The 57,671-nt window shown below is 45.1% G+C and carries 38 protein-coding genes and 1 tRNA gene (1 of these 39 running past the window's edge); 20 read left to right on the forward strand and 19 right to left on the reverse strand.

The window, feature by feature from the left end; all coding sequences use genetic code 11:
- A partial coding sequence (locus DDT91_RS05305) for a hypothetical protein (RefSeq protein WP_187175110.1) occupies positions 1–8,002 on the reverse strand: 8,002 nt, incomplete at its 3' end.
- A gap of 254 nt (positions 8,003–8,256) precedes the next feature.
- Here DDT91_RS05305 and DDT91_RS05310 point away from each other — a divergent pair.
- Both DDT91_RS05310 and DDT91_RS05315 read left to right on the forward strand, forming a co-directional pair.
- Positions 8,257–10,275 carry an ATP-binding protein gene (locus DDT91_RS05310; RefSeq protein WP_187175111.1) on the forward strand — a complete coding sequence of 673 codons (2,019 nt, stop codon included), beginning with the start codon at positions 8,257–8,259 and terminating at the stop codon, positions 10,273–10,275.
- Between the two features lie 41 nt (positions 10,276–10,316).
- Positions 10,317–10,949 (forward strand): response regulator transcription factor, encoded by a 633-nt coding sequence (locus tag DDT91_RS05315; RefSeq protein ID WP_187175112.1) that lies wholly within the window; start codon positions 10,317–10,319, stop codon positions 10,947–10,949.
- A 318-nt stretch (positions 10,950–11,267) separates the two neighbouring features.
- On the opposite strand, the gene DDT91_RS05320 is transcribed toward DDT91_RS05315, so the two are convergent.
- From DDT91_RS05320 to DDT91_RS05340, 5 genes are all read right to left on the reverse strand, one after another.
- Complete coding sequence (locus tag DDT91_RS05320) at positions 11,268–11,741, reverse strand: hypothetical protein (RefSeq protein WP_187175113.1); 474 nt, start codon at positions 11,739–11,741, stop codon at positions 11,268–11,270.
- 246 nt (positions 11,742–11,987) lie between these two features.
- Complete coding sequence (locus DDT91_RS05325) at positions 11,988–12,983, reverse strand: alpha/beta hydrolase (RefSeq protein ID WP_187175114.1); 996 nt, start codon at positions 12,981–12,983, stop codon at positions 11,988–11,990.
- Positions 12,984–13,165: 182 nt separating this feature from the next.
- Positions 13,166–13,930 carry a type I methionyl aminopeptidase gene (map, locus tag DDT91_RS05330; protein WP_187175115.1) on the reverse strand — a complete coding sequence of 255 codons (765 nt, stop codon included), beginning with the start codon at positions 13,928–13,930 and terminating at the stop codon, positions 13,166–13,168.
- 334 nt (positions 13,931–14,264) lie between these two features.
- Entirely contained in the window at positions 14,265–14,450 is a 186-nt protein-coding gene (locus tag DDT91_RS05335; protein WP_187175116.1) for a hypothetical protein, read from the reverse strand.
- Between the two features lie 241 nt (positions 14,451–14,691).
- The gene (locus tag DDT91_RS05340) at positions 14,692–15,465 is read right to left on the reverse strand and encodes a DUF3667 domain-containing protein (protein WP_187175117.1); all 774 of its coding nucleotides are present in this window, start codon (positions 15,463–15,465) and stop codon (positions 14,692–14,694) included.
- 543 nt (positions 15,466–16,008) lie between these two features.
- Between DDT91_RS05340 and DDT91_RS05345 the strand changes: the two genes are divergently transcribed.
- Both DDT91_RS05345 and DDT91_RS05350 read left to right on the forward strand, forming a co-directional pair.
- Complete coding sequence (locus tag DDT91_RS05345; protein ID WP_222718604.1) at positions 16,009–16,419, forward strand: alkyl hydroperoxide reductase; 411 nt, start codon at positions 16,009–16,011, stop codon at positions 16,417–16,419.
- A 228-nt stretch (positions 16,420–16,647) separates the two neighbouring features.
- Positions 16,648–17,058: a hypothetical protein gene (locus tag DDT91_RS05350; RefSeq protein WP_222718605.1), complete on the forward strand. Its 411-nt coding sequence runs from the start codon at positions 16,648–16,650 to the stop codon at positions 17,056–17,058.
- Between the two features lie 307 nt (positions 17,059–17,365).
- On the opposite strand, the gene ygiD is transcribed toward DDT91_RS05350, so the two are convergent.
- Positions 17,366–18,190, reverse strand: a complete 825-nt coding sequence (gene ygiD / locus DDT91_RS05355; RefSeq protein ID WP_187175118.1) for a 4,5-DOPA dioxygenase extradiol — start codon at positions 18,188–18,190, stop codon at positions 17,366–17,368.
- Positions 18,191–18,454: 264 nt separating this feature from the next.
- Positions 18,455–18,922, reverse strand: coding sequence for a DUF1456 family protein (locus DDT91_RS05360; RefSeq protein WP_187175119.1), 468 nt, complete (start codon positions 18,920–18,922; stop codon positions 18,455–18,457).
- 326 nt (positions 18,923–19,248) lie between these two features.
- On the opposite strand from DDT91_RS05360, the gene DDT91_RS05365 reads away from it, so the two are divergent.
- Both DDT91_RS05365 and DDT91_RS05370 read left to right on the forward strand, forming a co-directional pair.
- A complete protein-coding gene (locus DDT91_RS05365) occupies positions 19,249–21,420 on the forward strand; it encodes a radical SAM protein (RefSeq protein WP_187175120.1) in 2,172 nt (723 codons plus the stop codon).
- Between the two features lie 607 nt (positions 21,421–22,027).
- The gene (locus DDT91_RS05370) at positions 22,028–22,600 is read left to right on the forward strand and encodes a Pycsar system effector family protein (RefSeq protein WP_187175121.1); all 573 of its coding nucleotides are present in this window, start codon (positions 22,028–22,030) and stop codon (positions 22,598–22,600) included.
- A 53-nt stretch (positions 22,601–22,653) separates the two neighbouring features.
- Here DDT91_RS05370 and DDT91_RS05375 read toward each other — a convergent pair whose 3' ends face one another.
- The 4 genes from DDT91_RS05375 to DDT91_RS05390 form a co-directional block, all read right to left on the reverse strand.
- Complete coding sequence (locus DDT91_RS05375; protein ID WP_187175122.1) at positions 22,654–23,973, reverse strand: polysaccharide deacetylase family protein; 1,320 nt, start codon at positions 23,971–23,973, stop codon at positions 22,654–22,656.
- Between the two features lie 122 nt (positions 23,974–24,095).
- Complete coding sequence (locus DDT91_RS05380; RefSeq protein ID WP_187175123.1) at positions 24,096–24,791, reverse strand: SIMPL domain-containing protein; 696 nt, start codon at positions 24,789–24,791, stop codon at positions 24,096–24,098.
- A gap of 77 nt (positions 24,792–24,868) precedes the next feature.
- On the reverse strand, positions 24,869–27,442 hold the full coding sequence (locus tag DDT91_RS05385) for a cation-translocating P-type ATPase (RefSeq protein ID WP_187175124.1): 2,574 nt from the start codon (positions 27,440–27,442) through the stop codon (positions 24,869–24,871).
- Positions 27,443–27,561: 119 nt separating this feature from the next.
- The gene (locus DDT91_RS05390) at positions 27,562–28,098 is read right to left on the reverse strand and encodes a DUF4924 family protein (RefSeq protein WP_187175125.1); all 537 of its coding nucleotides are present in this window, start codon (positions 28,096–28,098) and stop codon (positions 27,562–27,564) included.
- 429 nt (positions 28,099–28,527) lie between these two features.
- Between DDT91_RS05390 and lepA the strand changes: the two genes are divergently transcribed.
- The 6 genes from lepA (at position 28,528) to DDT91_RS05420 (ending at position 35,097) form a co-directional block, all read left to right on the forward strand.
- Complete coding sequence (gene lepA, locus DDT91_RS05395; RefSeq protein ID WP_187175126.1) at positions 28,528–30,315, forward strand: translation elongation factor 4; 1,788 nt, start codon at positions 28,528–28,530, stop codon at positions 30,313–30,315.
- Positions 30,316–30,449: 134 nt separating this feature from the next.
- The gene (locus DDT91_RS05400) at positions 30,450–30,812 is read left to right on the forward strand and encodes a four helix bundle protein (protein ID WP_187175127.1); all 363 of its coding nucleotides are present in this window, start codon (positions 30,450–30,452) and stop codon (positions 30,810–30,812) included.
- 56 nt (positions 30,813–30,868) lie between these two features.
- On the forward strand, positions 30,869–31,753 hold the full coding sequence (gene folD, locus DDT91_RS05405; RefSeq protein WP_187175128.1) for a bifunctional methylenetetrahydrofolate dehydrogenase/methenyltetrahydrofolate cyclohydrolase FolD: 885 nt from the start codon (positions 30,869–30,871) through the stop codon (positions 31,751–31,753).
- Positions 31,754–31,832: 79 nt separating this feature from the next.
- Positions 31,833–31,916 (forward strand) — tRNA-Leu (locus DDT91_RS05410).
- A gap of 95 nt (positions 31,917–32,011) precedes the next feature.
- Positions 32,012–32,554, forward strand: a complete 543-nt coding sequence (locus DDT91_RS05415) for a DsrE family protein (protein WP_187175129.1) — start codon at positions 32,012–32,014, stop codon at positions 32,552–32,554.
- Positions 32,555–32,607: 53 nt separating this feature from the next.
- Positions 32,608–35,097, forward strand: coding sequence for an ATP-binding protein (locus DDT91_RS05420; protein WP_187175130.1), 2,490 nt, complete (start codon positions 32,608–32,610; stop codon positions 35,095–35,097).
- Here the strand turns inward: DDT91_RS05420 and DDT91_RS05425 are convergent, their stop codons facing one another.
- Positions 35,098–36,519: a sigma-54 dependent transcriptional regulator gene (locus DDT91_RS05425; protein ID WP_187175131.1), complete on the reverse strand. Its 1,422-nt coding sequence runs from the start codon at positions 36,517–36,519 to the stop codon at positions 35,098–35,100.
- An 83-nt stretch (positions 36,520–36,602) separates the two neighbouring features.
- Positions 36,603–36,920 carry a hypothetical protein gene (locus tag DDT91_RS05430; RefSeq protein WP_187175132.1) on the reverse strand — a complete coding sequence of 106 codons (318 nt, stop codon included), beginning with the start codon at positions 36,918–36,920 and terminating at the stop codon, positions 36,603–36,605.
- Between the two features lie 325 nt (positions 36,921–37,245).
- Here DDT91_RS05430 and DDT91_RS05435 point away from each other — a divergent pair, with 325 nt between their 5' ends.
- The 6 genes from DDT91_RS05435 to DDT91_RS05460 all read left to right on the forward strand — a co-directional run bounded on the left by DDT91_RS05435 (position 37,246) and on the right by DDT91_RS05460 (position 44,862).
- Positions 37,246–39,129, forward strand: coding sequence for an amidophosphoribosyltransferase (locus DDT91_RS05435; RefSeq protein ID WP_187175163.1), 1,884 nt, complete (start codon positions 37,246–37,248; stop codon positions 39,127–39,129).
- 446 nt (positions 39,130–39,575) lie between these two features.
- Entirely contained in the window at positions 39,576–40,241 is a 666-nt protein-coding gene (locus DDT91_RS05440) for a hypothetical protein (protein WP_187175133.1), read from the forward strand.
- A gap of 14 nt (positions 40,242–40,255) precedes the next feature.
- The gene (locus tag DDT91_RS05445; RefSeq protein ID WP_187175134.1) at positions 40,256–40,687 is read left to right on the forward strand and encodes a hypothetical protein; all 432 of its coding nucleotides are present in this window, start codon (positions 40,256–40,258) and stop codon (positions 40,685–40,687) included.
- Between the two features lie 98 nt (positions 40,688–40,785).
- Positions 40,786–41,841, forward strand: coding sequence for a M42 family metallopeptidase (locus tag DDT91_RS05450; protein WP_187175135.1), 1,056 nt, complete (start codon positions 40,786–40,788; stop codon positions 41,839–41,841).
- A 111-nt stretch (positions 41,842–41,952) separates the two neighbouring features.
- Positions 41,953–42,747, forward strand: a complete 795-nt coding sequence (locus tag DDT91_RS05455) for a DUF1080 domain-containing protein (RefSeq protein WP_187175136.1) — start codon at positions 41,953–41,955, stop codon at positions 42,745–42,747.
- Between the two features lie 231 nt (positions 42,748–42,978).
- Complete coding sequence (locus DDT91_RS05460; protein WP_187175137.1) at positions 42,979–44,862, forward strand: tetratricopeptide repeat-containing sensor histidine kinase; 1,884 nt, start codon at positions 42,979–42,981, stop codon at positions 44,860–44,862.
- Between the two features lie 96 nt (positions 44,863–44,958).
- Here DDT91_RS05460 and DDT91_RS05465 read toward each other — a convergent pair whose 3' ends face one another.
- The 4 genes from DDT91_RS05465 to DDT91_RS05480 all read right to left on the reverse strand — a co-directional run bounded on the left by DDT91_RS05465 (position 44,959) and on the right by DDT91_RS05480 (position 54,429).
- Entirely contained in the window at positions 44,959–47,592 is a 2,634-nt protein-coding gene (locus tag DDT91_RS05465) for a valine--tRNA ligase (RefSeq protein ID WP_187175138.1), read from the reverse strand.
- Between the two features lie 384 nt (positions 47,593–47,976).
- Complete coding sequence (locus DDT91_RS05470) at positions 47,977–49,356, reverse strand: RagB/SusD family nutrient uptake outer membrane protein (protein ID WP_187175139.1); 1,380 nt, start codon at positions 49,354–49,356, stop codon at positions 47,977–47,979.
- Between the two features lie 12 nt (positions 49,357–49,368).
- Entirely contained in the window at positions 49,369–52,347 is a 2,979-nt protein-coding gene (locus DDT91_RS05475) for a SusC/RagA family TonB-linked outer membrane protein (protein ID WP_187175140.1), read from the reverse strand.
- Positions 52,348–52,542: 195 nt separating this feature from the next.
- Positions 52,543–54,429 carry a CocE/NonD family hydrolase gene (locus tag DDT91_RS05480; RefSeq protein ID WP_187175141.1) on the reverse strand — a complete coding sequence of 629 codons (1,887 nt, stop codon included), beginning with the start codon at positions 54,427–54,429 and terminating at the stop codon, positions 52,543–52,545.
- A 169-nt stretch (positions 54,430–54,598) separates the two neighbouring features.
- Between DDT91_RS05480 and fahA the strand changes: the two genes are divergently transcribed.
- Both fahA and DDT91_RS05490 read left to right on the forward strand, forming a co-directional pair.
- Positions 54,599–55,867 (forward strand): fumarylacetoacetase, encoded by a 1,269-nt coding sequence (fahA, locus tag DDT91_RS05485; RefSeq protein WP_187175142.1) that lies wholly within the window; start codon positions 54,599–54,601, stop codon positions 55,865–55,867.
- 275 nt (positions 55,868–56,142) lie between these two features.
- Positions 56,143–57,492 carry an ATP-binding protein gene (locus tag DDT91_RS05490; RefSeq protein WP_187175143.1) on the forward strand — a complete coding sequence of 450 codons (1,350 nt, stop codon included), beginning with the start codon at positions 56,143–56,145 and terminating at the stop codon, positions 57,490–57,492.
- 14 nt (positions 57,493–57,506) lie between these two features.
- Here the strand turns inward: DDT91_RS05490 and DDT91_RS05495 are convergent, their stop codons facing one another.
- Positions 57,507–57,671 carry the final stretch of a glycerophosphodiester phosphodiesterase family protein gene (locus tag DDT91_RS05495; RefSeq protein WP_187175144.1) on the reverse strand. It continues 615 nt past the right edge of the window, so the window shows 165 of its 780 coding nt (coding positions 616–780); the start codon falls outside the window, past its right edge — the gene reads right to left on this strand; it ends in the stop codon at positions 57,507–57,509.

Here is a 57,671-nt window from a genome sequence, read left to right on the forward strand (position 1 = left end):
TGGAAGTGGCCGGATTAGGACTGGCGCAAGCTGCGGAAGAAGTCACGACTACGCTGACCTGATCACCATTGACCAAAGAAGCATTGATATAGGTAGGGCTGTTGGTACCCACATTGTTTCCGTTCAGTTTCCACTGGTAGACCGGCGCATTTCCTCCGTTGACCGGAGTGGCGGTAAAGGTGACGCTGGTTCCGGCACAGATTTCATTGCCCGGATTGGCTACGATGCTGACCGAAGGAATTACCGTTTCTGTCACACTCATGGTCACCGTATTCGAAGTAGCCGGATTAGGATTGGCGCAAGCTGCGGAAGAAGTCATGACCACAGATACCTGATCGCCATTTTTCAAAGTGGAATTGGTGTAGAAGCGGCTATTGCTGCCAACGTTAGTCCCGTTTAATTTCCACTGGTAAACAGGACTCGCTCCACCATTGACAGGAGTAGCTGTAAAAGTTACGCTCCTTCCTTCGCAAATGGCAGTACCAATGTTGGATACTATAGTTACTGAAGGTACAACCGGGTTGGAAACTGACATGGTTACCGTATTCGAAGTAACTGGGAATACAGAAGTAGTGCAAGTAGAAGAAGTAGTCATCTCTACCCTGACTTGATCTCCATTGGCTAAATTCGAATTGGTATAAGTAGGGCTGTTGGTTCCTACATTTACCCCATTCAATTTCCATTGATATGCCGGAGTAGGACCGCCATTTACAGGAGTGGCAGTAAAGGTTACCGAAGTTCCTGGACACACGGCATTTCCTGGATTTGCAACTATAGAAACAGAAGGTGCCACCCGATTGGTTACTGTCATGGTGATGATATTTGAAAATGCAGTATCGGGACCAAAAAATGAGCATCCTGCATTTGACATGAAAACCTCTATCCGATCCCCGTTTTGCAAAGAAGGACTTGAATAGAATCGGCTATTGGTTCCTACATTAACACCATTAAGTTTCCATTGATAAACAGGGTTATCTCCTCCAAAGGAAGGGGTAGCCGTAAAGGTTACCAAGGTTCCTGAGCAAATGGAATTTCCAGGATTTGCCTCAATGCGTACTCTAGGGGTGTCATCCTCAGAAAATGATGGGAGGTTCATTATTATTTCATTGGAGGTTGCCGTCGAAGGCGAGGCACATGCGGCACTGGAAGTCATTACCAAGCTAATTCGTTCTCCGTCACGTAATGTTGAGGTGCTGTAGAGTGGACTGTTGGTTCCAACATTAGCTCCATTCCGTTTCCACTGGTATACAGGTGAGATCCCTCCATTGACAGGTGATGCTCTAAAAGTCACATTCGTACCTTCGCATATATCACTTCCCTGGTCTGAAGTGATGGTTACAGATGGTGTTACACTTGGTGTGACTGTCATGGTAAGGATATTGGAACTTGCTGATGAGGTAGTCACACAAGAAGCCGACGAGGTCATGACCACATTTACCTGATCTCCATTCTGAAGAGTCGAACTTGAATAAAATCGGCTATTGGTGCCAACATTAACCCCATTCAATTTCCATTGGTACACAGGATTTGCCCCGCCGTTAATTGGGCTAGCTGTAAAATTCACTCCCGTACCGGGGCAGATGGCACTTCCTGCACTTGAAGTGATGGAAACGGATGGGGTGACAGCGGTGGTGACAAGTATAGTCACCACATTGGAATTAGTAATTGGCGAAGTGACACAAGCAGCTGAAGAAGTCATGACTACTTGTATTACATCATTGGTTTTCAGGGTAGCATTTGTGAAAGTCGGACTGTTGTCGCCCACGTTGACTCCATTCAATTTCCATTGATAAGAAGGTGTATCCCCCCCGTTAACTGGCGTTGCGGTGAAGGTCACTGGCGTGCCAGAGCAAATAGTGTTGCCCGGATTTGCCGCAATACTTACCGAAGGAACCAAAGTGCTGGTCACGGTCATCGTAACCGTGTTTGAAGTAACCGGATTAGGACTTGCGCAAGCTGAAGAAGAAGTCATGACCACACTGACCTGATCTCCATTAGCCAAAGCCACATTGTTATAAGTCGGGCTGTTGGTGCCCACATTGTTTCCGTTCAACTTCCACTGGTAGATTGGGGCATCCCCTCCGTTGACCGGAGTGGCGGTGAAGGTTACGGAAGTTCCTTCACATACAGTAGTTCCTGGATTGGCTGCGATACTTACCGAAGGAATCAAAGTGCTGGTCACAGTCATAGTCACGGTGTTTGAGGTGGCCGAGGTTGGACTTGCGCAAGTAGCGGAAGAAGTCATCACGACAGATACCTCATCTCCATTAGCCAAGGCCGGATTGGTGTAGGTTGGGCTGTTGGTTCCCACATTGTTTCCGTTCAACTTCCACTGATAGACTGGCGCATCCCCTCCGTTGACCGGAGTGGCGGTGAAGGTTACGCTGGTTCCGGTACAGATTTCATTGCCCGGATTAGCCACTATGCTTACTGAAGGAACCAAGGTATTGGTCACACTCATTGTCACCGTATTAGAAGTAGCTGAGCTTGGACTAGCGCAGGCATCGGAAGAAGTTATCAACACAGATACCTGATCCCCATTGGCCAAAGCCGCATTGGTATAAGTAGCTGAGTTGGTTCCCACGTTGTTACCGTTCAACTTCCACTGGTAGATTGGGGCATCCCCTCCGTTGACCGAAGTGGCGGTGAAGGTCACCGAAGTTCCTTCACAGATTTCATTGCCAGGGTTTGCAGCGATGCTGACTTCAGGAGCAATCGTATCAGTCACAGTCATGGTCACCGTATTCGAACTAGCCTCAGTCGGAACGGCACAGGAAGCCGAGGAAGTCATCACTACAGTCACCTGATCTCCATTAACCAAAGTTGCATTGGTATAGGTTGGACTGTTGGTGCCCACATTGTTTCCGTTCAACTTCCACTGATAGATTGGGGCATTACCACCGTTGACTGGAGTGGCAATAAAGGTTACCGAAGTTCCTTCACAGACTTCATTTCCTGGATCGGCAGCTATACTGACTTCAGGAACGCAAGGGGCTGCTAATTCAAACTCATCTGCTCCAATGTCCGGAGTTGTGGCATTTCGTGCTTCACCTTGGAAGTCTTTGGTTACCGTAGGAATAGCTATTCCTTTATCAGAAATTCTGGAGGCTTCTCCTATATTTTCGACTTTGATTAAGAGGTCAGCAACCGATTTATCGGTGAAGAGATTATCAGAAATCGTAGTAATGCCACTTTCTGCCTCTCTACTCTCAGAATCTTGTGAGGTGATGGATTTCCAGGAGTCCAACGTTTGTGCTGCCCCGCCTATTTCTGCCAAAGAAGCAGCTGCTGGGCTTACCAAATAGTTGTTGGTGCCAGTGTAGCCGTTGGCGCTGGTTTCCAGACCCAAACTGAATGCAGTTCCGCTTCCTTGTGTGGCATTGTAAAGGATGTTGTTTTTTACATCTGCGATGGCAACGGCTTTTTTGAAAAGGGCATAGCTGGACGTAGTTGAATTTCCTTCTATCAATACAGAATTGTGGTAGATCTTACTATTAACTACCCCATCTCCCAACTCGATTCCTTGAATTTTCACAGGAGAGGTAGTATTTAGAGCAATTTTATTATTCTGAATCCTTCCGATCGAACTATCGTCGGTCCGGGTTTGGATATAGATACCGGTAATTTTTCCATTAGGGGATGTGGCGGCATTCGTTAAGTCGAATACCTTATTTCGCTCTACCAATAGATTGTTTCCAAACAAGGAAATACCAAAGGCGGTCAATGCAAGGTTGGCTGTGGAGGTGGAAGCGATTTCCTTGATCGTGTTGTCCCGGATGATAGCTAACCCATTCGTCCCTGAGTTTACTGCCCCATAAGATAGGCCCATACTAGTACCTACATTATTTGAAGTGACAAACTCAGTAGCCGAAGAAATCTTTTCGATCAGGTTTTCGGCGACTACCAAACTGTCTCCAATTGTAATGTCATGAGCAATGGCAATACCTCTTGAAATTCCAGAAGAACCCGTAGCAAGGTTGGTCATCGAACGGACTGTATTCCCGGAAATACTTCCTTTCATTCGATTGACATCAGGGGACAGGTTTTGTACCCGGATGCCTGTCAGGTTCAGATTGGTGCCGGAAACCCCTATCAAATCAGTAAGGTGATTTCCGCTGACTTGTAGAGTCTGACTTAGGTTATTTACAGGTCCATTAGAATTATAGAAAATCCCCGCCAATCCTCCACCCGTACCGGAAACTCTGATTTTCTGAATCTTATTGTTGGTTATGGAGACATTTGGTGTAGCGGAGGACGTATTGTTGAAATATGTGATCGCCAACAAATCCACCCGGTTTGTGACAGTGATGTTTTGGACGGTATTTTTATCCAAAACCGACACAGGATTCAGATTTGAATTTTGGGCAATTAATCCTCTGAATAAGAAGCTTCCTGAAGTATTGGAAGTAATGCTGATACTTCCTTCCAAATCGGATCCAATCTTGTTGTTTCTAAGGGTTAGTGATGGATGATTTCCACTCACGCTAAATACGCTTATTCCAGGAGCAACCGAACTTCCTGCAATAGGATTGGTGGTGATCGTGAGTCCACCTACGAAATTATTGGCAATGTCAGTAGCTACTGCTGTCTGTATTAAATGTGCGTTACTGGTGAGTCCTCCTGTCGATCCCGGTCTCATAGTCAGTAAGATCGAATTATTCACCAGGGAATCACCCACCATATTTTGGTTATACTCCTGAACATTTCCGGATAAAGACCAAATACCAATGAAAGGGCTTAAGGCAGATGTGGTCGGATTGGCAATATCCAAGGAAAGATTTTTGACCACGTTTCCTGTGATTCGACTTGTTGCGCTGGTGTTGTCTTCCAAAAGAATTCCCACAAAACGTTGACTGTTTGCTGCGGAAGAAATCACCATTTTTCCTCCCTTGGCTTCAGGTTCTGTACCTCCCACAAAGTTGTTTCTAATCACGACTCCTGCCCCTAGGCCGTCAGGTGCATTTGATGCCCGGATTCCGAAATAATTGGAGCCATTGGTGGAGTTGGTGAAGGTTGAGGTATTATAGATGGAATTGCCCTCAATAGTGAGATTGTTCACATTGAACCTTGAATAAATTCCATGGTTAAGGTTAGTGGAATTGTTTACAAATGCATTTTCAATTCGGTTATTGGTGATAAGCGTATTGTTGATTCGCCCAGTGCCAGATGGGTTAAAAGAAGACACCACTATACCATTGATTACTCCACTGCTTGAAGCTGGCCGGATCAGGTTGTTGTCTATGGTGTTATTTTCCGCCAGTTCAGTACTGTTAATATTCAATGCGACTACAGCAGTTGCCACGGTGTTCCCAACACCACTTCCTTCCAGCGTAGATCTTCTGATGGTATTAGTATTGGCTGAACCAAATATCCGGATGGCATTAGCCTCTGACCCGGTATTGATATTTCGAATGGTTAAACGGTTGTTTCCATCAAAACCCAATCCGTCGATCGTCACATTATCCGCTCCATTTAGCAACACGAGCGGAGTGCTTAGATTGCCGGATACAGTTCGGTTTCCTTCAGGTACCACAAGTACTGTATAACCGGTTTGATTTAAAACCACCTGACTGGTTTCTGATGTGTTACCCAAAATGGTAGCGGTCACGTTACCGCTTCCTCCCTGAGAATTGATAAAGGCAAATGCAGATCCAAGAGTGGTAAAGTTTCCAGTCAGTGCACCAGACAGCACCACATTGACCACAGGCTGGTCTTTTCTCAAGATGACATTGTTGGTGTTGTAAACCAAAGAATAGTTCGGGGGCAGATTAGTGGTCGCAAAGGTTCCTGTGATGGATCCACTCGAAAGAGTCACGATTACATAATCTCCATTAGGCACCGTGCCTGTTTCTGCCACAGTCAAAGTACCTGCCAGGGTAAGATTGCCTTCCCGCTGCACCTGATCGTGGCCATTGGCTAGACCGGCACCGGCGTTTCCTGTGATTTCAATCTCAAGTGTACTTGATGCAGAAAGAGGTTGTGTTCCATTCAAGACCAAAATTCCGGGCGATAATCCAGGATTAATCTTACCGGTATTGGTGAAAGTGGAACTGATTTGTAAGGTTCCAATTCCTTTGATCAAACCGCTATTTGAGGAGGGAATTCCAAAAGTAAATGTTCCGGTACTTGACTTTATTACTGTCCCGGTGCTGCCGTTGATAAAGCCCGGACCAGAGCCCTGAAACCCGAAATATGTAGCAGTATTGGTAATGTTCAATGTCCCATTATTGGTAAATGCTCCGTTAGCCCCAAATCCCAATGAACCACTTGTAAGATTGGTTGTGCCATTATTGGTCAGTGAAGAACTCAACACCGCATAAGAGCCACCAATGTTCAGAGTTCCTGTTTCGGAAATGGTCGTGGGGACTACGTAACCATGATTTCCAAACCCTGAATTCCAATTCATGACTCCGTTGACAGTTAGCGAACCGGAACCAGTTAAAAGCCCGATGGTAAAATCCAATCCGACAGTGGAAGGTAGATTGACAGCAGTGTTGAATGAGGTGGTTCCTCCTGAGAACTGAAGGATTCCTGTTCCACTAATGGATGTGCCCGAATTGAATTGGATAGTGGGCCCTGAGTTTCGGAAAACTGCATTATTGCTTAAGGCAATACTTCCTGTATTTTCAAAGGTTCCTCCGCCGCTCACAATCCAGGTGCCTGCATTGATATTGATCGTTCCGGCATTGGAAAAACTGTTGATACCCACTGTGAAAATTTCGCTGCTGGATTTGTTAATGACTCCCGTAGGGCTGTTGATAAAGCCTGGAGCTGTTCCCTGAAATCCAAAATCTGTGGCGGTATTGGTGATGTTAAATGTAGCATTGTTGGTAAATGCCCCATTGGCCCCAAATCCCAATGCTCCGCTTGAAAGATTGGTTGTTCCATTATTGGTTAGTGAAGAACTCAGCACCGCATAAGATCCACCAATGTTGAGTGTTCCGGTTTGGGTAATGGTTGTGGAGACTACATAACCATGATTGCCAAATCCTGAATTCCAATTCATAATTCCATTAACTGACAGGGAGCCTGTTCCATTTATAGTTCCCAAGGAAAAATCCAATCCGACAGTGGAGGGTAGATTGACAGCAGAGTTGAAGGAAGTGGTTCCCCCTGCGATCTGAACGGTTCCTGTTCCGCTGATGGATGTGCCCGAATTGAACTGGATCGTAGAGCCTGAATTTCGGAAAACCGCATTGTTGCTGAGTCCGATACTCCCGGAGTTGGTAAAGGTTGTTCCTCCGCCATTTTGCCAAGTACCCGTTTGAATAGTTAGAGTACCCTCATTTGTAAAATTGGTACCTAAAAGAAAACTACCGGAGTTGGTTTTTGTCACTGTCCCTGTGCTGGAGTTGGTAAACCCGGGAGCAACTTCTTGATATCCAAAGTCAGTGGCAGTATTGGTAATGTTAAAAGTCGCATTATTTATAAATGCCCCGTTGGTGCTAAATCCCAAAGCCCCGCTTGACAGGTTGGTCGTACCGTTATTGATAAGTGATCCGCTAAGGACAGCGTAGGATCCCCCAATGTTTAGCGTTCCTGATGCCGATATGGTAGCTGGTGCTAAAAATCCATTTTGACCAAATGAGGAACTCCAAATCATGGTACCGTTCACCAATAAGGTTCCAGTGCCACTGATAGTACCAGCAAAGAAGTTTAGGTTACCATTCACTATCACGTCATGATCTGCAGCGCCATTATTAATTGCAAATCCACCGTTTATGCTAAGTGTTGCACCTGACTCGACTAGGACCTCATCGATTGTACTATTCAAATTGTAATTGACTGAGTGTGGACTTCTAATAGTGATTTGACCATCTGTGCTGACTGGAGCAGTAATGGCTGCCACCCAATCGGTACCATCAAATCGTTGCCAAGTGGAGGCTGTGGCCCAGTTGCCTGAGGCTACTGATCGGTAGTCGTTGAGCCCTTGTGCAAGAAGCTTTGATCCCATCAGGGATAAAATGAAAAATATCAGTCCGGCGAATGTTAGCTTGCCCATGCTTGTAAGGTTTTGAGGAGTTGAAATCACCCCTAAAACTAGAGGACAGGCCAGCCCTTGACAATCCCTTAATCCAGTGGTTGTCAGGGATAAAAAATACCTGAATTCAGGTAGTGGAGTTCAGGATTAATTTGATTTTCTTGGTAGAACAGTTAGCCTGAACAGTCTGGTTTTTTATACCAAAATCACTGCCTCAGGGACCCATTGCTTAGGATAACTTTTACCTTAATTAAACTTTTAACCCTGTCAAACGAATGAGACAAAAGATCGGCTTTTTGGTGTTATTGATTAGTTTTCTTTCGGTTTTTCAGGTGTATGGGCAGCGATTCAAAGAGGACAGTGTCCGTAAGGTCATAGACACTGCCAAGGAAGATACACTCAGGGTAGCTGCCATGCTGGATTATGCCAATTACCTGATCCGGCATAAAAATGAAGTGCCAGAGGGCTTGGAAGTTTTGCAACAAGCCTATGACCTGGCAAAGTCCAAACGTCTACTGAAAGAACTTACCCGCTATCATTTGATCCTGAGCAATCACCTGTATCTACAAAACGACTGGGCAGGTGCCATTGAAAATCTCAACCGAATGCAGGTAGTGGCTCAGGAAATCCCCGATCTGGACGCAAGGGGAGATGCGATCATGAGGTCCACCAACAATCTGGCCGGTATTCACTATTTCAACGGGGACTTTTTGGGCGCTTTGGAATATTACCTGAAAGGCCTTGAACTGGTGGACCAGCTACCACACAACGCAAACAGCAAATCCACATTGTATGTAAACATTGCGAGTGTCTATCGGCAGCTTAAGCTCCATGACAAAGCTTATGAATACATCCAACGAATTACTCCCATGTTGAGTGAGATGAGCGATGTGCTTAAAGTGCCGTATTACTACGAATTGTTTCAAAGCCAACTGAACACAGGAAGAGGAGAAGAGGCTCGTCAAACCTTGGAGGTGGTTGAAAATGGCTTTCAAACCTTCAACCTCAACGAAGGGCAGATGCAGGATTTACGCATACAGTTTCACGAGCAATCCGGTTTGTACGAAATGACGGTGACTCAAGATTACCGAAAGGCCTTGGCTCAATTTCAGTTTCATCTGAAGTCCTCTCTTGATGCCGAGTCGGATTATTCTGTGGTGGAGGCAAAATATAATATCGGAACTGCCTTGGATTCCCTTCACCTTTACGACCAAGCCATTCCTGTTTTGAAACAGGCTTTTGAACAGGGAAGGGCCTTGGATATGGAAGAATTTTCCCTGAAGTCGGCCAAGCTTTTAGCGAAAATTTATGCTAAGAGTCAGCGGGAAAAAGAGGGGCTTTATTTCGCACAAGTGGCCATTCATCTCAGTGACAGTATTCTGTCCGCTGAAAAATTGAAAGAGCTAAACTTTCTGGAAGCAAAGTACCAGACCCAAAAGAAAGAAGAAGAAATCTCCAAATTGAATGAATTGAATGCGGCAAGAGAACTTGAAGTCCAACAGCGGAATAGGATGTTGCTTGGGCTGAGCATTGGAGGTTCCTTACTTTTGTTGGTATTGGGACTTCTGTACCGCAACGCCAAGCAACGACAAATCATCGCCGAAAAAGACCAAAAGCTCCAGGTGGAACAGATTAAATTTTTGGAACATCAACAGCAAGTCGTCTCCCTCCAGTCCATGGTCAATGGACAGGAAACGGAACGCACCCGCATCGCCAAGGACCTCCATGATGGACTGGGAGGGCTTTTTTCCACGATCAAAATGCACTTCAGTACCCTGCAGCACGAGCAGCCTAGCCTTAAAACAGAGCCTCTATTCGCTAAAAGTTATGAAATGGTCAATACCGCATCCGAAGAGGTAAGGCGAATCGCCCACAACATGATGCCTGAAGTACTGATCAAGTTGGGCTTGGTGCAGGCCATTCAAGATCTCTGTCACAGCATCAGTGCTGGTAAGCTTCTGCAAGTTTCCTTGCAGGCTTACGGGATGGACACCCGTCTGAGTTCATCCACGGAAGTGATGCTGTTCCGGATCATTCAGGAATTGCTGAACAACATCATCAAGCATTCCGGGGCCACCCAGGCCATTATCCAATTCAACCGGGAAGGCAACCGTCTATCGGTCACCGTGGAGGACAACGGCAAGGGATTCAATACCGCCGAATCGGATGGTGAAATCCACTCTGGCCTGAGTTCGGTGGAGAACCGGGTCAACTACCTCAACGGGAAAATGTCCATCGATTCCCAAAAAGAGGTGGGGACTACCGTAATGATGGATTTTCTGATTCAGGAATAATGAGAAGGATTTTGTATGTTCAGGTTTTAGGTTAACTGGTTATGCGATCAATTCTTGTTGTTGATGATCATCCCTTGGTGGGTGATGGGATTGCCATGATGGTAAAAGATATGGAAGACGTGAGTCTCGCAGCGGTATGCAAAAGTGGTAAAGAAGCCCTTGCCTACCTGGAGAGGCAATCACCTGACTTCATTTTGCTGGACCTCAACCTGCCCGATATCGACGGACTGGAGCTCTGCGTGAGGATTCGAAAGGACAACAAACTGGTGAAAATCATCGGGCTCACCTCTACCAACGAAGCGGGTATCATCACCCAACTCCTCAGCAATGGGGCTAATGGCTACTTGCTGAAAAATATGGAGCGGGAGGAATTGATTCAGGCAATGGAAGAGGTGCAGCAGGGTAAGATTTTCCTGAGTAAGGCTGCCAACCAAAAAATTCTCGAACAATACCAATCCGTGCGGGAAGCTTTACAAAAATTTCCCATGCTCACCCGTAGGGAAAAGGAAATCCTCGTGCTGCTGTATGAAGGACACTCAGGCCCTACCATTGCCGATAAGTTGTGTTTGAGTCCCTTCACCATCGAAACCCACCGAAAAAACCTGATGCAAAAACTGGAAGTCAACACCACCCAACAGCTGCTCAAAGTAGCCAGAGATAATAAATTAGTATAGGAAGTTGAAGTATACATTCCCTTCAGGTGGCTTTCTAATAACCATATATTGCGAATTCTTTTCCAAGCCTTTCATCCAAAGGGCATACTCTTATTCCTGGCCAACAGGCTAAAGACTTGGACAAACCCATGCCTCTCTTCTGACGCCGCGGTGAGGCTTAATCTGATAAGGGATTAGATGGCTGTTTGCAGACTTACGAACGTAGGGGGCAGAGAATTTTAAATTCCTGAACAGGGCTTCAGGATTGAAAATCCTGAAGAGTAGATATAGAGGTGTTCTCTGCGCCTCCAGAGGTAATAACTATTTCTGTGACAGAAGCTACCGAAGTTTTTGGCCTTTCAGCAGTTGGTCGATTCGCCTTTTGTTTTCTTGCTGGAGGAGGGAGGGATAGCCGTTGAGCAAGGTATTTGGGATCATCATAGCAAGCCCAAAAATGAGGCTCACATTATAACTCTGATAGACAGCAGCACCGGTCACAAACACAAATCCGATCAAGTGACTGACCTCAGCGAGGGTCATTTGATGGCGGATCGAGGCCAGATCGGTTTGCTTGCCTTCCACCTTGATGGCCTGATTCAAGAATCTGAAAAAGCTGTTTTTCACGAGCCATTTAAAATGCCAGATCCCAAGGGCTTTGTTTAGTGTTTTGCTTGGGATGAAATTCAGGTGCGAGAGCTTCTCGTAGTAGCTTGTTTTTAGCAAAAGCGCATTACCGATGATGCCAACCATCCAGGAGACGATGGATAGGGAGAGTCCAAAGGCGAAGCCCGTCAGGAGATGATTCGTAACCATGTGTAAAAAGTGTCTAGGAGGTTCAAATTTAGTCTAATCTGGGAATTGAATATGCTAGGGAAGGACTTTGGCTGGAATACATAGAAATTGAAAATTTCCGAACATAGCTTCAGGATTGAAAATTCTGAAGAACCAAGTGATGCGGATGGAAACTAGGGTAGGTTGACTTTCTATAGAAAATAAGGTCGATTGGTATTCTCCTTTCAGCCGAGTACTTAATCCACTGCCCAAGTGGGGTTGGACGCGTCATTTGGAGATTGACTTTAGGAATTTCACAGACCTGTCCAGTGCGAGTTTTCCGGATTCATCAAGTTTAAACTGATATTCATGTCCCAGTGGAGGTTCCTGATTTTTTGGGAAAAATAAAGTGTCTATCGATACTCCCAGGGCGGAAAGTCGTTCTGTCAAAAGTTTGGATTGGGGCAGAAGAGGATCATTGTTTCCGGCTGAAATAAAGGTGGGCGGAAATGCTTCAGTGAGAAAGTTGGTGACCGATGCGGTTTTGGCGTACGCATGATTGGAAATATCCTTCGTATCGAAATAGGCCCACATGACCGTTTTGAGAAAGGACCCGAAGGCACCTTCAGTGTTTAAGTTATCCGTTTCATAGATCCCACAGTATAAAAGCAAACCTTTGAGTTGATGGGCTTGCAGGCCTGGATTTACTTTGGTCAGTTGGGAATAGGATGGGCTGGTGATGACATTGGCCGCCGCGGCCGAAATCATGGAGCCGCCTGAATCTCCCGCCAAAACAAAAAAAGCCGTGTCGGCATGAAATGTTTCGGGATGGGAAGAAATGAACGCCAATGCTTTATTGAGCTGTTGAATAGGAGTGGGATATTTTGCTTCAGGGGCGATGGTGTAATCTATTGAGACGGTCAAAAAACCCTTAGAGGCAAGAATCTTACAGTAGTTGCTTAGTTGGGTTTTGTCACCTGAAATCAATCCTCCTCCATGCGTCCACACGATGACAGGAAGGGATCCTTTTTCTTGGACAGAATCGGGATGGAAGTAGGCATCCAGGAAAGCATCCGGATCGTTTTCGTCATAGGGTATGTTGCTAAGGGTTTTAATTCCTTCAGGTACATGCTGCTCCAATTCTTCATTTACCCGTACTGCCTCTTGATTAAAGGCATATCGGATGATCCAGACTGATGGATAAGGGGAAAGTTTGAATCCAAGAAAAAGCAGCAGGCCTAAAGTGAGGATTGAAATCAAAAGTGTTTTTACGATTTTTTTCATCTCTAAAAATTTAAGTGATAATCCTTGCTATAACCTAAATATAGTAAGTCGGCTAAAGATATACGCAGCAAACTCTAACAAAATCCCAGGGATGGGAAAGGGAAAGAGGAGAATTCCGATGAGGCTGGAAAAGGGAAGAGTCGAGAATAGGTAGGGGTTGCGAATCGTAAGGATTCGAATTTTCAGGTCCAGATCTCGTTCTTTTCAGTTAGGATCATCGGCTTGTCGTCAGTGATCACCAGGGTATGCTCGTGTTGAGCCATAAATCCACCTTTATTTCCGACAAGCGTCCATCCATCTTTGTGGTGGACTGCATAGGTGGAGTGGGTGGATATAAACGTTTCAATGGCTACCACGGAATTTTTCCGAAATCGTCTCTGGTCAAAGGGATTTTTGTAGTTAAGCAATTCGTCGGGCTGCTCGTGCAAGCCCCTACCGATCCCGTGTCCTCCCAGATTTTTGATTACTTTATAGCCCAGTCTTTTTGCCTCGGTTTCCATCAGGTGTCCGATCTCTGCTATTTTCACTCCCCCTTTGACCTGATCCAGCGCTTTTTTCAGAACGGTCCTTGAGGCATCCACGAGGGCTTGGTGTCCATGTCTATCCTCTCCAATCACAAAAGAGGCCCCATTATCTGACCAAAATCCGTGAAGTTCGGCCGAAACATCAATATTGATCAGGTCTCCCTCTTGGAGGATTCGATTGGGGGAAGGGATGCCGTGGCAAAATTCCTTATCCACGCTGATGCAGGTCCAACCGGGAAATTTATAGGTCTTATGAGGTGCGGAGTTTGCTCCAAAATCTTTCAAAATCCCTGCTCCAAAATCATCCAACTCTTTGGTGGACATGCCGGGGCGGGCATAGCCCTTCATTTCTTTCAGGGTGTAGGCGACCACATCGCTTACTTTTTTCATTCCGTTGAGATCGGCTTCGCTGGTTATGGACATGGTAGTTTTTGTTGGTTTAAGTCGTAGAGTTTTTGTTCCCGAAGCTATTATCTTTTCGAATTCCTATTTGGATGCCTCGCGAAACAGATTTTGGGTATTTTTGAATTAGTCTGGGTAGTTGATCTGATTTTTTGGGGACCTGAGGTTTTAACTTTTAGGCTTAGGCTCAGGTTCCTTTTTCTTCCAGATGGGAGGAGTAAAACGTTCTGGTATCCGGTTCATGTGGTTGAAAAATCAGGGTTTAAAAATATGCGTGCGGAAAAACCCGCTTGCAGAATTAAAATAAGCAGGAATTTTTATTTACTAAAGAGCTAAGGTTATTTTTCAAAAAACCTCAGCTTTTTTGTTTCCGGTCTTTGAGGATCAGATAGACCGATGCGACAAAGACCACAAAATAGACCGCCGTGAGTGCCGGTTCTTGGACGGTAAGGGTGGATAGCTCTACATTTTTGAAAAATGCCCCGCCAACGATCAGGGCAATGATGAGAAGGAAGAAGTTGATGCCTTTTTTGGATTCCATAGGAATAGGGTTTGTCTGGATGTCGGATTGGATTTTACTTTAGTCCTGCCAAAGTTCTAGGGGAGAGGACTAAGAATCCAAGGGGAACAAAGCGTCCAGGTAGAAATTTAGGTTTTTCTGGCAGACTTTTCCAAATAGCTAACCTTTGGAAATTTTCGGATGACTTCTCTCCATCTGCTTTGCCCAACCTTTGGTTGTCAGCACTGAGTTGAAAAGCAGCCTAAAGTCGTGGGCGCGTGGGTCAGGTAGTAAGTTTGGTAAATAGCGCGATCACTACCATCAATACCAAAAGGATCAGGATGATAAGGTGGTAATGAAGCAGGGTTAAGCCTATTTTTTTCCAAGCGGATAGGGTATGGAAAAACCGGTCGTAGGTCCAGAAGGTAAGGATGATCCCCAGGAATACCTTCAGCAAGTCGATCGTGTCGATGAGTGACTGGTTTTCACTAAAAGAAGTGAGTATAAGAACCAACAGGTAAAACACCGTCCTCAGTCCAGCCAAATAGGAATTGAGAACCAGGTGCTGAAAGTAATTGTAGCCTTGACGGTAAAAACAAAGAAAGGAAGCCAATGAAATCAGCGGAATGATCAGCAAGGAGGTGTACGCATAGTGGCTGGTCATCCAAAGAAATATATCCCCAATCACACCCAAGTCGCTTTTTTCTGCTTCATCAGAAGTACCGTTGTAAAAGCCCTCCAAAAAGTCCGTCAGAAAATTGGACCTGTCGGTTAGTTCCGTGATCAAAGCATAGATCGTAGAGAGTACCAATACGTAGGCAAAGGGTTTGAAGTGCTTGACTCGCTTGCCCATAAGGTAATCCCGGATGGTCTTTCCCGGGCGAAGGAGGAGTTCCCGGGTGGTGTAAAAAAATCCCTTGTCGAGCTGGATGAGGCTGACCTGCAATTCGAGGATTGTATTTTGAAAATTGATCTCCAGGGTATTGGCTGTCTGCCCGCACTGGTTGCAGAAATTCCATTTAAATCGGTGCCCACAGTTTTTACAGGTATGGCTCATGTCGCTTTATGTAAAAAGGTTATTTGGTGATAGTGGAGGCAAACCCTGAAGAACGGATAGACTATAGTTGGTTTCATACGCAAAAACTTTGGCTTAAAAATGAGCCTTTAAACTCCCCGAAAATAGGTAAAGTGAAGGTTCCAATCCTCCTCCTAGGACATAATTCTACAAGGAATGTGGTGGGCCTTTTCAAATAATTGTGCTCTTTATGAGGGGTTGAAAACCTCCTGTCGGGGCTTCTGAATTCCCAATCCCCAAGAACAGCTAGAGACATCAATTTCAGAAACTATTCCACAGCTACAGACTCTGGAAAAGCAGGCTGGTGTTAGTGTGAGTTACAAATTCCCAAGTATAGCTTCAGGATTAGAAATCCTGAAGAACGAAAAAATTCTTTACGTCTTAGGAAGAAATCAACTTCGTTTACTGGGTAATTCAAATTCCCGGATAAGGCTTCCCGATTACAAATCGGGAAGAGCGGCCATCGGAACAAAAAAAGTTTAGACAAATTTTCAAACTTTTTGTCTTGCGTATTGTCCTTAGGACATGAAAAAAAATTATCCCGACTGGATGGCTACCTGCCTCCGACTGGCAGCGGTTTACAATATACTTTGGGGAGCATGGGTGGTGATTTGGCCCCATACTTTTTTCGAATGGACGGGAATGGCTCCACTCCAACATCCCAGCATTTGGCAAGGTACCGGAATGATTGTCGGCGTGTACGGCCTAGGCTATTGGTGGGCCAGCTATAATCCGCTGAAGCACTGGCCTATTGTGGCGGTCGGTTTTCTGGGAAAAATCTTCGGCCCTTTAGGATTCCTGTTTAATTACCTTGTCCTTAAGGAAATCCCCTTTGAGTTCAGCTATACCCTTTATACCAATGACCTGATTTGGTGGGTTCCTTTTTTCCTGATCCTCAAGAGAGTGTACACCGAGACCCAATGGCAACTCCGGTAATTTATTTTTGTGTATTAGCTATTCTGATGGTAAACTTCTATTTCTCTGATTTTGGGCTGGAAGACCGAAGACCGGAGACCGAAGATTTCCAAAAGCATGGTATTTAATTGGTCTTTTACCTTTTGAAATGCTATCTGCTGGATACTCTAGCTTTTAATTTGAGTGAATTAATGAATTTAAGTTTCAAAGTTTGGGCAAGTAGCTCGGGATTTCTAACCAAAAAAACAGATGACTGTGGATGCGATTCGTCTCTCGGTAGACACCGGGCTTTTCGTTTTGGTGTGGCTGGTGCAGGTGATTATTTATCCTTCCTTTGATCAGATCGCCAAGGAAAAACTCAACACCTGGCACCGGCTGTACACCCAGAAGATTCTCTACTTCGTGGGACCGATGATGTTTGTTCAGTCAGGCATGATTGCTTGGCAAATATTGGGTGATCCACTCATTTACCTCGCGGACGGATTGCTTTTAGCTGGGATTTGGATCAATACTTTTCTCATCGCCATACCTATTCACGAGGCCATAGATCGAGAGAAAAGCCTGAAAGGCCATCTTACCAAACTCCTCCGAGTCAATCGCTGGCGCAGCTGGATGTGGACGGGTTTATTTCTGATTTCTTTGGGGAGGGTACTTTTGTGATCCTTTTTGATTGACTCAGGATTTAAAGTTCTAAGAAACTGAAGGGTAAGTTGCTTCCTTGAGTTTGTTTGGACTTGGATTGGAGGAGAGTGGTACTACCGAAAGGAGTGGTTAATATTTTCAAATTTTGGAACTTTGGAAAAATTAAGTATCTCTGTGTGCTGTGGTGTATTTTTTGGTATACTTTGAATTGCGCAGCCTGAAGCCCGCCTCCCGGAAGGCAGGTCTGCAAACAAAAAAGCACAAGTTGAAAGACTTGCGCTAGTGGAGTTCTCTTCTTATGCTCTCTGCGACTTTGCGGTGAATTTTAACCGATTTTGACTGAGGTCATCGTCAGGGATCCCGCCAGGGCTTGGTCATTAAACAGGCTCACCGATTCATCCCCTTCTTTCAAAGCCAAGGAATACAGCAAGGGCAGGTAATGCTCGGGTGTAGGTATTGCCAAGTCCCAGGCTCTTCCCTGAGAGCGGAAATTGATCAGGGACTGATGGTCGCCGCTAAGGATGCTTGCTTTCATCTGTTCACGCGCCTCCAGCGCCCAGTCAAATCCGAAGGTCTCGTGGAGCCGTCTCCATTCCACCATGCGTAGGTTGTGGACCATATTGCCGCTGCCGATGATCAGCACGCCTTTTTCCCTCAGGGACTTAATCTCTCTCGCCAGTTCATAGTGGTACTGGGCGGGCTTGCTGTAGTCGATACTCATTTGGATCACGGGGATGTTAGCCGCCGGATACAAGTGTTTGATCACACTCCAGGCGCCATGGTCGAGGCCCCACTTGTCATCCAAGTGTACCTCCGTCTGGGTGATCAGGGCTTGGGTTTCCCTTGCCAACTCCGGGCTCCCGGGTGCAGGGTATTGCACCTCAAAGAGCGCCTTGGGGAAACCTCCAAAGTCATGGATCGTGGGCGGATGGGCCATGGCAGTAACGAAAGTCCCCTTGGTCTCCCAATGCGCCGAAATGCACAGGATCGCCTGAGGGGTAGGGATGTCCTGGGCCACCTTTCTGAATCCTGCCACAAATTCATTTTCCTCGATGGCATTCATCGGGCTGCCGTGTCCCAGAAAAAGGACCGGCATCTTTTGGGTTTTCCCCAAAGGAGCAGTCAGGTTGGAGAGCTCTTGAAGTTTCATACCGGCTAAGGTTTAAAGGGGATAGTATTCCTGGCTAGAAAGTAAATCAAAACCGAATGAAAAATGGTTCAAACGCACCGGTTTGGTTTTGAAGGTGAATTTTTTGATTGCACAGCAGACCTGCCTGCTACAGGCAGGGACGCAGAGAACGCGAAGAAAAGGTGAGTTTTAATTCCAAATTCTAGATTGAAAGGGAATAATTAGAAAAGTTAAAAATCTTTGTGTCCTCTGCGACTCTGCGGTGAGTCATTTAGGTAATAGAGCTTAGTCTCCTTTCTGTCTGAATTTCATCTGCAAACCCATCAGGAAATTGCGCAGGACTTGGTCTTTGCATTCCCGGTATTGGGGCTGGGTGGGGTTGCGGAAAAAGGCGCTGAGCTCGTGCTTACTGATCCGGAACCCACGCAGCGCAAAGATGGCAAGCATGTCCTCGTCCTTGTAGTTGAGTGCGATGCGGAGTTTGCGGAGGATGAGGTTGTTGTTGAGGGTCTTTTCGGGAACAGGCACTTCCTCACCTTTCAGACCGCGATTCAGGATAATGAATCCGTTGAGAAAAGCCGCAAGGTCCTTGTCGTAGAGCTTTTTGAAGTCGGGATCTTCTTCCTTTTTGAGCCAAAGGGCAACTTCCTCCGCAAAGAGATTCACCCCGCCAAATCCGAAAATCTCGGACATTTTGTGGTCGTGAAAGTGAAAGGTATATCTCAGGGTCCGGAGGATGTCGTTATTGCTCATAGATGCAAATATCGCTTTTAAGAATAAAGAATTGGGCCACTAAGGCGATAAGACACAAATGATTTTTTTAATCTCTCACAGATAAGACAAATGATCATAGTTGGTCATTAATCTTCTTTGTAAATCTGAGATATCAATGAGTAATAAACTTCAGGTAAATTCTTTTTGAGTCTTGGGGTCTTCGTGGCAAATCCTCCAACTTTTTGTGTTCATCTGGAATATCTTTGATTAATGAATCTTATAGTAATTCTACTTACTGTCTTCGTGGCAATTCATCAATCTTTCGACATTCTTTACGAACTTTGAAGCGCTTAACCTTTGATCCCTTGTCTACCAAAGTCCTTCTCATCACCCCGCCATTTACCCAACTCAACACGCCTTACCCGGCGACGGCCTACATCAAGGGGTTTTTGAATACGCTCAGCGTGCCTTCCCGACAGGCTGACTTGGGCATCGAGGTGATCCTGAAGCTTTTCTCCAAAAAGGGACTCACGCAAGTCTTTGACATCGCTTCGCAAAAAGCTGACGAACTTTCAGACAACTCTGCCCGAATTCTCCGAATGAAGGCCAGCTACCTGCAGACCATCGGTCCGGTGATCGACTTTCTGCAGGATAAAAATCCGACTCTGGCTTACCACATTTCCGAGGGGAATTTCCTTCCTGAGGCCAGTCGCTTTGAGCAGTTGGATGACTTGGAGTGGGCTTTTGGGACCTTGGGGGTGAGGGACAAGGCAAGGTATTTTGCCACATTGTACCTCGAGGATATCGGCGATCTGATCATGGAGGCCGTGGATCCGCACTTTGGCTTTAGCCGCTATGCGGAGCGCTTGGGCATGTCTGCCAAGTCTTTTGACGAGATGGATGAGGCGCTAAAGCAGCCTCTGAGCCTGATCGATGGGTTTCTTTTGGAACTGCTGGAAGAAAAAATCCAAGCCTACCAACCCGAGTCCGTCGCCTTTTCTGTTCCTTTTCCCGGCAACCTCTACGGCGCACTCAAATGCGGGCAATACCTGAAAAAACATCATCCCCACATCAAAGTCTGGATGGGTGGGGGCTTTCCCAATACCGAACTCCGCTCCCTGAAAGAGCCTCGGGTCTTCGACTACGTGGATTTTATTACGCTGGACGACGGGGAGGCTCCGATTCAGTTGTTGCTGGATTACTTGGAGGGAAAAAGGCCTATCACGGAGTTGAAACGAACTTTTATCCGCATCGATGGGCAGGTGAAGTTTATGAATAATTCAGCGGTGAAAGACCTGCCGCAACGGGAAGTTGGCACGCCGGACTACAGCGATCTGCCGCTGCGGGATTACCTTTCGGTGATCGAAGTGGCCAATCCCATGCATCGACTTTGGAGTGACGGGCGCTGGAACAAGTTGACTTTGGCGCACGGCTGCTATTGGGGAAAATGTACGTTCTGCGATATTTCTTTGGATTATATCGGTCGCTACGAACCCATCAATGCGTCCATCCTTTGCGACCGGATCGAGGAGATCATGGCGCAGACGGGCACGAATGGGTTTCACTTTGTGGATGAAGCCGCTCCGCCTGCTCTGATGCGCGACTTGGCGATTGAGATCCTGAGAAGGGGCTTGGTGGTCGTGTGGTGGACGAATATCCGTTTCGAAAGCAGCTTCACCGCAGACCTTTGTCGACTGCTTCGGGCTTCGGGTTGCATTGCGGTATCCGGTGGCTTGGAAGTGGCTTCAGATCGACTCTTGGCTCTGATCAAAAAAGGGGTTACAGTAGCTCAAGTGGCACAGGTGACGAATCACTTTACCGCCGCAGGCATTATGGTGCATGCTTACCTGATGTATGGCTATCCGACACAGACAGCACAGGAAACCATCGATTCCATGGAGATGGTGCGGCAATTGTTTGAGATTGGGGTCTTGCAATCGGGTTTTTGGCATCGATTTGCGATGACTGAGCACAGTCCGGTTGGGCTCGATCCTAAAGCTTTTGGCGTAAAGCGAACCGACCTTACCTTGGGATCTTTTGCCAACAATGAGGTGGATTTTGTCGATCCGGTTGGGGTGGATCATGGGCTTTTTTCCGAAGGATTACGCAAATCTCTATTCAACTACATGCATGGAGTCGGCTTCGACATTCCTCTGAAAAACTGGTTTGACTTCAAGGTGCCTGCTACCACCATTTCCAAAAAATACATTCAGCAGCAAATCGAAAATGCGGCTCCACTGACTTACAAAGATCAAAACCGCATCCTTTGGATCGGGGCTCAGCCTGAATTGATGGAAGCAGAGGAAGGTTTTTGTGAGTTGATTTTCTCCGGGAAAAAGGAGGATTTTGCTCTTGAGCTTCCCCTCGAACTCGGAGAGTGGGTGTGTTGGCTGCTGGCCAAAGTGAGCTATACCGAGGAGCTGAATACCCTGAAACCCATCCGTGAGAATTACGAGGAGGAGTTGGGCGACTTCGAAGAACTGGTCGATTCGGAAGTTTGGGAAATTCTAAGGGAACACGGGTTGTTGGTATTTTAATAAGAGTTCGGGGTTACTAGGTTCGGTGTTCAGTAAACGTCATCGCGAGTTAGAAAAATTGGGATTTACAAAGGAGAGATGACAGAGTTTTGGGACTCAAACCTGATTTTTTTACATTTTGATTTAGACTCATTTTGATTACTAAACACAGTTTAGAAGGGCGGGCGGGTTGACACAGCAGCGAGCCAGCTTTGTGCGGTGGGAGCTTTGCTGTGTCTTGTCCCGAAAGCTTTCGGGATGGTTCTTTTGGCAAGCCAAAAGAACGAAGTGAAAAAATGCTTCCAAAGCAGGTTTCAATGAATCAAATCATGCAAGTAGTCGCCTTATTTGAATCCGATATTAAAATTTGAAAATTCAATATTTAAAAATAAAACAAACCTTTTATTCGCAGGAGAAGAGACAAATCCTTTGGGCGTTTAGGAAATTTGCTTTAGACAAAGTGATCTCAATGCTATTCACCCTTTAGTGATTATTTGAAATTTCTAAACACATTCCTGCTTGGAGTTCAGCATTCTTAGAATCAAATCGAAAGGAAAATCCAGCTTTTGTGTAGATTCATGGAAGACGTAGGATAATTCTGTAATTTCCCATGCTAAAACCCCAGCCCATGGAAGAACCTATTTTTGAAAACAAGAAAGAAAAAGACAAGACCGAACGGGAAAGGCAGACCTTTTACCGGGTGGCTTTTCAAAATTACAGCAATCTTCTTCAGATCGCGGACAACAAAGCCAACATTATCATCAGCATCAATGCCTTGGTGATTTCTTCCCTAATTGCATTGGTAAGCTATGGCACTATTTCCAATCAGGTACAGATGCATAGTCCGGTGGTTTTTGTCCCGATTTTGATCTTTTTGGGGTTAATTCTGACCTCAACTTTTTTGGCAGTTCAGGTAGCTAAGCCTAAGATTATGGGAAAATCCAAGGATAAAGCTGAAAAGCCTCAGTTTAGCATGCTATTTTTCGGGGCGACTGAATTTTACAGCTACGAAGAATATTTGTTTGAAACTCATCGTATTCTCAATTCCAGAAAGGAAATCCAGGATCAAATGACCTTGTCTCTTTACTATCAAGGCAGGGTACTCAGTCGGAAATACCAGGTATTAAGACAGGCGTATACAGTATTTACTCTGGCTTTGGCCTTTGGCGTAATGGTGCTTCTTGGGAATTTGATGATGTGAAAAAAGACCCGCCGGTTTTTTAAAAACTGGCGGGTCTCTTCCTAATTAGTCATTTATCCTTTTTTCAACTGAACTGGACCTCCATTGGGAGCTACGTTGTACGTCACAAAATTTCCCTTTTCATCCGACTGAATCTGGATACTGAGCTGCAGGGAGCCCTGTGTGAATTGGGCAGTATTCCAGTCTTTGGGAACGTAGGTTTTTAAGGTCAAAGGGACGGCATACACTTGCGGATCCAATTGGCTGTTTAGTGTTAAGGTAATTTCATCGTTTTCGACTGTAGACTGAATTTGAGTAGCTTTTCGTTCTCGAAGGTACTTGGTAACCTCCCGAAATGTGGCAATCCAAAGATCCTTTTCATTGGCTTTCATGTAGGAAAAGTATTCCACCAGTTCTACTCTGGTTTTGGGTTCCCAACCCAGGTTTTCCACTCCATGAAAGACCAAGACCAGCCAGTGGTTGTCATGACTCATCACGGTATCCACCCAAGCCTTCATTTGATCTATTCCTATTCTGGTCAGTGGTCCTCTTTGCCACTGTACGTATTCCTTGGTTGATTCACCGGGTGTCATTTTGCTTCCCCGGTTAATTTCTTCCAGCCATTCTTCGGGCATTCGGTTTCTCAGGGAAGGATAGATTTGATGGGCAATTTCCATCACCCGCTCATTTTCGGTACCATAGGGCCCTTCGGCACTGAACGTCGATTCCGGGCCGATGAATTTGAGTAAGTCTGCTTTGCTTTGCTCCAATTCATAGCGTATGTTGACCTCATCCAAGACGGCCAGCCAGGGATGGGTGACGGTATGAGAAGCGATTTCATGGCCTTGTGCTGCATAGGATTTGTATTCTTCCCAAGAAGTAGTGTCTTCTTTATTGTCATGAAAGACCACGTCATTGGTGTTTTTCATTTTCCCGGAGCGGATTTTTTCGTAGCCCTCATCGGTAAGAGCGTAGGCTTCCTGCACTTTTCCTTGCTCAAAAAGACTTCCGATGCGGGCATGGTAATCTTCCGCTTCGGTAGTTCCTGTGAAGGCGATCAGGGAGGCTCTTTCGAAGAAATTGCTGGAATCTGTCTGGATTTTAGCCGTTTCATCGATGATTTCCTTGGGGTTTCTTCCGATAAACTTTCCCTTGCCGGATCCTTCAACCTTGCCGGTGAGGATATAAAATGTTGCTGGCAGTCCCAAGCTGTCCATGATGGGTTTGGCGATGGTAAACTGATTGATAATGCCGTCATCATAGGTGACTGAAATGGCGCCTTTTTTATTATCCTGCCATTTGGTGATTTCGGTTTGGCCAATAAGGGGATCTTTTTCGGTACAAGAAAAAAGAAGGCCTAGTCCAGCAAGTGCCAGGGAGGGGGTGATTTTCATAATCGTAGCTGTTTGGATTTGAAATTTCCTGAATTTCAGGATCAAAGCCGAAACCACTGGTCAAAAAAAAGACCCGACAGGTTTCATAAACCTGTCGGGTCTGCCTTTTTTCTTGAGTTTTATCAATAAGTATACTTCACATATACCCGCTTGGTAATGGTCTGATCGTCTGTTTGGATCAGCATTTCCTCGGAATCTGCCATAGCGGCCTTTGCATTCATCATATAGACAGGCTGAGGTCTATAGTTAGGCTCCATCGTGACATGAAACACTCTCAGCCCTTTGAGATTCAAGGTGGTTCCGATCAGATTTGCTTTAGCTTCCGCATCTTTCAGGGCTTCTGTCAGAAGAGTGTTCTCTAGGGATTTCCGGGTAGCTTCGGCTACGCCAAAGTGGAGGTTATAGCTCATGTCTCCTGATTTTTGGATGCCTTCCACGATTTTCTGAAGGTCAGGATTAGTGGCTGTTGTGATGATTCTCAAGTTTTGTCGGGCTACATAGCCACTGTCTTTGGCTGACCCGCTACGGTAGATTCGATTCACATCCACGGAGTAGTTGTCAGCCACCAGCTTGTAATCTCTGATTTTTTCCTTCTTCAGGGCCTCGGAGAGGTTCTGAGTTTTTCGGTTCAAAACAGACACCGCATCATTGACTTTCAGACCCTTTTCCTCCAGGGAAATGAAAAATACCGCCTCATCCGGTGCAACTTTGCGTTCGGCATAGCCTTCGACTTCGATCAGAGGAACCTGTTGAATCTGTTGTGCTGCCAGTGGGAGACTGACCATAAGTCCCATGAGTAATCCAAAAATCGTTTTCATCTTTTATGTAGTTGGTTTTAATCTGTGTTATTCAAAAGCTGATCCAATTTCCCTTTTCCATTAGGTAAAGCGGCTGATTAAGTTTTTTTAACAGAAACAAGATGCTTTCTGATCAATTTCTCCAATTCAACGGCATGGAACACGACCAAGGCCATAGCACCTGAAAAGAGCAGTTCTTGCAAATCCAAAGGTTCTGTCCGGAATATCGGGTTCATAAATGGCAAGTAGATCACGCCCATCTGAAGAAGAAATGTCAGGCCTATTGCCAATAAAAGGGGTTTATTGCTCAAAAAGCCCTGCTGGAAGAGGAACATTCGGTTACTTCTTACCGCCATCACATGCCCCAATTGTGAGAAGGCCAAAACAGAGAAAACCATGGTTTGCCAGTGCCAACCTTGTTGAATGGCCCAATATTGGGTAAACAGGGTCACCGCAGCCATTAGCATTCCTACCCAAATAATGTGATAACCCACTCCATGAGCGAAAAGACTTTCTTTGGGAGGGCGGGGGGGGCGTTTCATAATGTCCTGCTCGGGACGCTCACTGGCCAATGCCAAGGCAGGCAGGCCATCAGTCACCAAGTTGATCCAAAGGATATGAATCGGAAGTAGGGGATTGGGGAGACCCAAAAACGGGGCGAGACCTATGGCCCAGATTTCTGCACTGTTGCAGGTCATGATGTACTTGACAAACTTCACGATGTTGTCAAAAATCCGTCTGCCTTCCCGTACTGCGCGGACGATCGTTGAAAAATTGTCATCCAATAAAATCAGGTGGGCAGCTTCCTTGCTCACGTCGGTTCCGGCGATTCCCATGGCTACCCCGATATTGGCTGCTTTGAGCGAAGGGGCATCGTTGACCCCATCTCCGGTCATGGCCGCAAAGTGCCCTTTTTGCTGGAGGGCCTGAACGATTCGAAGCTTTTGTTCAGGGGCAACCCGGGCGTAGACACTTACTTTTTCGACCTGATTGGCAAACTCTTCTTCCTCGAGATTTCTCAATTCTGATCCTGTCAGAACCAGATCTCCGGGAGTCCAAATGCCCACAGCCTCGGCAATGGCTCGGGCAGTAGCAGGATGGTCTCCCGTAATCATCACTGGTTTAATTCCCGCTGTTTTACATTCGGATATTGCCGTTTTTACCTCATCCCTTGGTGGGTCGATCATCCCTACTTTTCCGAAATAATCCAGGTCGGATTCTAAGGATTGCCATTGGTGTTGCTCCGGCAATTGATCGATCAATTTGCCTGCGAAAGCCAAGACCCTCTCGCCGCGTTTTGCCCACTCCTCCGCACTTTCCCTTAGTTCCTGGGCTAATTCTTGCTTGTTCAAGATCGAAGAAATGGACTCGGGGGCACCTTTGCACACGACCAAAATTTTATTTTCGAATTGGTGGAAGGTGGACATTCTTTTTCGATCCGAGTCAAAAGGGAGTTCACCGATCCTCGGGGCCATGAGTTCGAGTTTCCGGTATTGTTCCAGAGAGATTTCTTTCAAAAGCCGGTCTACCAATGCCTGTTCAGTGGATTCTCCATTGGTTTTACCCTTTTTGGATACCTGCACATCATGACAAAGCCCCAGTCCCAGCTGAAGATTGGAGAATTCCGTGGAATAACTTGACCGGTGGTAGGTTTCGGTGTCAACCACGGTCATTTTGTTTTGGGTAAGGGTCCCTGTTTTATCGGTGCAGATATAGGTCACCGATCCAAGGCTTTCCACAGCAGGAAGTTTTCGGATCAGAGCCTTTTTCTTTGCCAATCTTCCCGCTCCAAGAGAAAGTGCGATGGTGATCAAGGCGGGCAATGCTTCCGGAATAGCTGCTACGGCCAAGCTGACGGAAAGCAACAAAACGGAAAACAATTCCTCTCCTCTGGCAAGTCCGGCAAGGAATAAAACCAGGCAAATCACCAAAATCAGGTAAGAAATCACCTTGGCAAACCGCTGCATCCGTTGCTGTAAAGGCGTCACAGGTGCGGCTTTGTGAAGCAAACTTGCGATTTTCCCGATTTCTGTGTTCATCCCAGTGGCCACTACCAAGCCACTCGCCCGCCCATGCGTGGCTAGAGTACCCTTGAAGGCCATGTTTAGCTGATCTCCTGGGCTTAAGTTGGGATTCTCCAGAATCACCTGAACCTTGTCAATGGGTACCGATTCTCCGGTGAGGGAGGATTCATCAATTTTTAGTGAAAAGGTGTCAATCAATCTAAGATCCGCCGGTACCATGTTTCCAGCTTCAAGCGCTACCACATCACCAGGAACAAGTTCCTTGGATGGGACTGAAATCCATTGGCCGTCTCTCAAGACTTTACTTTGAGTTTCGGTAAGTTTTTTAAGGGATTCCATTGCCTTCTCAGCGCGGTATTCCTGCACAAATCCCAAGACAGCATTGAGCACTATGATCACCAAAATGATAAACGTGTCGGTCAGGTCTCCCACAATTCCCGAGATGATGGCAGCAGCTGCCAAAATCAGGATCATGAAGTCTTTGAACTGTCCCAGAAAAAGTAACCAAGCCGGTTTTTTCTTTTTTTCCTGTAGTGCGTTTGGACCGAATTTTTCTAACCTTATCGAGACCTCAGACTGGCTTAGTCCTGATGACTTAGAATCAAACTGGGCGAATAGCTGTTCAGTAGACTGTTGATAATAGGACATGCTGATGAGGAATCGGTTTGTCTAAAAATACAAACTACCTGGAAGTAAAACTTTAATTCCAGGGAAAAAGACTGTTACAAAAAATAACTTCCTCAACCCGTACGGATCGATCGCCAGAATCAATTTCTTTCTATCAACTCTTGTTGATAAACGAGATTGAGAAAGCTCAGGACCTCCCCAAACGCTTCGGCTGCTTTGGCCTGTTGATCGCTTACTTTTTTTCCCAGCAATCTGCAAAGAAGAAGTCCATAGATCCCATTGAGGCAGATTTGGATTTCGTTGCCGGGATTTTCCCCATTGGCTGCCAAAATAGAATCAAGAATATGGGGTTTGGCTTGGTGATAAGTTTGGAAGTAGGATTTATCGGATTTCAGCAATCTGTAGTGAAGCTGTAGCAGTTGGTCTACCAGCGTGTTTAGCTCTTTTAGGTGGCCTTTTTCCAGTATTCCCTGGCTCTTCATCTCGGTTAATAGCCGTTCAAACCACTCCGTGATTTTCTTTTTTTCGGCATCCGATACTGGATAGTGTGCAATTACATATTCTCGGATCTCCTCCATGTTTCCCTGAAAAGATCGGATTAGATCCTCCATTTGGTACATGTAGATCAGGTATTCTCCGATGTTTTGGGATTTTTTCTTTTCGGCAACAGATTGCATGGAATTGGGTTAATGAAAAAGCAAAAGTAGGAAATGATGTAAATACAGTGGAATTACAGTTGAAATACACTAGAAATAAACCTCGCTGCGCGAGGTGAAATAAGCTTTGCAGTTCGGAAACACCGGATCATATCAACCAAAATTATTTCGCCGAAGGCGTATTTCGTTTTGCGTAGCAAAAGTTATTTCAAGTGTATTTCGGTTGAAATCATCTGGCTTTAGGCTTATTTCATCCTTAAAAGCATAAAGTATTTCAATAATATTTTATGGGTAATGATCTCGCAGTAGGCCTATTTCATTTTGCGAAGCAAAAAGTATTTCTACCATATTTCCAATGTATTTCAGAAAGTGTAAACCCGATATAAGCCTATTTCAAATTCCCTATCAATCAAACCCTCTTTTTTCCTACTTTTGCGCCACGAAGAGCTTATGAAAAACATTAGAAATTTCTGTATCATCGCCCATATCGATCATGGGAAGAGTACATTGGCGGATAGGTTGTTGCAGTTTACCAACACGATCTCTGATCGCGAAATGCAAAACCAAGTGTTGGACGATATGGATCTGGAGCGAGAGCGGGGCATCACCATCAAGTCTCATGCGATCCAGATGAAGTACACCTACAAGGGAGAGGAGTATATCCTCAACCTGATCGATACTCCGGGACACGTTGACTTTTCGTATGAAGTGTCCAGATCCATTGCCGCCTGTGAGGGCGCGTTGTTGATTGTGGATGCTTCCCAGGGAATCGAAGCTCAGACCATTTCCAATCTCTATTTGGCTTTGGGTCAGGATCTGGAAATCATTCCGGTGTTGAACAAAATTGACCTTCCGGGAGCCGATCCCGAAAGCCGCGCCGATGAAGTAATTGACTTGATCGGATGCAATCGTGAAGATATTATTTTGGCCTCCGGCAAAGAGGGGATTGGAATCGAAGATATCCTCAATGCTGTCGTGGAGCGTATTCCAGCCCCGAAAGGAGATCCAGAGGCACCGCTTCAGGCGATGATTTTTGACTCTCAGTTTAACTCCTTCCGTGGAGTAGAAGTAATCTTTCGGATCTTCAATGGTACTATCAACAAGGGTGACAAAATCAAATTTGTAAATACAGGGAAGGAATATTTTGCAGACGAAATCGGAATTCTCGGTATCAACCAAATTCCTCAGCAGACCATGAGTGCCGGTAATGTGGGTTACCTCATTTCCGGTATCAAAGTGGCCAAAGAAGTGGCGGTTGGAGATACGATAACCCATGTGAAAAATCCTTGCAAGGAAGCGATCAAAGGGTTTGAAAATGTGAAGCCGATGGTTTTTGCAGGGATTTATCCGGTAGATACCACCGAGTTTGAAGAGCTTCGTGCTTCCATGGAAAAACTCCAATTGAACGATGCTTCCTTGGTGTGGGAACCTGAAACTTCCGCCGCTTTGGGTTTTGGATTCCGTTGCGGATTCTTGGGTATGCTCCACATGGAGATCGTACAGGAGCGATTGGAGCGAGAATTTGACATGACCGTCATCACGACGGTGCCTTCGGTTCAGTTTAGAGCACTTATGACCAATGGTTCGGTGCAGGTCATCAATGCCCCCAGCGATATGCCGGATCCTACCAAAATGGATCATATTGAGGAGCCTTTTGTCAAGGCTTCCATTATTACAGCTTCCGATTATGTAGGGCCTGTGATTCAGCTGTGTATGGAAAAGCGAGGACAGATCAAAAATCAGGTGTACTTGACTGCCGACCGTGTCGAATTGCAGTTTGATATGCCCTTGGCGGAGATCGTGTTTGACTTCTTCGACAAGTTGAAAACCATTTCCAGAGGCTATGCTTCTTTGGATTACGAACTGAAAGGATTCCAACCGTCCCACATGGTGCGTTTGGATATCATGCTCAACGGTGAACCTGTGGATGCGCTTTCTGCCATCGTGCACCGTGACAAAGCTTACGAGTGGGGCAAGAGACTCTGTGAAAAGTTAAGAGAGCTTGTACCAAGGCAAATGTTTGAGATTGCAATCCAAGCTGCTATTGGACAAAAGATCATTGCCCGTGAGACGATCAAGGCGCTTCGAAAGAATGTGTTGGCCAAGTGTTATGGCGGTGATATTTCTCGAAAAAGAAAGCTTCTAGAAAAGCAGAAAAAAGGTAAGAAGCGTATGAGACAAGTCGGCAACGTCGAGGTGCCTCAGGAGGCGTTTATGGCGGTGTTGAAGTTGGATTAACACTTCGATGTTCGAAATTCGAAGTTCTTCATTCGTTATTATTCTGTTCTCTATTTGAAATTCCTTCTTCTATTCCTTTAGATCATTCTACTTTACATGGTTTTCTTGTTTTTTAATTAAAATTCAAATTTGCCATGGGAAAGAAGTTTGATCTAGAGGATACATTGATTGATTTTGCAGCCCAAATCATATTGTTTATGGATGGTATGATTCCAACGAAGGCAGGTAGCCATATCTCAGGACAAATGCTTCGTAGCGGAACTAGTCCTGCCTTAAATTATGGAGAAGCTCAAAGCGGTGAATCCAGAAGGGATTTCATTCACAAATTGAAAGTGATTTTAAAGGAGTTGCGTGAAACCTTAGTGGCTTTGAAAATCACTGAAAGATCAAACCTTCATCCGGATCTTGAATTTTTAAACTTGATGAAGGATGAATGCAATCAGTTGATTTCCATTTTTGTCAAAAGTGTGACCACTGCTGAAAAGAATGGATTTTGAATAATGAATTTCGAACACAGAATGTCGAATAGTGAATTCGACCAACCCCAAACAGTATGTTTACATTAATCGACGGAAAAAAGACATCCCAAGAAATCAAGAATGAAATCGCTGCCAGAGTAGCGGAAATCAAAGCCGAGGGCGGAAAAACGCCCCACTTGGCGGCTGTACTTGTAGGCAACGACGGCGCTAGCCAAACCTATGTCGGTGCCAAAGTAAAAGCCTGCGAGGAAGTGGGATTTCAGTCCACCTTGGTGCGTCTTGAGGCAGATATCTCAGAGGCTGAACTGCTCAAAGTGGTAGAAGACATCAATGAAAATCCGGACATCGACGGATTGATTGTTCAACTCCCTCTTCCAAAGCATATCTCCGTGGATAAGGTGACCAACAAGATCAAGCCAGAAAAAGACGTAGATGGGTTTACTCCTGCCAATGTAGGACGAATGACACTCAACTGGCCAGCCTACGTGGCTGCAACTCCTTATGGAATCGTGGAACTTTTGAAGCGATATCAAATAGAAACTTCTGGAAAACATTGTGTGGTGATTGGTAGAAGCCATATTGTAGGCAGCCCGATGAGTATTCTTATGGCGAGAAATGGCTATCCAGGAAATGCCACCGTAACTCTGACACACAGCAAAACGCAAAATTTGGCAGAAATCTGTCGAACAGCTGATATCCTGATCGTAGCGATCGGCAAACCGGAGTTTGTCACCGCCGACATGGTGAAGCCAGGGGCGGTAGTGATCGACGTGGGAATTCACCGAATCGATGATCCAAGCAAAAAGTCCGGGTTCAGACTGATTGGAGATGTGAAGTTTGACGAAGTAGCTCCTTTGGTCTCTGCAATCACTCCTGTGCCGGGTGGAGTAGGTCCGATGACGATTGCAGCTTTACTTTACAATACCCTTCAATCTGCCGAAAAGAAGGTTTTTGGATAAAACTCAAAAAAAGTCAAGAAATCCTTGAATCAGGTTTGCATCGATTGCCTTGGATTTCTACTTTTGCTGACCCTAATACGCGCATGTGGTGAAACTGGTAGACACGCCACTTTGAGGGGGTGGTGCCCGTTCGGGTGTGGAAGTTCGAATCTTCTCATGCGCACAAAGCCCAACTGAGATATCGGTTGGGCTTTTTTCTTTGAATGGGCTTTTTTGTGGCCGAAAAATTTTTACCTTTTCCGACTATTCACCTGCCTTATGAAAAACCTTATCAAGTTTTCGCTTTCAGCCTTTCTTTTTGCTTTCAGCCTTTCTGTCTTTGCGCAGACACCGCAGTTTCCTATTGTCAAAGGATTCGGAGGTATCTATGAAATTCCTGATGCCACAGAGCGCCCCGACGGAACCTTGGAATACAAAATTCTGGTAGACCTTACTTCTCCCTCGGAAGATAATAAGCAGATTTCCCGATTTGTGGACAATGTGGCCAGAATGATGAATCTTCATGGTTTGGCTGGGGTGACCAAGGACAGACTAAAAGTAAAAGTGATTATTCACGGCGGAGGTATTTTCACGTTGTTGACTCACGAGAATTACAAAAAGCGATTTGAAGTCGACAATCCTAATTTGGCTGTCTTCGAGGCCCTAAAAGAAGCAGGTGCTGATATAATGGTCTGTGGACAGTCTCTGATCGCCCGAAATCTTAAGACTTCGGATCTTTGGCCTGGGGTGAGAATCGCTCATTCTGCCCTTACCACCATTACGACCTATGTGCCTCAAGGCTATATTTTATTGAGGTTTTGATCAGCTTGGAATAGAAATTGGTTAGTCAAGGGCTCAACAAGACTGCTAAGCCCTTGACCACCATTACTTCCACAGGCCGAAAGGTCGTCTTTGGTTTTTTTGTAGCAACCATTTTTTTGATTGCGGTTGCAGGTCTTACCTATATTTCCCTGAATCGCTTGGTGGAATCTGTGGATCAGCTTGCCCAGCCCAATCAAAAGCTGGATTTATTGAATTCCCTTCAGGAGGAGGTCTTTAAAATTACCCAAATAGGTTCGGAAAGTTCCATCAACGACGTTCGGATCAAGGACTCGACCATCCTTTTCTTGGAGACAAAGCTTTCTAAGCTGGATACGCTCTCCTCTGATACGGTGGAAACACGCTCTATCCAGTCCATTCGTGAAAATTTGGCCTTATTGATCAATGGGTATCAGGATCTGTATGATGTAAAAAGAAATCTTTCCAACCGGAATTTTTCCCAGGAAGCTCTCCGAAGACTGGAGATCAGTATCCGCAGAAGGGCATTGGCCCTAGAGACCCAGCCCTTGAGAGAATTAAATCCAAGACAACTTAGAAACTCTGAACTGCAGCAGCAGGCCCAAGCCAATCTGGAGCGGCAATCAAGTGTCTTAAATGCTGATGAGGACCGAATCATTCGCTACCTACAGCAGTTTCAAAAGCAAAACGCAGAAAGTAATTCTCAGTCCAAAACAGTAAATTTGGATAGTGTGCTCTATTCCCTGAGTAGGGTGATGGGGAGAATTTACCGTGAAGAATCCGTGCAGAGGCAAAATCTGGCACGTCTCGAATCGGATATTTTTCAAAAGCAGGCCACTCTGACCTCGACCATTCAGGCATTGATCGGAGATCTGCAGGCTCAAACTATCCAATCCTCCAATGAACAAAGTCGTCAGGCAGCTAGCCTGGTTTCTGATGTTACTTTTTTCTTGATCATGGTGGTGGTGTTGGCGGTCTTGTCCACCTTGGCTTTGATCTATTCCATTCTCAAAGAGATTCGGATCAACCGACGCTATCAGGAGGATTTGGAAGTTTCCAGGCAAAAATCGGAGGAGTTGGCTAGATCCAAGCAAGAGTTTTTGGCCAATATGAGCCATGAAATCCGAAATCCGCTTCACCTGATTCAGGGGTATGGAAATGTTCTTAAAAAAACACCCCTTAACTCCGATCAGCTTTCCCATCTTCAGATGATCGGCTTTGCTTCAGACACGCTAAAGGAAATCGTGGATGATATTTTGGATTTTTCCAAACTCGAGGCGGGAAAACTTAAGCTGGATAATTATCCTTTTGACCCTATCGGGCTTTTTGAAAACATTCAAAACTTCTTTGAGCTGAGCGCAAAAGAAAAAAAATTAGGGTTTGAGTGGAACATTGAATTGCCCGAAAATCAATGGCTGATCGGGGACGAACTCCGACTCAAGCAAATCCTCAACAATCTCCTGAGCAACGCTTTCAAATTCACTAAAAAAGGAGGAATTGATGTTTCCATTAAATGGAAGTCAGGAATGCTTTTTCTGGAAGTGAAAGACTCCGGCATTGGGATGAAGCCCAAAGAGTTGGAAAAAGTGTTTCAGGAGTTTGATCAGGCAGACACTTCGGTTTCGAGGAGGTTTGGAGGTACAGGATTGGGATTGGCCATAGTCAAGCGCTTGGTAGATTTGATGAAGGGCGAACTCAAGGTGGAAAGCGAGTATGGGAAAGGTACCCTGATGCACGTCAGCATTCCCATGCAAACCAGCCCTGTGCCTGAGTGGACCGATACCAAATCCAACGCGGAGACGGTCGATTTGACAGGGATTCAAGTGCTATTGGTGGATGATGATGCGGTAGGCTTAAAGTACCTTCAGCTGGTATTGGAGTATTTTGGAGCAGAGGTCAAAACCTATCAAGGAGGAGTTTCCTTCAGAGATTCTTTTTCGGTAGAGCCTTTTGATTTTGCCTTAATCGATATTCAGATGCCTGAAATTTCCGGATATGAAGTGGTCAAATCTCTCAAATCCATGGACTTTTATTCCCAGTTGCCGGTGTTGGCCATGACTGCCAATGTATTTGTAGAAGAGAAGGAAAAACTCCAGAATCAAGGTTTTCAGGATGTTATTCTAAAGCCTTTTCAGGAAAAAGAACTGGTCGAAAAACTTGGGATCCTTTTTCCCGAAAGGACCAAAGCTCAAAAAATCGAAGGAAATACCCAGCCCAATGATATGTCAATGCCTTACCAGCTAAATGATTTGGAGAAGTTTTGCATGGGAGATGAAGAGTTGCTTCAGGATATCATCAAAGACCTAATTCGCACCACGGAGGCTGACCTTGTCAAACTCAGCAAAGCCAGACTGAATGACCGATGGGATGAGATGCTTGAGATTTGCCATCAACTAGGTAGCCGCTTGGGACAAATCAAAAGCCCGGCAAGTCCATTTGCCCGAAAAGTGGAAAACAGTCTCAAAATCAACAATAAATCAGGAATTATTGAGCCACTCAATACCCTGGATCAACTCACCCGGGAAACGCTTCAAGCCCTTAAGGACAAGATCAATCAGACTGCCTGATTATTCCAGACCGTATTTTTCCATTTTGCTGTAAAGCGTTTTACGGTCCATTTTGAGGATTTTGGCTGTTTTGGACTTGTTGTACCTTGTGTCTTGAAGCACTTTCAGAATCAATTCTTTCTCCTGCTCTTGAAAGTGGGATTTGTAATCTCCTGCAGGGATTGACCTTGCGGGAGCGATAGTAGAAGAGAAAGAAGCGGGGGAGGACTCAGAGGTCATCTTTTTCTCAAAAAATTGGGACTCGAGCAATTCTGAAGGGAGTGCATCTCGTTCGATTCGGTCACTTGCGCTGAGTAGTACAGCCCGATTGATCATATTTCGGAGTTCTCTTAGATTTCCCGGCCAGTCATAGGAATAGAACGTTTCCCACACTTCAGGTGCCAGACTTTTGATCGATTTGTTGAGGCGCTGATTGCTTTCTTCGATGAAGTTTTGGACAAAATGTTCCAGATCCGCCTTTCGGTTACGAAGAGGGATGGCATGTAGGGTAAACTCATTGAGACGGTGGTATAGATCTTCCCTGAAAAGCCCCTCTCCGGATTGGGAAAGCAGGTTTTCATTGGTGGCAGCAATAATCCGTACATCGATCTCAATCTCCTTGTTGCCTCCGATTTTACGGATTTTTCTTTCCTGAATGGCCCGTAGAAGCTGGATTTGCACTTCATAACTCAGGTTGCCGATTTCGTCCAGAAAGATGGTGCCTCCGTTTGCCATTTCAAAGTGGCCGGTTTTGTGGTCCAAAGCTCCGGTAAATGCGCCTTTGACATGGCCAAACAGTTCCGAACCTGCGAGATCTTTGGGAAGTGCCCCGCAGTCGATGGCGATAAACGGACCGTTTTTACGGGAAGAAAATTCATGTATCCGTTTGGATATGAGTTCCTTTCCTGTGCCGGTCTCTCCCAGCACGAGAACACTCAAGTCAGTGGGAGCTACCAGTTGGATGTGTTTTTCCAATTTCTCTGCATCCTGTGAATCTCCCACGACATAAGAAGAATGGGAAGCTGAAGAAGATTTTGCCAGAGGAGAAGGGATTTCCTCTGTTTTCTCAGGAGTTGGTTTTGCTTTTTGGGAGAGTGATTCCCTTACCGTGGCCAGAAGCTCGTCGGGATTAATGGGTTTAGTGATGTATTCAAAAGCCCCAAGTTTCATCGCTTTGATGGCAATGCGGATATCCGAATAGTGAGTGATCAGGATAATCTGCATTTGGGGGAATTTTTCTTTGGCCCATTGAAGAAGTTCCATCCCTGTACCATCAGGAAGACGAAAATCAGCAATCGTCAGATCTATTTTTTCCGTGGTAAGCAGATTTTGAGCTTCTTTCACCTTAGTGCAGGTGCTCACCTCGAATCCATTTTTTTCCAAAAAGTTTTTGACTATCCTCGAATAGGTCAAATCATCCTCGACTAATAAGATATGGGCCATGGTTTTCGCTTTTTTTTAATTAGGTTACAAAAAAAGCACCAGACAGACGTCCGGCGCTTTTTTAATTAGAGGGATCTAGCAACTTACTCTTTTATTTCATTTCCTTCAGCGTCGTAGTTTTTGTCCATCTTTTCACCTTGCGCATTGGTAAAGGTTACTTTGTAATGAACTTTTTTGTCAACGCTGGTGATCTTCCAAGCCTCTGAAATTGCTGAGCCTTTGAGCGTTTCATCACCGGCGATAGTTGTCTTTACAGGCTCTGGAAGTTCATTGGCATTGATTTGGACTTTCTCTTCCTGAATGGAAATTTCTATCGCATCGGTTGATACTGATGCCACTGCAGGTTGAACAAAAGCCGCACCGGCTACCAAAAGGGTGGACATTAAAATGGTCTTTTTCATGGTAATTAGTTTTTTGGTTTAGTATAATTCAGAATCCGGATCTGATTTCGGAAACTTGTTTTCCGATGGTGTTAGGATTAATGCTAAGCCCGTGCCAAGGGCCCAAAACCGGTTATTTCCTACTTTTTTGAAAAAATGGATGTAGAATAGTGGGGAATTTTTCCCCAGATTGAATTAGTGGAAAAGGGCTCAGGTTCATTTCCTGTCAGTGCACCCCGTTTTTTGACCAACCATAGATAATTCTTCCTAAGAGAACTTTTTGTCACAAATAAATCTTTTGAAATCACGTACCTTTGAAGTCTCAAAAGAACCTTCGTCCTTCTCCATGAGTGATGCTATCAAACATGAGTGCGGTATAGCCATGATTCGGCTGCGCAAACCCACTCAATATTACATCGACAAATACGGATCCGCCTCTTTTGCAGCCAACAGGCTGTATGTGCTGATGCAGAAGCAGATCAACCGAGGCCAGGATGGAGCCGGAGTCGCCAACATCAAGATCAACACTAAGCCGGGTACCCGATACATTAGCCGGTACCGATCGGTAGAACCCTCAGCAGTCAACGACATCTTCGAGAAAATCAACAAGAAGTACAAAAAGGCCAAGAAACTAGGAGGTCACGATGCCCTCAGCGATGGGGAATGGCTCAAAGAAAACATCGCCTTCTCCGGTGAAGTCTGGCTCGGACACCTTCGATACGGAACCCACGGAGAAAACAGCATCGAAACTTGCCACCCTTTTCTCAAGCAGAATAACTGGAGAAGCCGAAACCTCGTCATGGCCGGCAACTTCAACATGACCAACAACGAGGAACTTTTTGGAAAACTAGTCCAACTCGGACAACACCCTAAGGAAAAAACCGATACCGTTACCGTGATGGAAAAAATCGGACACTTTTTGGATGAAGAAAATCAACGCATTTTCGACAAATACAAGCACAACCACACCAACGAACAGCTTACTCACATCATTGAAAATGAACTCGATGTGGCCCGAATCCTGAGAAGGTCCTGCAGGGACTTTGATGGAGGCTATGCCATGGCGGGAATGATCGGTAATGGTTCTGCTTTTGTGGTGAGAGACCCGTCCGGTATTCGTCCTGCGTTTTACTATGCGGATGAGGAGGTCATTGTAATTGCTTCAGAGAAACCGGCTATCAAGTCAGCTTTCAATATTGATTTCAATGCCATCAAGGAGATTAAGCCCGGTCATGCCATCGTGATCAATAAGGACGGTTCCTACTCTGAGGATGAGATTTTGCCTGCCAGAGAAAAGAAGTCTTGCTCTTTTGAGCGGATCTATTTTTCGAGAGGAACAGATCCGGGAATCTACCAGGAAAGAAAAAATCTTGGCAAAGCCTTGATTCCTCAGATTCTGAAAGCGATTGACTTTGACCTGAAAAACACCGTGTTTTCCTACATTCCCAATACCGCCGAAACGGCCTTTTTGGGCTTGATCGAGGGATTGGATGAATACTTGGTAGCCAAAAGAAAGGAAGTCCTGCTGGATGGGAAACCTCATGTCGGCGATCTGGATGAACTCCTGAGTTTCCGCCCACGGGTCGAAAAATTGGTTAGCAAAGATGTGAAGCTGCGGACCTTTATCACGAGTGATGAGGACCGAGATTCGATGGTAGCGAGTGTTTACGATACTACTTACGAAGTGATCCGTCCTGGAATTGACACCGTAGTGGTGATCGATGACAGCATCGTGAGAGGAACTACCTTGGAGAAAAGTATCCTCACCACGCTCGATAAGCTGAATCCCAAGCGAATCGTGATCGTCTCCTCCGCTCCTCAGATTCGTTATCCGGATTGCTATGGCATCGACATGTCCCGAATGAAGGAATTTATCGCCTTCCGTGCGGCCATCGCCCTGATCAAGGAGCGCAAAATGGAAAATCTATTGGAGCAAGTGTATGAGTCTTGTATATCTCAACCTCACAATTCCGAGAACTTCGTAAAGCAGGTGTATGCCCCATTTACCGATGAGGAAATTTCAGACAAAGTCGCCGAAATTGTGACTACTTCTGAAATTCATGCTGAGGTGAAAGTGATTTTCCAGACGGTAGACAACTTGCATAAATGCATCCCGGATCACTTGGGGGACTGGTATTTTACCGGCGACTATCCGACTACGGGAGGTACGCGCGTGGTCAACCGTGCCTTTGCCAACTATATGGAGGGCAAAGTGGTCAGAGCGTATTAATTAGAGATTAGAAGTTTGAGATTTGATGCTTCGACCTCCAGATTCCCGTCCCTCAGGAGGTCACAGCTTGAATTTGGAAAGCCCTTGGATCTGTGGATTCAGAGGCTTTTTTGATGGAGGGGAGCGCTCTTAGACCTGTCAGGTTTTTGAAAACCTGACAGGTCTTTTTAGTTAGCTAACCTGCCTTGACCAGCTTTTTCTAAATTTTTCTTTTTGAAATTCAAGAAGTTATAAGCTATTGAATAAAAAATAGTTCGTTGGGGGTTGTTTTTTGGGAATTCACTCCACTTATTACTTAAGAAATTTTTATGGCCGTAAAAAATTCGTTTTTGAGTCGAGTAAACCAAACCATTTTCTAAACACAAACTTTTAAAAAAATCATGTTTAAAAATTATTTCAGATCAAATCAGATCAAATCAGATCAAATCAGATCAAATCAGATCTTAATGTTTAAAAGAGGGCTACCACTTTGGGTCTTTTTGATTTTTTTGGTTTCGTGTAAAAACGCTGCAAAGGACTCTGATATTTCGGCAAAAGGTCCTATTCCAGCGGATGGAGGCGGAGAAATTAGCATCCCATCTTTTTATCCAACTGACACGGTGAGCTGGTGGGGAAGAGAAAGTGAAACTGATTTTCTACGCATCGTCAGTGATCGGGAAGAATTGGATAAGTCGTCCCTGATGATGGATGGCAAGTCTGTTTTTGAAGAGAATGCTTCAATGCTTGTACAGGAGTTGGGTTTGGAAAAACTCTCCGAAAATGGGGAATTTTCCACCTTTGAAGCTAATGGATTCCGTTTGGTAACTAAGGGCAACCAATCCTTTTCAATTGCAATTCAAAAACCAGAAAAATTCAGCCTTGAAGGAAAAGCTCTTCAGGATCTCACCTTGGCTGAATTTAAACAGCGCTATCCTAAATCTTATGCAGCTAGGAATTTTGGTACAAGGAGTGATTCTAAAATTATCACAAGTTATCCTGATACTATTCCTTCAAGCTTTGATTATTCCTTCATTTATATCATGGATAAAGGAGAATTGAGGCTCTTTTGGGTAGAAGGAAAATTGGCGGAGGCTTTTGTTGTCTTTGGTCAGCAGCAAAGAGGAGATTTTTAATTTTATCTGAATTTATGAAGCGACTAATATTTAATAGCCTAATAGTGGTTTTGTTTTCCGCATGTTCCCTTTGGGAAAGACAGCAGTTTGAATTCACCTATCAAGTAGTTTCTGAATCTGAAATTGTGGTGGATTTTACCAAAATTAATTCCGGATCTTGGGACACACTTCTTTTCGTTCGTCCTTATGCCACTTCTCAGCAGCTCGGGATTGGTTATTTGGATTCTGAGTTTCTTGCACAAAGAGCAGTAAACGACGGTGTCATAATCAGTAGCTACATTTTTGATGGGGAAATGGATGGTTATACTTCCTGCCCGCGGTTTCCAGTAGATTTTGATCAGCTTTTTGATGACTTGGATTCTGTCTCTGTTTTAAAGATTCCACGTTTAGAGGCGGTATTCAGATTTGTTAAGAATGAGGAGGGTAGGTATCGGCTGAAAAAGTAGTTCGACCGATTCGATTAGAGTATTTTAAACCGGAAGTGAATTTTCTCCCTTCCGGTTTTGTTTTTCTGGCTATTTTCGAAAAAAGAAGAATTCCAACTATGAGCGAAATAAACGTCCCCCTACTCAAGCAAATCTGTGAAATCGCCGGTGCGCCGGGCTTTGAAAAGCGTGTCAGAGACTTGGTTATTGATCTGGTCAAGCCGCATGCCAATGAGGTCAGCACAGACAATCTCGGCAATGTCATTGCGATCAAGCGAGGAAATAGAAATCCTGACGGCAAGCGTGTCATGGTCGCTGCCCACTTGGATGAGATCGGCTTTATCGTCACTCATATTGACGAGCAGGGCTTTTTGAGATTTCACACCTTGGGTGGATTCGATCCCAAGACCCTCACCGCACAGCGCGTGATTGTGCATGGTAAAAAGGACTTGATCGGAGTGATGGGAAGCAAACCCATCCATGTAATGACCCAGGAGGAGCGGGCAAAGCTTCCAAAAACCACCGATTTTTTTATCGATTTGGGAATGCCTAAGGAGGAAGTGGAGAAATACATTTCCATCGGTGATCCTGTTACCCGGGACCGAGAATTAATCGAAATGGGCGACTGCGTCAACTGCAAGTCAATCGATAACCGCGTGGCGGTATTTATCCTGATCGAAGCCTTGAAAAAGCTTGAAAACCCTTCCTACGATGTCTACGCCACTTTTACCGTCCAAGAAGAAGTCGGAATCCGTGGTGCGAATGTGGCAGCTCATAGCATCAATCCGGACTTTGGTATTGCACTCGATACCACCATTGCTTTTGATGTTCCGGGAGCTGCGGCACATGAAAAAGTAACCGAGTTAGGCAAAGGTACCGCCATTAAAATCATGGATGCTATGACGATCTGCGATTACCGCATGGTGGAGTTCATGAAGCAGACAGCCACGAAGGAGGCTATTTCCTGGCAACCTGAGATCCTTACGGCAGGAGGTACTGATACGGCGGGAGTTCAGCGGATGGGTAAGCAGGGTTCGATCGCAGGAGCGATTTCTATTCCAACCCGGCACTTGCATCAAGTGATTGAGATGGCACACAAAAAAGACATCTCTGATTCCATTTCCCTACTTGTCGCCTGTCTTGAGCAGGTAGATACCTACGATTGGAGCCATTAAGCTCAACCAACTCTCCAAGGGTTCAAAACCCTTGGAGGGTTAATCGTCTTCTCTTTCGCCATGGTCTGTTTCCCCATAGAACATTAATCCCCAAAGCAATCCCCAACCTCTATGAAACCTACTCTTTTTCTCTTTTCCATCCTTATTCTTCTCTCTTGTCAAAAAGCCGAAAAAGAAGAAGTCGCCATCCAACCTACCGAGTCAGATTGGCAAGTCCTTTTCAACGGAAAAGACTTGGCTGGCTGGACGCCCAAGATTCATCAACATGAGGCGGGGGACAATTATGCGAATACCTTTCGGGTGGAGGATGGAGCGATTGTGGTGAATTACGATGGGTATGAAAAATTTGAAGATCGATTTGGGCACTTGTTTTACGAGAAGCCTTTTTCGAGCTATCACCTGAGTTGGGAGTATCGGTTTACGGATCAGTTTATGGAGGATGCGCCTAGCTACACTTACCGAAACTCGGGAGTGATGTTTCATTCGCAGGCTCCCGAGACGATTTTGAAAGAGCAGGATTGGCCGATATCGGTAGAGTATCAGATGTATGCGGAGGAAAAGGAGGGAGTACCCAGACCAACAGGCAATATGTGTTCACCCGGAACTGACGTGATGTTTGAAGGAAAAGTCGATGAACGTCACTGTATCAATTCTTCGGGTCCAACTTTCCCATGGGATCAATGGGTAAAAGCGGAACTGATCGTCTATGGCGACTCCATCGTGCATCATTTGGTCAACGGAGATACGGTCTTGACTTACAGCAAACCCCAAATCGGTGGAGGCGTTGCTAACAGATATGATCCTGCCCTCAAAGTGGACGGCACTCCCCTGAAGTCAGGCTACATCGGCCTGCAAAGTGAGGGGCAAGGGGTGATGTTTAGAGATATAAAAATTAGGGTTCTCTAAGGATCAATTTGTTTCACAACGATACTTTTCTTCATTTTATTATCAATTTTAAGTAAATGAAAAAGTACTGATATCAGGAACCAAAAATCGACTTAAATTCACTCCCTTCCATGTGATTAGAGATAGACTTGATTCACCTTTCCATACCATTATTGATTGCTGCTTGAGATAAGAAATCCCATGAATACTATTTTATTTATTTTACTTTTTTGGTTTCAAGGTTCAAATCCCTTGTCCGATAGTCTTATTCTGGAGTTGAAGAAAAGTAAGGATCCCTCCACCAAAGCTTCCATTTTTTATTCACTTGCACGTGCCAATTATGGCTCTGATCAGGATCTTGCCATTGCTTACGCGGATTCTTCGATATTTTTTGGGAATCAGGCTAAAGATTCAAAAATGAAAGCCAATGCGCTCAACATCAAAGCAGTCGCCTATTTGATCAAATCTGATTTTGAGAACTCCATGAAGCTTAATCTGGAGGCACTCAAAATCAGGGAATCCATCCAAGACACTACGGGATTGATCGAGTCCCATCTCAATCTTGGCAACATACTCTATCGGACAGGAAAAAGTAATGAGGCAGTAGTCCGATATAAAAAAGCCTTGGTTTACGCTCAACTTTCAAACAATCAAAGAGGGCTTAGCCTACTATTCAACAACATTGGCAGCTACTACCGAGACAGATGGAAAGCTTCCGGAGAAGCATTGGATTTGGATTCTGCCAAAGTGTATTTGGCTAAATCCCTAGAGGTAAAGACTGCATTAAATGATTCCCGGGGATTGGTGAATACACTTAATCAACTTTCGGAATTGGCTCAGGCTGAGAAAAAATACATGATTGCCGAACGTTACCTGAGTCGAGGATTGGAGATTTCCAAAGGTATCGACGACCCGGAGCTTAGGATTTCCCTGCTGACACAGTTGACTGGTTTTCACTTGGAAGTAGGAGATAAGAATAAGGCTTTGAATCATGCCCTCGAAGCCTATGAGATTGCCGAAAAGTTGGAATCTACTTATCAGATTTCCAATGCTGCGGGTAATCTCTCTGAGGCCTATGAGGCGATTGGAGCGTTTGAAAAAGCCCTTACTTTCAATAAGAAAAAGCTCGAAGCTGAAACGGTGCTAAATAATGAAACCAAACAGAAGATACAGGAAGATCTTTTGATCCAATATGAGTCAGAGAAAAAAGAACTCGAAAATCAAAGGCTTCTCGAAGAACAGCGATTTCTTGACTTGACTCTCCAAAGGAGAAATGAGCTACTGATCGGGATGGTGGTTATTTCAGTTGGTTTGATTGGAATAGGGCTATTTCAGAGAAAGAAAAATGCTGAATTGGCCAAAACTCAAAAGGAGCTAAGAGAACTCTTGAGTGAACTGAGACAGAAAAATGCCGAAATTGAGCTTCAGTCACAGCTCCTTAGTGAGACCAATACAGCTCTCAAGGAATCCAATGTCACTCGGGAGCGTTTGCTTTCGGTGATCTCTCATGATGTCAAAACTCCACTGAACTCACTGACCGCCCTGTTGGATTTTTGGGATAAAAAACTGCTTTCTGAGGAAGAATTGAATGATGTGATTCCAAAAATTTCCAAGCAGACACACACCGTTCACACCCTATTGGAGAATCTTCTGGAATGGTCTCAGGCCCAAACGAACTTAGGTCAGGTGAAATTTTCTGATGTCAATCTTGACAAGCTTATCTCCGAATCCATTCAGCTGGTCTTGCCAGCAGCAGAAGAGAAAAAACTCAAGATTATCAACCAAATACCTGACGAAGTAATTATCCACACCGATCGAGATCGATTGAGCTTCATCATTCGAAATTTGATTACCAATGCTTTAAAATTTACCCCATCGGAAGGGCAGATTTTGATCTCCTATGAAGCTAAAGGAAATGGTAAAATCCACATCTCAGACGATGGGATCGGTATGAGTCCTTCAAAGATTGATTCTTTGTTTTCTCGCAAAATCGGTTCCTCCAGGGGTACTGAGGGGGAGAAAGGTTCAGGTGTCGGACTTTTACTTTGTAAAGAATTTGCGGAAAGTCTTGGGGCTAATCTTCAGGTAGTCAGTGAGATAGGTAAAGGATCCACTTTTACAATAAATCTGGGTTAATTGGTTTTGCTCATTAAGTGTTTGTAAACCAAAAATCCAGAGCCTCACAACTCTGGATTTTTCTATAAATTCAATAACCAAAAAACGAAGCCCTAATCACCCCAACTTCGCCAGACTCTCTTCCAAGGCCTTGATTTTCCCTTCAGCGTCCGCCTGCTTTTTACGTTCCAATTCGATGACGTTGGCTGGTGCACCTGCGACAAAGCGTTCGTTGCTGAGCTTTTTCATCACAGAGGCCAGGAAGCCTTGGGTATATTCCAGTTCCTTTTTCAGATTGGCTTTTTCTTCTTCGATATTGATCGAGGCGCCCATTGGGATAAAGCACTCGTCTGCTTTCACCACAAAGCTCATCGCATTGTCCACCTTTTCAGCAAAGTTTAGCGAAGACAGATTTGCCAATTTGGTCAATACTGCTGCAAATCGGCTGTAGAGTTCAGGGGTTTTAGCGTTGATGCTCAAGTCAAGGGCTTCTTTTGGAGACATGCCTTTGGATGCACGAAGGTTTCTCACCTGAGACACCACCTCAAAGACTTGTGCAGCCTCTTCGATGATCTTTGGGTCAAAGAATTTTGTCTCAGGCCAAGCTGCCAGAATCAAGGATTCTTCTACTGACCTTTCTTTGATCTGATGCCAGATTTCCTCGGTGATAAAGGGCATAAACGGATGCAAAAGTTTCAAGATGCCTTCGAAAAACTCAATGGTCTTTTCGTATGTGGCTTGATCGATTGGCTGCTGATAAGCAGGTTTGATCATCTCCAGATACCAAGAGCAGAAGTCATCCCAGACTAATTTGTAAGTGGCCATCAAGGCATCTGAAATTCGGAATTTTTCGAAATGCTCGTTGATCTCTGCCAATCCTTGGTTGAATCGGTTTTCAAACCACTCCAAGCTTGCAGCATTGGCTGTGCCGTCGAGAATTGGATCGATTTCCCAACCCTTTACCAATCGGAAGGCATTCCAGATTTTGTTGGCGAAGTTTCTGCCTTGCTCTACCAACTTTTCATCGAATGGAAGGTCATTTCCGGCAGGAGAGGAGAAAAGCATCCCAGTTCTTACCCCATCCGCACCATATTGAGCGATTAAGTCCAAGGGATCAGGGGAGTTGCCCAAGGATTTGGACATCTTACGGCCCAATTTATCCCGGACAATACCTGTGAGGTAGACGTTTTTGAAAGGCTTTTCTCCAAGGTATTCATACCCGGCTATAATCATTCGAGCCACCCAGAAAAACAAGATCTCCGGTGCAGTGACCAAGTCATTGGTCGGGTAGTAATACTTCAGTTCTTCGTTTGGCTTGCCTGTAGTAAATACCTCTGTGTCAAATACCGAGATCGGCCACAGCCAGGAGCTAAACCAAGTATCCAAAACGTCTTCGTCTTGCTTCAGGTCAGCCAGTGTGTAGTTGGTGTTGAACTGAGCATTTGCCAGCGCCAAAGCTTCTTCGGCGGTTTTTTCTACAACTACTTCACCATTGGGTAGATAAAATGCCGGAATTCGATGCCCCCACCAGAGTTGGCGTGAGATGCACCAATCGCGGACATTTTCCATCCATACGCGGTACATGTTTTTGAACTTCGGTGGGTGAAGTTGGATCACGTCCTCCATTACTGAAGTGAAAGCAGGCTTGGTGATTTCATCCATTTTGAGAAACCACTGCAAGGATAGCTTAGGCTCAATCACCGCATCGGTACGCTCGGAATGCCCGACGTTGGACTTGTAGTCTTCGATTTTTTCGAGTTGACCGGCTTCGTCCAGAAGTTTGCCGATTTTCTTTCTGGCAATGAATCGGTCTTCACCCACTAGAATTTGAGCTTTCTCGTTGAGCGTACCGTTATCATTGAGGATATCGATTACCTCGAGTTTGTGCTTGAGGCCGAGTTCGTAGTCGTTGATATCGTGCGCAGGGGTCACTTTGAGGCATCCTGTACCAAATTCCATATCTACGTACTCATCTTCGATGATTGGTATGGCTCGGTTGATAAGTGGTATAATCGCTTTCTTACCCTTCAGGTGTGTGAATCGAGGGTCATTCGGATTGATGCAGATCGCCACGTCGGCCATGATGGTCTCTGGACGTGTAGTAGCAATGGTCAGGAATTGACCTTCACTTCCCTCGATTTGGTATTTGATGTAGTAGAGCTTGGAGGAAATCTCCTTCATAATTACCTCGTCATCCGAGAGGGCAGTTTGGCCTTTTGGATCCCAGTTGACCATGCGGATGCCTCGGTAGATTTTTCCTTTTTTGTACAAGTCCACAAACACCGAAATCACCGCATCGCTGAGTCCTGGATCCATGGTAAATGCCGTGCGATCCCAGTCGCAGGAAGCACCGAGTTTTTTAAGCTGCTCGAGGATGATGCCTCCGTATTTTTCTTTCCATTCCCAGGCATGGGTTAGGAATTCTTCGCGGGAAATGTCTTTTTTCTCTATCCCTTTTTCCTTGAGGAGTTGGACTACTTTGGTCTCCGTAGCGATGGAAGCGTGGTCAGTACCAGGTACCCAGCAGGCATTTTTGCCTTGCATTCGGGCTCGTCGGATGAGTACGTCTTGGATGGTATTGTTCAGCATATGGCCCATGTGGAGCACGCCGGTGACGTTAGGCGGAGGGATGACGATAGTGTACGGTTCCTTGCTGTGGTCGATGTGAGAGGAAAAGAGCTTATGCTCCATCCAGTAGGCGTACCATTTGGCCTCGGCGGCTGCCGGTTCGTATTTGCTGGCAATAGACATACGTATGTGTTTTTTCGAAGGGGCAAAAATAGTGGAAAAAGCCCAGAAGGCCTTGGTTGATTTTGATGATTTGGTTGTGCTGCTTTTCCGAAGATCACACTTCGTTATTCTTCATTCATTATTTGATGTGCTGAATTTTTGCCAATAGTCTGTATATCAAATTTGAAAAGTCGAATGTCCAGCTTCTGGAGAAGCAGGACAACAAGCTGGAATTTGGAGATTCGGTTTTCGCCAAGGTATTTAAGGCGCAAAGGAGATTTGGTTATGCTGTTTTTCCGAAAGCAATCTTTGCATCTCTTTGACTTTGCAAGAAACTCATTTGATCTTTTCAATAAAAAAAGACCGACATCGCTGCCGGTCTTTTTGCATGAAGGAATTCAGAGATTAATCTCCTTTGTATTGATCCCAGCTCAACTCAGCCTGAGGATGAGGGAATTGGGTGAAGATCGTACCTCCGTCGAAGCTGGTAGGGATCTGATTCAGACGCTCATAGCGACGGGCATCAATCCAACGGTGGCCCCAAGGCTCCGCCCAAAGGGAATATCTTCTTTGGAACAGAATTTCATCGATCAGCGCAGCCTGCGTCGTAGCTCCTGTATAAGGGCCAATACCTGCTGCATTTCTGATGACATTGATAGCTTCTACAGCCTGAGTTGCCTGATTTAGGTTGGCATGAGCTTCAGCTTTCAAGAGGATCAATTCTTCGTTTCTGATAAACGGAATGGATGCCGTGTTGGTAGCCCAACGCGCATCCTGGTGTGTACCCACGAGCGCTCCCGCATCAGTAGTCACCGTCACAGGGGTAGTTCTGCGGAAGAATTTGGTTCTCACACGACGGTCACCCGGAATCGTATCTCTCAATACAGAAGGATGCACCACAATGATGGTGTTTACCGCTGCATTGGGAACATAAAACAAAGGATTAAACACATCCGGAGAAGCACCATAAGGATGCGAAGGTCCCGCATTTAAGTCTCCATTTAGATTCATAAATGAAGCATTCAGGGCAGTCAAAACTCCTTGCCAGTCTTTTCTGTAAGCATTCAATCGGGCAGCGATTGCACGGTTGACTTGTCTTAAACCAGCAATCGAATTGTAACCGTTAAAACCTCTGGTGAGCGCAAATGGAAAATTCCCAGTTCCGGCAGCCTGTAGATCGGCATCCCCTTCATCCAAGATCGCTTTGATTGCGTCAAGAGCTTGGGCATAAGGAACAAATGGACCAGGGTTCAAAGGGTCTTTCACATCAATTCGAATTCCGTTTTGATAAACAAAGTTGGCAGGGATCATAAATTGGAAACCTTGAATGGTTTTCGCAAATCCTCTCACCGCACTTTTGGATGTTTCAGGAATAAGGTTGGTATTTGCTGCCGAAGTAATCAGTACATCAGCCTGTTTGATCGCTTGGTAAGGCGAAGCCCAAGAGCCACCGCCTGTGGTACCAAAGCCAAAGTAGGCCCGGTCGGGAACACGACCATTTTGCCCTAACCAATCAGTTTGGAATCTTGGGTCCGATGCATTCAAATACCAGATTTCCCGGCCGAAAGTATTCCAGGCCTGAGAGATATTGGTCACATACCCTCTATGACGGGACTCTAGTCCAGTGATCAAAAACTGGATTTGCTGAGGCGTGGCATTATTGGATACTGAGGCTTCAGACGGGTTGTTTGGGTCTTGAACCTCGTCAAGTTGCAATGGATTACAGCTGGATAGGATTGCGGCGGTAACCAGAGCAGAAGCGAAATAATTTCTTAAGTTTTTCATGATTAGGCCGGTTTAGAAATCAACAGTTAAATGGAAGAATACGCGGCGTGGAGTTGGATAAGGAGCAATATCCACGTTGTTGGCAACTGCCTGAGCTCCAAAAGTGGAGGTTTCAGGATCATATCCTTCATAGTCTGTAAACAAGAACGCATTGTTTACAGAAGTACCTACCCGAATATTTTGGACAGTGGTTCCAAACCAGTTGGAAATTGTGGTTTTAGGAACGGTGTAATAGAGCCCGATCTCCCTGATTTTTACAAAACTGGCATCTTGTACCCAACGTCCTGCATTGTTGTATGGTGCAGGCGGTCTTTGGCGACCGTTTGGAATTCCATCTCCGTTGTCATCATTAAACCAGCCATTGGTTGTACCACCACCATCATTTAGGAAGGAAGTTAGGTTGATGTTGTCTCCGCCTTTTTTCCAGTCAATCAAGAATGAAAATTCAAGCCCTTTAATGATGTTAAAGGTGTTGTAGAACGACATGTTGAAGTCAGGCTGCGCATCTCCCCAAATGGTAAATCCTCCCGGTACACTGGCATCGGCAGGAGTACCCACGATGGTGGTTGGAGAGTATCCTTCCGCATAGAGGAATGTACCCAATCCTGATCCAAATGCTCCGGCGATATACGTTGGGATGCCAAGTCTGGTCATCATGAGGTCATTTTTCCAGAACATGACACGGCTAAACCATCTGAAATTACCGCTTTCGATGGGGGTACCGGATAGAGACAATTCAATCCCTTTATTCTCTAATTCAGCCTCATTACTTGGTGTAGAGGTCACCCCTGTGGAGGGAGAGAGGTTGAGGTTTTGTATGTTGTTTTGGGTAGATTTAATGTAATAGGTCGCTTCCAAACTCAAGCGGTTATTGAAGAAACCTGCATCGACTCCAAATTCAATTTCCTGAGCAGTTTCAGGTAAAATGAGGGTGTTTCCGATCTGGGTACTTACCACAGAACCCAAAAGGCCTCCGATGTTGGTGCCTCCCAGTGGGGTAAAGGTAGCTCCAAAGTTTACCGGGCCGGCAGTTTCCCCGTAAGCTATCCTTGGCTTCAATTGATTCATAAAGCCCACGTTCCAGAAGTCAAAGTTGGCGACATTGAATGCTACTGAGGCTCTTGGGAAAGCATACATTTTGTTGGGGTCCCCATTCAGAGTGGATTTATCCCATCGCAGACCAACAGTTCCGATGATTTTATCTTCCCAGTTGGCTTCCTGCTGTACAAAAACCCCAGCATCAGAAATCTTGCTGTTGAACTCTTGGTTGATTTCCTGAATCGCTGCTTGCTGTAGGTTGGTTTGTCCAGGAACTAAGCCTCTGCCACGGTTAAACAGTGCATTGTCCTTGAAATCCAATCTTACCAGACCCGCAGAAGTGTTCAAGTTTACCGATCCAAGGTTCCAGTTATATACCAATGCAGCCTGGAAGTTGGTGTTGAAGCTTTCTTGCTTTCCTTTCAGAACATCACCAGGGTTTGCCTGAGCTCTTTGGAACTGGAGGAATTCAGGTAGGTAGATCAAGGTAGTGTTTTGCAGGTAATCCAAGCCACCTGAAAATTGAGCTTTCAAGAAGCTGTTATTGGTCTTTAAAAGATCCACATCCAAGGTGAATGCTTGGATAAAACGGTTTACCAAGGAATTGTTTCTGGCATTATCTGTTACGGCAACCGGATTTTCCGAGAAATAAGGATTGACAGGATAAGTTCCGTCGGCATTTCTTCTCAGATCAAAATAATTGGGTACATATGCGATAGAGTAACCGATGGAAGCTCCGGTGTTGTTTTGGTTTCCGGTAAAACCTCGGTCCGTATCGGTTCGGATGTAATTGGAGGAAACGCCAAGTTTGATGGAATTCGTGATTTTATGATCCAAATTGGCTCGGATGGAATATCGGTTGAAGCCGGTGTTTTTTACGGTTCCTTCCTCATCTGTGAAATTCCCTGATACAAAGAATTTGGTTTTTTCATTTCCCCCACTCACGTTTAGGCGGGTATTAAGAAGTGTTGCCTGGTTGTTGTAGAAATAGTCCTCATAGTCTACAAACGTACCGGTGGATTGTGCATTACGGAAACGCTGCAATTCTACAGGTCTTCTGGATTCAGGGAAGAAAAAGTTGATTTTTTCTTCACTCCAATCGTCTACTCCCAATAGCCTCAGGGGTTGAGCAAATCCCACATCCTGTGAAAGAGAAACAGTGGTTCGGCCTTCAGTGCCTCGCTTGGTAGTAATGATGATTACTCCGGCATTTGCACGAGTACCATAGATGGCTGCGGCAGAAGGTCCTTTCAGGATTTCAATCGTTTCGATGTCGGCAGGGTTAAGATCCGCAAGACGGTTGGATCCGTCATCTTGGTTGCTAGCTCCAGCTCCTGAGACCGTGGCTCTACCTGTTCTTTGTGAAGAATTGCTGATGTATACCCCATCCACAATGATCAAGGGTTGAGAAGCACCGGTCAGAGAAGAAATACCTCGAAGCTGGATAGAAATACCCCCACCCGGAGCACCCCCATTGGATCGGATCGTTGCTCCTGGGACTTTGCCGTAGAGCGCACCATCTGTAGTCTGAATGGTGGTCGTGCCCAATAGATCACGGGATGATACCGAAGTCACGGCATTGGCGAGGTTACTTCTCTTTACCGAAGTAGCCAAGCCGGTGACGACCACCTCTTCCAGATTGGTCGCATCCTGTTTGAGTTTGATGTTAAGAATACTTACACCTGGTGCTACATCCACACTTTGGCTTAGGTATCCAATGGAAGAAAAAACCAACGTTGCACCTGCATTGGTAGGCACATTGATGGAAAATCCTCCATCCAGGTCAGTAATTGTCCCGGATGTCGTACCCTTGATCAGAATACTGGCACCAATAATTGGTTCACCAGTTCGTTCGTCTGACACATTTCCGGTGACTGTGTATTGGGCAAATGCCCAACCAACAGAGCCCCAAAGGAATGCCAGGGAAAGCAGAGTTTTGTAAAGTTTAAACATAGGATAAAGAATATTTTGTTTATGACTATTTAGCGAAAAAAAGTGTATCCATTCCTTTAAATCGACAGAATGTAGAAAAAAAGTTACGAATGGATTTTTATCCTGATAAATTGGCTTTAAAACTTTTAAAAGCTTGGGTTTAAAAGATAAAAGGCAGGTCATAAAACCTGCCTTTTTAATTTTAGTTGAAATGCTCTATTTTTTAATCATTGGGAGCACAATTCGACTTTGGAACTTACCGCCATGATGGATGTTATTGGTGGCGACTTTTCCTACTGTTTCGTCATAGTTGTTGCCTCCTGTGTTCATGTTGCGGTCAAAACGGGGGAAGTTGGACGAACTCACCTCGATGCGGATGCGATGTCCTTTTTCGAAGTAGTTGGAAGTACTCATCGGAGTCATTTTTATTTCATAGACTTTTCCTTCTTCCATCCATACTTCTTTATCGTAGCCTTCACGATAGCGAACCCGCTGTATGGTTTCATCCAGGTTGTAAGCTTTTCCGTCAGGGTAGACATCGATCAATTTGATGGTCACATCGGTGTCTTTTACGTCTGAGGAGAGGTAGAGGTAGCTCTCGATAAAACCTGAAACTTCCACTCCCTCAGCCAAAGGTTCAGAAGTGTAGACCAGAATATCGTCTCTCAATTCCATCTCGCTTTGGTCCATTGCTCCTCCTTGTACTGCATTTCCCGTGCAGCAGACATTTCCGCCATGGGACATGACCGGATTCATCGGGTCATACTTGAATGTGTCTTTTACTTCTGCTTTAGGAGCTTTGGCTACAAGCTTTCCGTCACCGTTTCTGGTGTTGGCTTTTCCCTGAGATTCTAGGAAGAAAGGAGTCATCACGGCTTCTTTTGGTGGCCATACATCAGAAGATTGCCACTTGTTAATTCCCATCGTGTAGTAAGTCACTTTTGGGAGCTTGGCAATGGTGCCGCTTTCGTCCTTTCCTTTCAGCCAAAGGTCAAACCAAGCGGTGATCACCTCATCGTAATTCCATCTCGCATCGCCAACGCTACGTTCGCCCACAATAGTATTTTCAGTAGCTCTTGTGAATGAGCAATGAAGTACAGGAGCAATAATCAGGTACTGATTGTCCCGGGCCATTTGGCTGATGGCATTTTTGCGAGCATGGTTGTAAAGGGCAATGTTGGGAGAGGAGGAGACATCATACCACGATACGAACCACATGCTTGGTTTGTCAAAAGGCATGTTGTCATGAAATAGACCTCCTTGATACCACCTAGGATCGTTGGGCTTTCGGGTGATCATTTCTTCATAGATTCCCATTGGGCCGCCGGCATTTTTGATAATGTCCTGAACCGGAAGGTGAGCCAATCCTTCTTTCCAGTCTACTCGAGGGTATTCCGGAGCCATGTCATAGAATCGCTGCAATCGAAGAAGATCTTTTTGCTCGATGCCCGGCTGTAGTCTTGGTGCCATCGGGTCGTGCTGGGTACTGTAGAGCCAAGCCGTAAACAGCATTTGTCCGGCACCTCCACGGTACCAGTTTCCTTGCTCATAAAACTCACCGATACGGCCTACACCTGCTCCATACCCCTGAGGAACTAAGGCTCCCAAGGCAGGATGATTGAGTGAGGCGGCGGCCATTTGCCATTCTGCAGTGGAAGAACAGCCCAAAAGTCCAATTTTTCCATTACTCCAAGACTGCTTGGACATCCACTCGAAAGCATCGTAACTATCAGTCAGCGGAGTGCCTAAGATATCCCAGTTGCCTTCGGAAAAAAACCTTCCACGCTCGTTTTGGACCACATAAGCATAGCCTTTTTTGACCCATTCCAAAGCAGACTGGAGGGTTCGTGTATTCATCTCCCCGTTACCATAGGTATTGAAATTGTAGGGAGTTCTTGAAAATACAATGGGTACTTTCTGATCGCCTTTGGGACGATAGATGTCCGTAGCGAGACGGGTGCCATCACGCATGGGCATCATTACTTTTTGGTCGATGACGGCGATTTCGTCCAGCTGAACCAAAATGGGTTTATCCTGAGAATAGACTGTTGGAGACAGTCCCAAGAAAAACAAAAAAGCGAGAATTCTGATAATTGATCTCATAGAACAAAGGGTTTACTTTGGGAAATTACTACTCAAAATTTAATTCGGTATTGTTTTTTGATAAATGGTTTTGATTTGGAAAAGGGAAGGAATCATCAGAGACTATCTCAAATGTTGATTTTTCATTTCGGGGGATAAGGCTAACTTTGTCCGTTCAATAATTTTGACAATGAGCGATAGTTCAATTCCCACCTTGAGTACTTGGGTGGAAGTTCCCAAAAATTCTGATTTCACCATTTACAACCTGCCTTTCGGTGTTTTCAAAAACAAAAAACTCAATCCCCGGATTGGGATAGCGATAGGAGATAAAATAGTCGACTTGAGTATTTTGGATCAGGAAGGTTTTTTTTCCTCCCTTTTCCTCCCTGAAGGAGTTTTTATCAAGGATTCCCTGAATGATCTTATCTCTTTGGGAAAAGCCCAAACCAAGAAAATTCGTGAACGGGTTCAGCAATTGTTGTTAGCGGAAAACGGAGAACTTCGAGATCACTCCGCCCGCGGAAAGGTCATGGTCAATCGTAAAGAAGCAGAGATGCTCATGCCGGTGAAGATCGGAGATTATACGGACTTCTACTCCAGTATCGAGCATGCTACAAACGTTGGCAAGATGTTTCGTGATCCTGAAAACGCCCTTCTTCCCAACTGGAAGCACCTTCCGGTGGGTTATCATGGTAGGGCTTCCTCTATAGTTGTTTCTGGTACTCCGATTCACCGTCCCAAAGGACAGTTTAAAGACCCGGACATGGAAAAGCCTGCCTTCGGACCAAGCAGAAGGTTGGATTTTGAACTGGAGCTCGCGTTTATCACGGGAAGGTCTACCAAATTGGGAGATTCGGTAGAAGCGGATGAAGCAGAGGATTATATTTTCGGGTTTGTGCTGTTTAATGATTGGTCCGCCCGGGATATTCAGGCTTGGGAATATGTACCCCTTGGGCCTTTTTTGGGTAAAAACTTCGGCTCCTCCATTTCACCATGGGTGGTCACTCTGGAGGCGCTGGAGCCATTCAGGGTACAAGGGCCTTTACAAGAACCTGAAGTTTTGGATTATCTGAAGTGCAAAGGAACTCACAGCTTTGATATCAATCTGGAGGTGTATATCCAGCCGGAAGGTAAAAAATCCAGTAAGGTCTGCAGCTCCAATTTTAAATACATGTATTGGAACATCGCCCAACAGCTCGCCCATCACACGGTCAATGGCTGTAATATCAACGTTGGAGACCTGATGGCATCCGGGACGATCTCCGGTTCGGCAGAGGATTCTTTTGGTTCCATGTTGGAGTTGAGCTGGAAAGGAACCAAGCCCGTAAAGTTGGAAGATGGAGAAGAACGCAAATTCATTGAAGACGGAGATACGGTCATCATGAAAGGATTTGCTGAAAGGGAAGGTATCCGGGTAGGATTCGGTGAAGTCAGTTCCCAGATTCTTCCGGCCAAGTAAATAATACTCTTGAATTAGTGTGTTCCCAAAAAGCATTTGACTTTTTGGGAATATTTTTTTGTAGAGGGATGGAAAAACGGTGCAATAGTGGACCAAAGAAAGGCCCAGACGACTTCTTATAGCTAGGTAGTTAGACTGCGGGTTTTCTTACTTACCCGTAAGTATCTCATTTTTCAAAAGAAACCCATCAAACAGCAGATCATTTATATAAATCTGCAAGCATCAGGCTTGAGGAAATCTCAATTCCTATTTTTAGTGCTTATTCGGCTGATTTCATGAAGGTTTGGGAAAAATATAAAGAATTGGTGTGGAGAAGTACTCCATTGGAAGGACCGGAGACCTCACTTGATTATTGGAGAGACTATCTTTTTAGAGTCATTCTTCTTTACCTGATTCCTTTTTCGCTTTTGGCTCTCATACCCAGTTTTTGGGTGAATTTCATGGGGGGATTTCATCTTCTGATTCTCTTTGATATTCTGGCCGTATTTGTTGTATATCTGATGGGGTTCACCCAATTGCCTTCGCTGAAAACAAAAAAGATTTTGCTGATTTTTTTGACGAATACCCTTGCCTTAGCCTTGATGGTGGAATTGGGTTCTTTTGGGCCTGGGTTGATGTATTTGGTGGCATCAGGAGTTTTTGTTGCCTTGCTTTTTCCTCCAAAGGATAGTTGGTATAGTGTTTTTTTTGGTGCCTTGATTTGCATTCTTTTCGGGCTTGAGATGAATTATAATTTTTTCAGGTCTAATTCTGCCGAGAAAATTGACTTTGTGGGCTGGTTTGCGATATCGGTTAATGTTGTTTTTGTGAATGGAGTAATTGCGAAGGTGGTGCCCATTCTATTTGAAAAGATGCATCAAAGCATAGTGGCTACTAAAAAGATGGAGGAAGTGTTGCTGCTCAAGCAGGAGGATCTAAATGAATTGGTGCATGAACTTGAGATCCAAAATGCCAATCTGAATCAACTGATTAAAGGAGTGTCTGAGGATTTTCAAGAACCATTGCGGATGATGATCAGTTTTCTGGGGCAACTCAAGCGTAAGTATTCCTCCCATTTGGATGAAAAAGCCAACCAGTACATAGACTTTGCTACCCAAGGAGGAATGAAAATGAGGGAAATCATTCTTGGATTATTGGACTTGGCTTCGGTAGGGAAAACCAAGGAGAAGACGGAGAGATTTGAGGTGACTGAGGTTATCCAGAAGGTGATTTTTTTACAAAAAAAGAATATTTTAAGAACCAATGCCCAAATTGATTGGACAGATGAAATGCCTGTAATAGAGGCGCCCAAGACGTATTTGATTCAGATTTTCAATGAATTGATTTCCAATTCGTTGAAGTTTAATAGCCCTCATGAATCACCCAAAATCCAGATCTCCTGTCAGGAAGAAGAGCGATGGTGGCAATTTTCGGTAAGAGATAATGGAATTGGATTTGATGATTCGGATTCAATAGATCCCTTTGTTGTCTTCAGAAGGCTCCATCCGAATACAGAGGCGAGAGGTTTAGGAATTGGTTTGGCTTTGGTAAGAAAGATTTCAGAATATTTAAGAGGCTCTGTGTGGGCAGAATCAGTTCCCGGAGAAGGTTCTGTTTTCTACCTTAGGATCCCAAAAGCTGCTTAAATAGGCTCGATCAATTATTGTTTGGATAGAATTTCAAACAGCTTCTCAGGCTCATCGGTGGTAATAAAGTCTACTTTAAGTTCCAAAAGCCATTTCATGTCTTCCTCATTGTTGACTGTCCAGGCATTGGTGGTCAAACCCAGATGTTGCGCTTGGGCAATCCACTCAGGCTTATTCCT

This window comes from Algoriphagus sp. AK58 (assembly GCF_014324365.1).
GTDB lineage: Bacteria > Bacteroidota > Bacteroidia > Cytophagales > Cyclobacteriaceae > Algoriphagus.

Bases quoted from the DNA above. Each gene is read 5' to 3' on its own strand.
- DDT91_RS05310 (WP_187175111.1), top strand. From the start codon at position 8,257: ATGAGACAAAAGATCGGCTTTTTGGTGTTATTGATTAGTTTTCTTTCG.
- DDT91_RS05315 (WP_187175112.1), top strand. From the start codon at position 10,317: ATGCGATCAATTCTTGTTGTTGATGATCATCCCTTGGTGGGTGATGGG.
- DDT91_RS05320 (WP_187175113.1), bottom strand. From the start codon at position 11,741: ATGGTTACGAATCATCTCCTGACGGGCTTCGCCTTTGGACTCTCCCTA.
- DDT91_RS05325 (WP_187175114.1), bottom strand. From the start codon at position 12,983: ATGAAAAAAATCGTAAAAACACTTTTGATTTCAATCCTCACTTTAGGC.
- map (WP_187175115.1), bottom strand. From the start codon at position 13,930: ATGTCCATAACCAGCGAAGCCGATCTCAACGGAATGAAAAAAGTAAGC.
- DDT91_RS05335 (WP_187175116.1), bottom strand. From the start codon at position 14,450: ATGGAATCCAAAAAAGGCATCAACTTCTTCCTTCTCATCATTGCCCTG.
- DDT91_RS05340 (WP_187175117.1), bottom strand. From the start codon at position 15,465: ATGAGCCATACCTGTAAAAACTGTGGGCACCGATTTAAATGGAATTTC.
- DDT91_RS05345 (WP_222718604.1), top strand. From the start codon at position 16,009: ATGAAAAAAAATTATCCCGACTGGATGGCTACCTGCCTCCGACTGGCA.
- DDT91_RS05350 (WP_222718605.1), top strand. From the start codon at position 16,648: ATGACTGTGGATGCGATTCGTCTCTCGGTAGACACCGGGCTTTTCGTT.
- ygiD (WP_187175118.1), bottom strand. From the start codon at position 18,190: ATGAAACTTCAAGAGCTCTCCAACCTGACTGCTCCTTTGGGGAAAACC.
- DDT91_RS05360 (WP_187175119.1), bottom strand. From the start codon at position 18,922: ATGAGCAATAACGACATCCTCCGGACCCTGAGATATACCTTTCACTTT.
- DDT91_RS05370 (WP_187175121.1), top strand. From the start codon at position 22,028: ATGGAAGAACCTATTTTTGAAAACAAGAAAGAAAAAGACAAGACCGAA.
- DDT91_RS05375 (WP_187175122.1), bottom strand. From the start codon at position 23,973: ATGAAAATCACCCCCTCCCTGGCACTTGCTGGACTAGGCCTTCTTTTT.
- DDT91_RS05380 (WP_187175123.1), bottom strand. From the start codon at position 24,791: ATGAAAACGATTTTTGGATTACTCATGGGACTTATGGTCAGTCTCCCA.
- DDT91_RS05385 (WP_187175124.1), bottom strand. From the start codon at position 27,442: ATGTCCTATTATCAACAGTCTACTGAACAGCTATTCGCCCAGTTTGAT.
- DDT91_RS05390 (WP_187175125.1), bottom strand. From the start codon at position 28,098: ATGCAATCTGTTGCCGAAAAGAAAAAATCCCAAAACATCGGAGAATAC.
- lepA (WP_187175126.1), top strand. From the start codon at position 28,528: ATGAAAAACATTAGAAATTTCTGTATCATCGCCCATATCGATCATGGG.
- DDT91_RS05400 (WP_187175127.1), top strand. From the start codon at position 30,450: ATGGGAAAGAAGTTTGATCTAGAGGATACATTGATTGATTTTGCAGCC.
- folD (WP_187175128.1), top strand. From the start codon at position 30,869: ATGTTTACATTAATCGACGGAAAAAAGACATCCCAAGAAATCAAGAAT.
- DDT91_RS05415 (WP_187175129.1), top strand. From the start codon at position 32,012: ATGAAAAACCTTATCAAGTTTTCGCTTTCAGCCTTTCTTTTTGCTTTC.
- DDT91_RS05425 (WP_187175131.1), bottom strand. From the start codon at position 36,519: ATGGCCCATATCTTATTAGTCGAGGATGATTTGACCTATTCGAGGATA.
- DDT91_RS05430 (WP_187175132.1), bottom strand. From the start codon at position 36,920: ATGAAAAAGACCATTTTAATGTCCACCCTTTTGGTAGCCGGTGCGGCT.
- DDT91_RS05435 (WP_187175163.1), top strand. From the start codon at position 37,246: ATGAGTGATGCTATCAAACATGAGTGCGGTATAGCCATGATTCGGCTG.
- DDT91_RS05440 (WP_187175133.1), top strand. From the start codon at position 39,576: ATGTTTAAAAGAGGGCTACCACTTTGGGTCTTTTTGATTTTTTTGGTT.
- DDT91_RS05445 (WP_187175134.1), top strand. From the start codon at position 40,256: ATGAAGCGACTAATATTTAATAGCCTAATAGTGGTTTTGTTTTCCGCA.
- DDT91_RS05450 (WP_187175135.1), top strand. From the start codon at position 40,786: ATGAGCGAAATAAACGTCCCCCTACTCAAGCAAATCTGTGAAATCGCC.
- DDT91_RS05455 (WP_187175136.1), top strand. From the start codon at position 41,953: ATGAAACCTACTCTTTTTCTCTTTTCCATCCTTATTCTTCTCTCTTGT.
- DDT91_RS05465 (WP_187175138.1), bottom strand. From the start codon at position 47,592: ATGTCTATTGCCAGCAAATACGAACCGGCAGCCGCCGAGGCCAAATGG.
- DDT91_RS05470 (WP_187175139.1), bottom strand. From the start codon at position 49,356: ATGAAAAACTTAAGAAATTATTTCGCTTCTGCTCTGGTTACCGCCGCA.
- DDT91_RS05475 (WP_187175140.1), bottom strand. From the start codon at position 52,347: ATGTTTAAACTTTACAAAACTCTGCTTTCCCTGGCATTCCTTTGGGGC.
- DDT91_RS05480 (WP_187175141.1), bottom strand. From the start codon at position 54,429: ATGAGATCAATTATCAGAATTCTCGCTTTTTTGTTTTTCTTGGGACTG.
- fahA (WP_187175142.1), top strand. From the start codon at position 54,599: ATGAGCGATAGTTCAATTCCCACCTTGAGTACTTGGGTGGAAGTTCCC.
- DDT91_RS05490 (WP_187175143.1), top strand. From the start codon at position 56,143: ATGAAGGTTTGGGAAAAATATAAAGAATTGGTGTGGAGAAGTACTCCA.